Source organism: Marinobacter bryozoorum (genome assembly GCF_023156245.1).
GTDB classification, from domain to species: Bacteria; Pseudomonadota; Gammaproteobacteria; order Pseudomonadales; family Oleiphilaceae; genus Marinobacter; species Marinobacter bryozoorum.
In genome coordinates, this window is the sequence record NZ_JAKZAH010000006.1 from 1 (window position 1) to 57,671 (window position 57,671).

50 protein-coding genes (1 of these 50 running past the window's edge) are annotated in these 57,671 nt (G+C 56.6%); 8 read left to right on the top strand and 42 right to left on the bottom strand.

From position 1 onward, the window contains the following. Positions 1–85: 85 nt before the first annotated feature. Positions 86–694 (top strand): LysE family translocator, encoded by a 609-nt coding sequence (locus tag MLC59_RS05005; protein ID WP_248231485.1) that lies wholly within the window; start codon positions 86–88, stop codon positions 692–694. A gap of 157 nt (positions 695–851) precedes the next feature. On the opposite strand, the gene MLC59_RS05010 is transcribed toward MLC59_RS05005, so the two are convergent. The 4 genes from MLC59_RS05010 to MLC59_RS05025 all read right to left on the bottom strand — a co-directional run bounded on the left by MLC59_RS05010 (position 852) and on the right by MLC59_RS05025 (position 4,370). Next, entirely contained in the window at positions 852–1,442 is a 591-nt protein-coding gene (locus MLC59_RS05010; RefSeq protein ID WP_248231487.1) for a hypothetical protein, read from the bottom strand. Between the two features lie 30 nt (positions 1,443–1,472). Further along, complete coding sequence (locus MLC59_RS05015) at positions 1,473–2,627, bottom strand: MFS transporter (protein ID WP_178974611.1); 1,155 nt, start codon at positions 2,625–2,627, stop codon at positions 1,473–1,475. Positions 2,628–2,696: 69 nt separating this feature from the next. Beyond that, positions 2,697–3,101, bottom strand: coding sequence for a MerR family transcriptional regulator (locus MLC59_RS05020; RefSeq protein ID WP_218975797.1), 405 nt, complete (start codon positions 3,099–3,101; stop codon positions 2,697–2,699). A gap of 117 nt (positions 3,102–3,218) precedes the next feature. Continuing rightward, positions 3,219–4,370, bottom strand: a complete 1,152-nt coding sequence (locus tag MLC59_RS05025) for an MFS transporter (RefSeq protein ID WP_178974612.1) — start codon at positions 4,368–4,370, stop codon at positions 3,219–3,221. 144 nt (positions 4,371–4,514) lie between these two features. Between MLC59_RS05025 and MLC59_RS05030 the strand changes: the two genes are divergently transcribed. Beyond that, entirely contained in the window at positions 4,515–5,396 is an 882-nt protein-coding gene (locus MLC59_RS05030; RefSeq protein WP_248231489.1) for a LysR family transcriptional regulator, read from the top strand. Positions 5,397–5,426: 30 nt separating this feature from the next. On the opposite strand, the gene MLC59_RS05035 is transcribed toward MLC59_RS05030, so the two are convergent. The 23 genes from MLC59_RS05035 to MLC59_RS05145 all read right to left on the bottom strand — a co-directional run bounded on the left by MLC59_RS05035 (position 5,427) and on the right by MLC59_RS05145 (position 33,410). Next, positions 5,427–7,037: a Tn7-like element transposition protein TnsE gene (locus MLC59_RS05035; protein ID WP_248231502.1), complete on the bottom strand. Its 1,611-nt coding sequence runs from the start codon at positions 7,035–7,037 to the stop codon at positions 5,427–5,429. After that, complete coding sequence (locus MLC59_RS05040; protein ID WP_248231504.1) at positions 6,991–8,529, bottom strand: TnsD family Tn7-like transposition protein; 1,539 nt, start codon at positions 8,527–8,529, stop codon at positions 6,991–6,993. Before MLC59_RS05040 ends, MLC59_RS05035 begins: the two co-directional genes overlap by 47 nt. A 13-nt stretch (positions 8,530–8,542) precedes the next feature. Further along, positions 8,543–10,198 carry an AAA family ATPase gene (locus tag MLC59_RS05045; protein ID WP_248231507.1) on the bottom strand — a complete coding sequence of 552 codons (1,656 nt, stop codon included), beginning with the start codon at positions 10,196–10,198 and terminating at the stop codon, positions 8,543–8,545. Then, positions 10,195–12,267, bottom strand: coding sequence for a DDE-type integrase/transposase/recombinase (locus tag MLC59_RS05050; protein ID WP_248231517.1), 2,073 nt, complete (start codon positions 12,265–12,267; stop codon positions 10,195–10,197). Before MLC59_RS05050 ends, MLC59_RS05045 begins: the two co-directional genes overlap by 4 nt. Continuing rightward, positions 12,251–13,072, bottom strand: coding sequence for a TnsA endonuclease N-terminal domain-containing protein (locus MLC59_RS05055; protein WP_248231521.1), 822 nt, complete (start codon positions 13,070–13,072; stop codon positions 12,251–12,253). Before MLC59_RS05055 ends, MLC59_RS05050 begins: the two co-directional genes overlap by 17 nt. A 139-nt stretch (positions 13,073–13,211) precedes the next feature. Then, the gene (gene glmS / locus MLC59_RS05060) at positions 13,212–15,044 is read right to left on the bottom strand and encodes a glutamine--fructose-6-phosphate transaminase (isomerizing) (RefSeq protein ID WP_248231525.1); all 1,833 of its coding nucleotides are present in this window, start codon (positions 15,042–15,044) and stop codon (positions 13,212–13,214) included. Positions 15,045–15,069: 25 nt separating this feature from the next. Then, positions 15,070–16,440: a bifunctional UDP-N-acetylglucosamine diphosphorylase/glucosamine-1-phosphate N-acetyltransferase GlmU gene (gene glmU, locus MLC59_RS05065; RefSeq protein WP_248231527.1), complete on the bottom strand. Its 1,371-nt coding sequence runs from the start codon at positions 16,438–16,440 to the stop codon at positions 15,070–15,072. Between the two features lie 144 nt (positions 16,441–16,584). Further along, positions 16,585–17,007: a F0F1 ATP synthase subunit epsilon gene (locus MLC59_RS05070; RefSeq protein ID WP_248231529.1), complete on the bottom strand. Its 423-nt coding sequence runs from the start codon at positions 17,005–17,007 to the stop codon at positions 16,585–16,587. 40 nt (positions 17,008–17,047) lie between these two features. Continuing rightward, entirely contained in the window at positions 17,048–18,442 is a 1,395-nt protein-coding gene (atpD, locus tag MLC59_RS05075) for a F0F1 ATP synthase subunit beta (protein WP_248231530.1), read from the bottom strand. Between the two features lie 55 nt (positions 18,443–18,497). Next, entirely contained in the window at positions 18,498–19,358 is an 861-nt protein-coding gene (gene atpG, locus MLC59_RS05080; RefSeq protein ID WP_248231533.1) for a F0F1 ATP synthase subunit gamma, read from the bottom strand. A gap of 70 nt (positions 19,359–19,428) precedes the next feature. After that, entirely contained in the window at positions 19,429–20,973 is a 1,545-nt protein-coding gene (gene atpA, locus MLC59_RS05085) for a F0F1 ATP synthase subunit alpha (RefSeq protein ID WP_248231537.1), read from the bottom strand. 28 nt (positions 20,974–21,001) lie between these two features. Continuing rightward, positions 21,002–21,538: a F0F1 ATP synthase subunit delta gene (locus tag MLC59_RS05090; protein ID WP_248231540.1), complete on the bottom strand. Its 537-nt coding sequence runs from the start codon at positions 21,536–21,538 to the stop codon at positions 21,002–21,004. Positions 21,539–21,550: 12 nt separating this feature from the next. Further along, positions 21,551–22,021 (bottom strand): F0F1 ATP synthase subunit B, encoded by a 471-nt coding sequence (locus MLC59_RS05095; RefSeq protein WP_248231543.1) that lies wholly within the window; start codon positions 22,019–22,021, stop codon positions 21,551–21,553. 85 nt (positions 22,022–22,106) lie between these two features. Further along, positions 22,107–22,334 (bottom strand): F0F1 ATP synthase subunit C, encoded by a 228-nt coding sequence (gene atpE / locus MLC59_RS05100; protein ID WP_091850834.1) that lies wholly within the window; start codon positions 22,332–22,334, stop codon positions 22,107–22,109. 52 nt (positions 22,335–22,386) lie between these two features. Then, positions 22,387–23,241, bottom strand: coding sequence for a F0F1 ATP synthase subunit A (gene atpB / locus MLC59_RS05105; RefSeq protein ID WP_248231545.1), 855 nt, complete (start codon positions 23,239–23,241; stop codon positions 22,387–22,389). A gap of 16 nt (positions 23,242–23,257) precedes the next feature. Then, on the bottom strand, positions 23,258–23,620 hold the full coding sequence (locus MLC59_RS05110; protein WP_248231549.1) for an ATP synthase subunit I: 363 nt from the start codon (positions 23,618–23,620) through the stop codon (positions 23,258–23,260). A 257-nt stretch (positions 23,621–23,877) separates the two neighbouring features. Then, positions 23,878–24,753, bottom strand: coding sequence for a ParB/RepB/Spo0J family partition protein (locus tag MLC59_RS05115; protein ID WP_248231553.1), 876 nt, complete (start codon positions 24,751–24,753; stop codon positions 23,878–23,880). 56 nt (positions 24,754–24,809) lie between these two features. Continuing rightward, entirely contained in the window at positions 24,810–25,604 is a 795-nt protein-coding gene (locus MLC59_RS05120; RefSeq protein WP_248231555.1) for a ParA family protein, read from the bottom strand. A gap of 2 nt (positions 25,605–25,606) precedes the next feature. After that, a complete protein-coding gene (gene rsmG, locus MLC59_RS05125; RefSeq protein WP_248231564.1) occupies positions 25,607–26,269 on the bottom strand; it encodes a 16S rRNA (guanine(527)-N(7))-methyltransferase RsmG in 663 nt (220 codons plus the stop codon). Between the two features lie 12 nt (positions 26,270–26,281). Continuing rightward, entirely contained in the window at positions 26,282–28,168 is a 1,887-nt protein-coding gene (gene mnmG / locus MLC59_RS05130) for a tRNA uridine-5-carboxymethylaminomethyl(34) synthesis enzyme MnmG (RefSeq protein ID WP_248231566.1), read from the bottom strand. 488 nt (positions 28,169–28,656) lie between these two features. After that, positions 28,657–31,758, bottom strand: a complete 3,102-nt coding sequence (locus MLC59_RS05135) for an efflux RND transporter permease subunit (protein WP_248231568.1) — start codon at positions 31,756–31,758, stop codon at positions 28,657–28,659. A gap of 2 nt (positions 31,759–31,760) precedes the next feature. Beyond that, positions 31,761–32,852 carry an efflux RND transporter periplasmic adaptor subunit gene (locus MLC59_RS05140; RefSeq protein WP_248231569.1) on the bottom strand — a complete coding sequence of 364 codons (1,092 nt, stop codon included), beginning with the start codon at positions 32,850–32,852 and terminating at the stop codon, positions 31,761–31,763. A 27-nt stretch (positions 32,853–32,879) separates the two neighbouring features. Continuing rightward, the gene (locus MLC59_RS05145) at positions 32,880–33,410 is read right to left on the bottom strand and encodes a DUF3833 domain-containing protein (protein ID WP_248231570.1); all 531 of its coding nucleotides are present in this window, start codon (positions 33,408–33,410) and stop codon (positions 32,880–32,882) included. 260 nt (positions 33,411–33,670) lie between these two features. Here MLC59_RS05145 and thpD point away from each other — a divergent pair, with 260 nt between their 5' ends. Continuing rightward, positions 33,671–34,603: an ectoine hydroxylase gene (gene thpD, locus MLC59_RS05150; RefSeq protein WP_248231573.1), complete on the top strand. Its 933-nt coding sequence runs from the start codon at positions 33,671–33,673 to the stop codon at positions 34,601–34,603. Between the two features lie 76 nt (positions 34,604–34,679). Here thpD and MLC59_RS05155 read toward each other — a convergent pair whose 3' ends face one another. From MLC59_RS05155 to rpmH, 8 genes are all read right to left on the bottom strand, one after another. Beyond that, positions 34,680–35,735, bottom strand: a complete 1,056-nt coding sequence (locus tag MLC59_RS05155; RefSeq protein WP_248231574.1) for a cytochrome-c peroxidase — start codon at positions 35,733–35,735, stop codon at positions 34,680–34,682. Positions 35,736–35,902: 167 nt separating this feature from the next. Then, positions 35,903–36,592 carry a DUF2959 domain-containing protein gene (locus MLC59_RS05160; protein ID WP_427901701.1) on the bottom strand — a complete coding sequence of 230 codons (690 nt, stop codon included), beginning with the start codon at positions 36,590–36,592 and terminating at the stop codon, positions 35,903–35,905. A 135-nt stretch (positions 36,593–36,727) separates the two neighbouring features. Continuing rightward, positions 36,728–38,920, bottom strand: a complete 2,193-nt coding sequence (locus MLC59_RS05165) for a TonB-dependent receptor domain-containing protein (RefSeq protein ID WP_248231575.1) — start codon at positions 38,918–38,920, stop codon at positions 36,728–36,730. A 122-nt stretch (positions 38,921–39,042) separates the two neighbouring features. After that, entirely contained in the window at positions 39,043–40,410 is a 1,368-nt protein-coding gene (mnmE, locus tag MLC59_RS05170; protein WP_248231576.1) for a tRNA uridine-5-carboxymethylaminomethyl(34) synthesis GTPase MnmE, read from the bottom strand. 96 nt (positions 40,411–40,506) lie between these two features. Then, positions 40,507–42,210 carry a membrane protein insertase YidC gene (gene yidC, locus MLC59_RS05175; RefSeq protein WP_248231577.1) on the bottom strand — a complete coding sequence of 568 codons (1,704 nt, stop codon included), beginning with the start codon at positions 42,208–42,210 and terminating at the stop codon, positions 40,507–40,509. Between the two features lie 4 nt (positions 42,211–42,214). Further along, entirely contained in the window at positions 42,215–42,472 is a 258-nt protein-coding gene (yidD, locus tag MLC59_RS05180) for a membrane protein insertion efficiency factor YidD (RefSeq protein ID WP_248231578.1), read from the bottom strand. Between the two features lie 5 nt (positions 42,473–42,477). Then, entirely contained in the window at positions 42,478–42,861 is a 384-nt protein-coding gene (gene rnpA / locus MLC59_RS05185; protein WP_248231584.1) for a ribonuclease P protein component, read from the bottom strand. Between the two features lie 13 nt (positions 42,862–42,874). Beyond that, entirely contained in the window at positions 42,875–43,009 is a 135-nt protein-coding gene (gene rpmH, locus MLC59_RS05190; RefSeq protein WP_008172542.1) for a 50S ribosomal protein L34, read from the bottom strand. A 688-nt stretch (positions 43,010–43,697) separates the two neighbouring features. On the opposite strand from rpmH, the gene dnaA reads away from it, so the two are divergent. The 5 genes from dnaA (at position 43,698) to gyrB (ending at position 51,267) form a co-directional block, all read left to right on the top strand. After that, the gene (gene dnaA, locus MLC59_RS05195; RefSeq protein ID WP_248231585.1) at positions 43,698–45,173 is read left to right on the top strand and encodes a chromosomal replication initiator protein DnaA; all 1,476 of its coding nucleotides are present in this window, start codon (positions 43,698–43,700) and stop codon (positions 45,171–45,173) included. Positions 45,174–45,218: 45 nt separating this feature from the next. Then, entirely contained in the window at positions 45,219–46,322 is a 1,104-nt protein-coding gene (gene dnaN, locus MLC59_RS05200) for a DNA polymerase III subunit beta (protein ID WP_248231587.1), read from the top strand. Positions 46,323–46,415: 93 nt separating this feature from the next. Continuing rightward, positions 46,416–47,699: an ABC1 kinase family protein gene (locus MLC59_RS05205; RefSeq protein WP_248231588.1), complete on the top strand. Its 1,284-nt coding sequence runs from the start codon at positions 46,416–46,418 to the stop codon at positions 47,697–47,699. Beyond that, a complete protein-coding gene (gene recF / locus MLC59_RS05210) occupies positions 47,699–48,856 on the top strand; it encodes a DNA replication/repair protein RecF (protein WP_248231591.1) in 1,158 nt (385 codons plus the stop codon). The genes MLC59_RS05205 and recF overlap by 1 nt, the downstream gene beginning before the upstream one ends. Continuing rightward, a complete protein-coding gene (gyrB, locus tag MLC59_RS05215) occupies positions 48,853–51,267 on the top strand; it encodes a DNA topoisomerase (ATP-hydrolyzing) subunit B (RefSeq protein WP_248231592.1) in 2,415 nt (804 codons plus the stop codon). The genes recF and gyrB overlap by 4 nt, the downstream gene beginning before the upstream one ends. Positions 51,268–51,343: 76 nt before the next feature. Here gyrB and MLC59_RS05220 read toward each other — a convergent pair whose 3' ends face one another. The 7 genes from MLC59_RS05220 to MLC59_RS05250 all read right to left on the bottom strand — a co-directional run. Beyond that, positions 51,344–52,084: a TetR/AcrR family transcriptional regulator gene (locus tag MLC59_RS05220; protein ID WP_248231594.1), complete on the bottom strand. Its 741-nt coding sequence runs from the start codon at positions 52,082–52,084 to the stop codon at positions 51,344–51,346. A 118-nt stretch (positions 52,085–52,202) separates the two neighbouring features. Next, positions 52,203–52,907, bottom strand: a complete 705-nt coding sequence (locus MLC59_RS05225) for an ABC transporter ATP-binding protein (protein WP_248231596.1) — start codon at positions 52,905–52,907, stop codon at positions 52,203–52,205. Then, positions 52,904–53,677: an ABC transporter ATP-binding protein gene (locus MLC59_RS05230; RefSeq protein WP_248231599.1), complete on the bottom strand. Its 774-nt coding sequence runs from the start codon at positions 53,675–53,677 to the stop codon at positions 52,904–52,906. Before MLC59_RS05230 ends, MLC59_RS05225 begins: the two co-directional genes overlap by 4 nt. Continuing rightward, positions 53,670–54,617 (bottom strand): branched-chain amino acid ABC transporter permease, encoded by a 948-nt coding sequence (locus tag MLC59_RS05235; protein WP_248231600.1) that lies wholly within the window; start codon positions 54,615–54,617, stop codon positions 53,670–53,672. Before MLC59_RS05235 ends, MLC59_RS05230 begins: the two co-directional genes overlap by 8 nt. Beyond that, a complete protein-coding gene (locus MLC59_RS05240) occupies positions 54,614–55,483 on the bottom strand; it encodes a branched-chain amino acid ABC transporter permease (RefSeq protein ID WP_248231601.1) in 870 nt (289 codons plus the stop codon). The genes MLC59_RS05235 and MLC59_RS05240 overlap by 4 nt, the downstream gene beginning before the upstream one ends. A gap of 75 nt (positions 55,484–55,558) precedes the next feature. Further along, on the bottom strand, positions 55,559–56,788 hold the full coding sequence (locus tag MLC59_RS05245) for an ABC transporter substrate-binding protein (RefSeq protein ID WP_248231602.1): 1,230 nt from the start codon (positions 56,786–56,788) through the stop codon (positions 55,559–55,561). 131 nt (positions 56,789–56,919) lie between these two features. Further along, positions 56,920–57,671 carry the 3' end of a long-chain-fatty-acid--CoA ligase gene (locus MLC59_RS05250; RefSeq protein ID WP_248231605.1) on the bottom strand. The gene runs 862 nt beyond the window's last position, so the window shows 752 of its 1,614 coding nt (coding positions 863–1,614); its start codon lies off the right edge, out of view — the gene reads right to left on this strand; it ends in the stop codon at positions 56,920–56,922.

Below are 57,671 nucleotides of genomic sequence, written 5' to 3' on the forward strand. Positions count from 1 at the left end.
GAAATCGCCCTGGGAGTACCGGGCGGAACTGGCATCAAACGAATGAGGTGGTGTCCGGTTTAGCGGGGGCAACTACATTCACTGGGTGACATTTTTGTCGGCGGCAGTTCTTTTGAACCTTTCCCCCGGGCCAGAAAGTGCCTTCATTTTGGGGCAGACCCTGCGCAATGGACGTCGACAGGGTTTTGCGGCGATGTTTGGTACCTGGACAGGCGGTGGACTGCATGTCGTCATGGCTGCCGTTGGCCTCTCGGCAATTCTCGCAGCATCGGCTCTGGCCTTTTCAATTGTTAAATGGCTAGGTGCTGCTTATTTGATATGGCTTGGGGTCAAAATGTTGATTTCACGTGAAGACTCGCCTGCGTCAGATGAGGCGCCAAATAATAAAAACAGCTATCCGGTCTATTGGCAAGGCGTGTTAATTGCGGCACTTAACCCAAAGGTGGCGATCTTTTTTCTAGCGTTTTTGCCGCAGTTTGTTGTTGAGGGAGCAGGCTCTTCCGGTGCCCAGCTGTTTCTACATGGGTGTTTGATAATTCTCATTGCGGGTTTCATTGATCCTGTTTTGGTTATGGTTGGCGCGCGCCTGGGAGCACTTTTCAGGAAAAAAAGACAGGTTGGGCAGTGGGTGAATCGAGGTCTTGGCGGTTTGTTTATAACCTTAGGCGTCCGCCTCGCATCGAGCACTAAGTAGTATTTCCATCATTTTTCCTTAGATCACAACCAGATCAATTTCGTCCTACCCCCAGCTACCAGTATCCGACCGCATACTGGTAGCTGAGGGCAGCAAAAAGCAACAACACCTGAAGCCACCGAAACTGTGGCCATGTGAACGTTGCTTTTCAGACTTTTCAGTGCTCGCCCGGTGATGGATTCTGTTGTTTCTCCGCAAGCCAGCTGTCGTGCAGCCACTTCTCAGTTCGTCTATGCCCAGGCATGGTTACCCAGAAAATATCCCGTTCAAACACCATCACCTCTTTATTCGGGCCGACAATCACCCAGAACCAGAGTTGATCCGGCTTCGTCGAACGCATCTTTACTTTCATGCCAGTCAGCGTCAGTGTTTGCTCACTCTCTCGGTTGTTAACGGTGATCGTCTCATCATGGGGCGCGATCCAGTGAATGTCGTGCTTATTCAAAAGATCCGGAGCATGGCGTTCGAGAAAGCGCATGGCAACATCACGGGCGACGTCTTCCGATGGTAGAGTGGCTGGTTGTGCCATTTCACGAGTCATTCGCGTGAAACCCAGAAGTGTCCCATCTTCACCCTCTACGATGGAAATATGCTCGCCCCCAAGGCCACTGTGAACGCCGTCACTTCGCTCAGCCCGGGAGTGGATAACCGGGCGGCCATCCATTTCGACCCGCGACTTGCTCACCGGGGTAAAGTCTTCCGGGAGCAACGACAGCAAAAGTGGTGAAGCTTGCTTTGTTATATTCATGATCGTTCCTTTTATGGGTTAGTGAATGGTTCAGGTGATCCCGACCGAGCGTCGCGTGACACGACTTAGGGCCAGGGTGAGCCCGGCAGCCCCGATCACAAGTAACAGAGCGGGGACACCGTAAACCAATACGGGACCGGATGAAGCAAGCACGGTGGCGACTGGCGAAGCTATGCTTGCACCTACGAATAATGTGAAGGTGTAGAGCGAAAGCGTCAGACCCCGATTGGCGTCAGACGCGGCGCTGGACAGGGTAATAATGAGCCCCGGCACCGCGAGGCCTACACCGCCGGAAACCAGTACTGCCCCTAGCAGGGTCAGAGCGCTACCGAACCCTGATAATGCAAGCCCGGCGGCGCACAACAACAGTCCGGCTCGTGCCGTCGCAGGCGCCCCAATGCGGTGGGAAATGGGTGCCGCCAAAAGGCAAAGCGCGAGCGGCGGCAAACCCACAAGGCGAACAACCTGCGGATCAAAACCACCACCGATGCCCATCGCAGTCCCAGCCTGGAAGATCACAAACCCGAATAACACGGTTAGCGCCGCGCCCCAACCGGCGACAATCAATGGATTGCCGAAAAGACCGTCGCTTTGCCCTTTTCCCGAATTGGCCTGCGCCGCTATAGGCGCCCCGCTGGAATGTGCTGGAAGCGTGAGGAACAAGCCCACAGCCAAAATCAGGTAAAATGGTGACACGCCAAGCATGAAGACCGTTGGCGTCATCGACAGACCGACGGCAACGAACTGTGCCAGCGGCGCCGCTGCCAGAAACGCAAAGCTAATGAGGGAAACCCCCAGTGCACGCCGACGCTGTGGCAAGACTTCGCTCACAAGAGACAGCGCAACCGGAGGGAAGCTTGATGCGACAAACCCCTGGGCCGCACGACCCGCTAAAAACATGGCCAAGTTGTCGGCAAAGCCGAGCAAACCCGTAACGACAGTCATCGCCAAGAGCCCGCCGACTAGGATCTGCAGTCGCCCCAGTCGATCTGACAACGGCCCCCAGATCAGAAAACCAATGGCGTAGGCAAAGCCGAACGCAGAGGCGGCCCATGCAGCCGTCGCAAATTCGGCGGAAAATACCGCAGCGATTTCTTCAGTAAGCGGGATTGTTAAATAGAGTTGTCCGACCACGAGTATGGCACTGGACATAAGCAGAAATGTGAGAAGGATATGTCGTAGCATCTTTATATCTCTTTCTTACGTTAGCTGTAGGTTTGTGGCAAAACTACCCGTTCAGGTTTGCGTCGGGCGTCAGCCCGACTTGTTCGGCGTTGCCTCGTCGTAAAGCCGCTCCATGTGGCGGATGTTACGAATGAGGTCACTTCGGAAGGTTGATAACTCGTCGATCTGTTCATCAACTTTCTGCAATTGGTTGTTCAGAATGTCGAGAACTTTTTTCTTGCCCTGGAGGTGGGTATCCGCATCCATAAAATACAGCTCAATCACCTCTTGTATCTCTTCAAGCGAGAGGCCGAGACGCTTTAGTGCGGTTATCTTTTCCAGCCGCTCGTAGGCTTCTTCTTCGTACAGTCGGTGAGATGCCCCTTCTCGCGCAACCGGGCTGATCAGCCCGAGGCGCTCGTAGTAATGGATGGTTCGGTGACTGGTTTTCGCCCTGCGCGCCAGTTCTCCGATTTTCATATTGCCAATGCTCATCAGGACTCCCTGTAAACCTTACGTTAGGTGTAGATTATGGTGAAGAATAAACGAGAGTCAAGAGGTAGAAACAAATGCCCGGTCATTCGCCCCATTAGCACCCGTACCTCTATGCTTTCAGGAGCCTGTCTTCCATGGCAACCGGGTGGGCCTATATCGTACAAAAAGAACAAGACAAAAGATGAATGCCTGAGTCATCGCGATACATATAATCACTCCACCCCAACCCCATATCGCAAATACGTAAGCGGCGAGGCTTGCGCCAATAGCGCCGCCCAGATAGTAAAAAGAGAGGTATATTCCGGTTGCGACCCCGGCGGGTACGAGGCGCGAGTTGTTTAACAGTTGAGTCGTCACTGTCTGGAGCATGTAGGTTCCCGAGGCGAACAGCGCAACGCCAATAATGATAGATATGCCGGTTTCGCCGATAATCCAAAGCGAAACCCATATCAACAAAATTAGTGAAGCGGTGATTACCGCTTCAGTCGCGTAGCGTCGGAAAAAACGCGCACCAAGGACGAAAAACAGGGCTGGTAGGCATGCGAGATAGAGCGTTCCAATCCGCTCGGAATCCCAAAAATAAGGCTCTTGAGACAGCCAGAGACCAAGTACCGTGAAGACCGCACTTTGTGTGAAGAGCAACGCAAATCCCGCAAGATATGCAACGAGCAGCGTGCTGTCGGAAAACGCACGTTTCGCATATGCCATTGGGGATTGATGCCGCTCCAGGCCGCCCGCTGATTCAGCACCGGACACATTCAGCAAAAGGTGAATAGCTATTGCAGACAGTGCCATGAGGCATGCGGAGCTTAGAAACCCCAGCTCCCAGCCGATTGCATCAACGGACCAGCCAGGATACAACCGGCTGAAGGTGCTGCCCACAATCGTTCCGGTCACGTACAGTGGCACGAAACGCCCTGGTTGAGTAGAGACCAGGTTCATGGTTGACGTCAAAAGAAATGGAATGACAACGCCCTGAGCAAACCGAACAACGAAAAGCAAATATTGATTCGTAGTCCATGCGATCGAGGCATTAAATGCCGCTAAAGCCAGGAAACCAAATACCAGAACAGTTGAAGCATTGGAGTGTCTTGTCGCTGCGCCAGTTATCGGTGCAGTGATCATCATTCCCAGAAGCGATGCCATATTTAACCAACCAGCTTCCGTAACGGTTGTTCCGAACCGGTCTGCCAACTGCGGAAACAATGCCTGCAGTTGGTACAGGTTAAAAAATGAGCCGATCGAACCTATCATCAAGACGGTACGCATTGCTTACTCCGTCGTGCCTGGAACGGAACAAGCTACTCACAAGCAGAGCACAATTGAATGTCGGATTTAGTATCGCAGTGATACATGACCTGACAGAGTACCCGGTCAGGAATCAACGTATTCTCACCTCAAAAGAGGGATGAAATGGTCGAGCTAAAACAGATCAAGCACTTTGTTGCAGTTGCAGAGGAGCTTAACTTCCGGAAAGCTGCCGAACGATTGCATATTACCCAGCCGCCGCTGAGCCAAAGCATCAAAAAGCTGGAAGACACACTGGATGTTACACTTTTTGAGCGAAGCACCCGGGGCGTGCACCTCACGAAGGCAGGCGAAGCCTTTCTTGGGGAAAGCCTGAAAATACTCAATGCAGCCCACCGAAGCGTCAATGTTGCGCGGCAAGCTGCACACGGCGAGGTAGGCACATTGCGGGTCGGTTATTCGGCAAGCGCCATCTTCTCCAAAACACTCACTTCAGCCTTGGCTGATTTACTCGCAAATCGCCCGATGCTCAATCTGGAGTTACACGAAGGGAACGCCCTCTTTCATATCGCATCGCTGAAAGCTGGCAAACTAGATGCTGCGGTTCTCCGCGCAGATCTGGATGAAGACGCCCTGTCAGGCTTATCAGTTTCCAGGTTAGGAAATGAGCCGCTGTTTGTGGTTCTGAACCCGGGCCATAGGCTACAGGAAAAATCATCAATCAGTTTCAGGGAGCTCGCTGGAGAGCGACTTTTGCTTCAACCGGCTACCCAAAGAACGTTCCTGAGGCGACAAGTGGAATCATTGGCCGACAAAACAGGAGTTGCTCTCAGTCGTATTTTGGAGGTGCCAGATATCGGAAGCACACTGTGCTTTGTTGGAGCGGGCATTGGGATCACGATCCTTCCAGCCAGTGTCGCGTCTGTGGCCCAGGGGCTGATAGCTATACCGCTTACCGACGAGGGCTTCTCCCAGCCTCTTATACTGGCATGCAAGGCGGACAACCCGCTCAGTGGTCAGCTTAGAAATTTTGTCGACTCGCATTAGCCCAAAGGATTTCACGATAACTAATTACCCTCACGCCATCTTTGCTAGTACCCTGTCTGCCCAACGTTGCAATGAGCCAGGTTCTAAAAGTCCTTTGTTGCCCGAAGGCGTTCTGGGATGTGAAATGCGTTCGTGATGACGAGAAAACACCAAATTGAGGTGCGGGGATGGCCAATTCAATGATTTTTCTAGTAAACGTTGCTCTATGGTAGCTATCTCAGCCTGCCAATCGAAACGCTGAGAAGGTTGCTTTAAAAGCAACGTCGACAGCCGGTTTTTATTATCCGATGTATCAACCTCCAAAAGAGCATAGCTCTGGCCATGTTTAGTCAAAAGGTGAAATGCTATGCACCGCGGATTACCATCCTCCAGCAAGTGTTTCGAGTAGCCTGCAAGTGCTGGCAACTTTCTGATACTCCCAAACTCGTGCCGACACTCCTTTGTTTTCAACAGTTCAACCATGGCGGAAAATGCCTCAAATTTACGAGCGTACAAATGCAAATCATCACTTTGATCGTCAATGGCGTCAAACCCGGCAGCCGGTAACTGACCCCGGATTGTCGGCTCGTCTGTACTGACGTCTGTTTGGTCGTCACCTGTCTCGCTCTCTGTTTCCTCACTTTTTTCCGCACCAGAACGACGACGGCCATTATAGGCTTTGCGAGTCGTCATAACCGGCTGGGAGAATGAAAGTTTGACCGGTGGAACATCAAGAATGTATTCCTCCGAATCCAGCGAAGGCAGCTCATCGTCATCAATCAGTGGCTCAGTTACAGGCGCTGAGGCTCCCTGAGCAGCCGCGCCCTTACTTGCCTGCTGTTCTGCAAACCTGGGATCAAAAAACTCAACCGTTGTAGAACTCTGAACGGTCAAGTTCTCAACACTGTCGATCTCATAAACAAAGAATGTCCGCGATTCCTTTTGAAACTGCCCCCGCATCGTGAGCTCCACGTTTGCCAATGCCGGAGGATCAAATCGAAACTTCCAACGTCTATGGCCATTTGACTCTTCACCCTCTTTTAATTGGTTTTGGGCGATGCTGCTGAAGGAATTTCGAGTTTCTTCATCCAGCAGGATCCAGGCCAACACTCTGCGCTGTTCGTGATCCCCTCGCGCTTTCAACGGGAGTGTGCTGGTAGGCAGGATATGAATTTCTGTTGTGTCTGGCTCATCGCCCGACTGGATATCGAATTCTTCGCTCAATCCATTGGGAAGCATCGCGAGTCGGGTCATGTAGGCGCTGTGAAAAAAGAGCACACGGGCCAGCTCTATTTGGGGCAAGAAAAACTCGATACCTTCGGATTCAAAACTGAAACACCACTGATCCTGATCTTCCTGCTCACTGACGTTCTTGATCGGACATTCACTTATTCTGCGATGCGACCACGTAGTTGCATCGTCTACATGTGCCGTTGCTGGATACCCGGCTGGCTTGAAATGCTCCGTCGCATTCAAAACCCGTCGCCTGGCCAGCACCGTCAGCTGCGAAATAGCGAAATTCTTTTTGTGCTGGCCTGGGTCCAGACTGATATTGATACGCCAGTCTGAGCCACCCACACGTCGATACATTAAACCGATTTCTTTAATCCGACTGTTATCCCTGATTCTCTTGATACGCAGTGGAGCTTTTTTCGAGGCCATTTAGATAGTCCCGTGCTTCATTGGTAAGTCGTTCTTCACTGAGTCCGGCGCAACGCAACAATCGCCAACGTGGCGGGTGGTCAAAATTCTGCTGGGTTTCGTACCACGCGTTCTGCAACCGACGCACCTGATATTGAGCAACGCTCTCAGAATAACGCAACAGAAGCCGCCTGGTTCGCGGTAACAGGTGGAGTCTCTTTTCCAGGGTAGAGCTCTTCCCCAACCGTTGCAGGAGGTAGGTTCGGGACTGCCGGGGCCCAGACGTACCTGCTCGTATAAACCGGAGTACTTCTCGCAATTTTACCAAGTAATGCTGATCCCGCTGTTCCCAGTCGACTCGCGGCTTTCTGCTTACTGTTCTTGCTCGTCGTTGGTCACGATTTACCTGTTTCAGCCAAAGTAGTTCGGATCGGTACAGCCTTGCATAGAGCGCCGGCTTGGCAGCCCTCGCTGCTTTCGGTGGCCACTCCTCCAGTGCTTTCAACCACTCCTGCTGATCTTCTGTTAAATCAGGTGTGGCTTCAACATTTGCTCTTGCAGGTATCGCCACCGCTGATTGCACAGGTAAATTCCTAACACAGTCAATAACATCACCAATACGCCAGTACTCCGGCAACAGCGCTTCGTGAACAATGATGTGCTGGAGGTAACTAAAAGATTTCCTGTGTTTTCGGAATATGGCCTGCAGCCACAAATTGCCTGCTTGACCTTCTATTCCCAATCCATACCGTCTAAAAAATTTTGACGACCATTTAACTGACACGGCCTCAAGGATAGCGCTATGGTCAATTTGGGAATGCCCGCGGATAAAGCCATACTGTCGAGCCAGGCAACGGTAATGAGCTGTCCACTGCTCAAAGCTCGGAGAAATAGTCGGCCTTTGCAACAGTAGCTGTCGGATTTGATCCAGAATCCTCACTGATTCGTCACAAACTGGCTTTTGGGGAAACAACGGGCATGCGTCAGGCGACGCTGCATGGTAACGGTGGCGATCTTTCAGAGGTCTGATAAAAGCAGTATTCAGCAACGCTCCATGCCTTTCACAGCACTCCACCCCGGCCACTTGCCAATCACGTTGCCAGAAATATTCGCCAACAGAGTGTTTTTGCTCTTTGAGACACCCTGGGCAGTACCGAATGTGGCCCGGCGCCTTCACAATTGAAGCTGCCACGCCCATCGCGAGGTGGACTGCACCCTGAGATTCGCCAGATATCCATTTCAGACAACGTTTGCGGCGCTCTTCGGGGATGAACGGGGCATACAAGGGGAACAGGGTGTGCCGGTACGCTATGGTTTCCAGGTCATAGCCCTGTGGCAACCAGCGCACAACCTTTTCCAGCTGATTGGGTAGATCCAAAGTTGCTATAACTTTGCGGTTGCCATAGATTTCGTCCAACAACTGCTTGGGGCTAAGAATCCCATGCCGAATACCTGCCCTGGCTAATGTGCTATATAGCAATTCTTCGGGGTAGGGATTCGGAAAATTCAGCATACGGACTTATCGCCTACTCGCCAGAAGTTAGCCACCGATCAGTCTTAAACACCAAGCCGGATTGCTGAACAGCCTCCAACATCTGCTCCTCGTTGGCGGCCTGAGAGTGCATAAACCGAAGATCATCTGAGTCGAGTGTATGCCAGTCTTTTGCCTTGATCGATTTGGGCTTCCGTTGCTTTTTCGCCTGTGACGACTGCTCTGAAAACTGATACCAGCTCAGGATGAGGGGCATCAGATCTTTTATTTGTAATTCAGGGTGTTGCTCAAACGCTCTCTCAATCAGGGGTTCCAATAAATCCGACTCGTAGCCCATATCAACCAGCATATTGTGCAGCCTGATTGCCTGGTCGTTGCCACCGTAACGAACTGATTTTCGAATATGGCCTTTGCTCGATTCCAATAGATTACTGAGCTCCAGGATCTTCTTATCAATATCAGGAATCGTGAGATCAGAATAGCGGGCAATTTTGCTGGGGTCGCCGGATCGCAACGCTTCCATCATTGGATGAATTGGTTTTAGCTCGTCTTGATAGACCGCTTTCAGAATGTTGGCCGTAATCCGTTCCGTACCCGTCACCACCGCACGTATTTGTGAAAGCACAAACAACTTGATCACAACGTCCATGATGCCTTGAGAAAGATCAAACCACAGATCTCTTATTTCGTCGTCGATCTCCTCACTGGCCTTAGTCAGCCACTGGTATTTCCAGAGCTTGCTCGTGAACGCGCCCCATTCGGTACGCAGTATATTTCCGCCAACTGCTGGCTTTCCCAGTGGCTCCCATAATATAGAGCCAAACCCGGCGCCACGACGTGCAGAGCGCAGGTCCATTTCAAATATTGGTCTGGCTTTTGGTGTGCCGACCATTACAACCGGGATAGAGATTTCATTCACCAAGGTCACGAAAAAATTTAACATTTTTTCAGCACCACCTGATGCCCGAATACTCAAATGTTGAATCTCATCAATCACCAACAGCCCGATAGCGTGGGTATTTGCCAAATGCGACATCACGGCAATCAGTGTTTCTACACCATGACGCTTTTCAGCGTAGCGCTTGACGTAGTTTGTGGCTAAAACGGAATCAATTTCCCGGAAAAAATTGTGGCACAGGCTCTTGAGGGAGCCATCGTGCGGGCAGTCAATTTTCAAAAATACGATTTGTGTGAAGTTATGCTCTGGGTGGTGTATCAACTGCGGGTAGGTTGCTAAAATTCGATTAAGTGAACTGGTCTTTCCAGAACCAGAACACCCGATAAACGCCAGGCTTTTCGCTGTCGATTCAACATGGTCAAACCGGAATGCTGACAAATTTCCCTGCATGATGCGCTCGTACCCATTCTGGATGTGGGTCGAGAGATCTCCGGTGGCCAGGTTTCTTCCAACATAACCCTGACGCAGCATGATCGAGATCTTGGATTCCAGTTCTACGTGTCGCGCTAACGGCTGAAAGAAGCCATCCAGAAGATGAGAGATAATATGTATTCTGGTCTCGCCATCGAGATAGATGTCAGCCGGTCGGAGTTCTATGCTTCCGCCAAGCCCGTCTCTAAGCTGCTTGCGCTCAAGGATAGGTGGCAACGCCTCGATGAACGGGTTTCCCTGGTAGCTCGGAACGCCCGTTTCCTGGTAAACAGCACTCACCATGCCTGAGGGTAGGGTCATTCGTCGTCTCCAAACAGCTCGTCGATAAAGTCAGGGAAAGCGCCGTCATCCGGCTTACCCTGTAGGTAGGTTACCTCAGACTTTGGTTTGGTCTTGTCAGGCTGCCGTGCTTTCGTTTGTTCGATCCTCTGAGCATCCCGCTCCTGCTTTCGACTGTCGCGTATACCCCTGACTGTCTCTGCTTTGGATTGTTTAAAGACCGTAGGACGTGAACGTTCAGCGTCCTTGATTGTTTGGCTGATCAGATTTTCAAGGTTTCGCTTGCTTGTAGTTTCAGCAACCTTTGCGGTGCTGGCAGCTTGCCGCTGCTGTTCCTGACTGGCCCACAGTTCCCACATCGACTTATCTCGATACTGGCGCGAACGATCTGTCAGAGAGCACACCCAGTATTCCGAGCTGCCGTCTTCGGGGAAAAGATAGATATTGTCAGCGACTGCTGGATCATAGGCGGCATATAAGTTGGTTACCCTGCGTTCTCCGTTGCGATGCAGCCAACCGGATGCCAATAACTCCTTGGATGTGTAGTAAGCACCAAAACAGCTCACACCCAAATCGGACAAATAGGCCTTTTGCCTCGGCAGCAAAGCAATTCGTAGAGCTTCTTCAGAAGCAGTCCTCAATCGCCCAGTCCGATTTTGTATTCCCCAATTCCAAATGTTGAGGGGTGTTAATGCCATATCATTGGGCATATCCGCATCACGATCATACTTCGGCAGCACTGCGTACTGATTCCGGTGCAGAATGGAGGCCAACATGATCCGGGTAAAGTCATCCAGGGTCAGCGTTGCATCCAAACGATAGTCTTTACCGCCACGTTTTCGGACTCTGGTACCGGTAACTACACCCGGTGCAAACGGTTTAAATTCGGCTTGCAACGTGCGGAAATAACGTTCGACTATCCCTTTTGCATCACCACGGTATGGCGGCGTATTTTCGATCCGGACGCCGAAAGCCTTTTCCAGTGACTCTATTTGATGGCCAAGCAACTCCCCACGATCTGCCAGGATTGCATCGGGTATCCCGACGGTGGGCCACTGGTCAGCAATAATCTCCAGTCCGTATCGACCACACAGCGGGGTCTTGTCAGACATGGAGGTCGTCAGCGCACTCATCGCCGTCACATAGGATGGGTTTTCCAGCCCCACATAAAAACCAGCCACCATACGGCTGAATACATCGACCACCACGTATAACGTCGGGCGGCCAATCACACTTTGGCGGTCTGCGGATAGCAGGTAAATATCGGCAATCGTCGCGTCGATCTCATACCGAGACCCTGGTCCAAGAACACCCGCTGTGGCGGTACCTGTCAGAGGGCGAATGTCTTTCTGGTAGGAAATTCTGTTGGCTCGCAAGCGAATCCGATCCGCTTTTTTGTACTCGCGTTCGTAGAAGTACCGAAGTTGAACAACCGTTGGATAATCTTCTTGACGCACTTCGGGATTTGCCGTCTCGAACATATCTGTAAATCGTCTGTGGACGTAGGGCATCGTGTGCCCCTTATCGTTAACGTAGTGTCGATCAATCACGATTCGGAACATCCGCTCAATGGCCGAATCAACGGTTGTTCCGGTCCCCGGGGAGGTTTTTCGAGGGCGACCCAGTTTCTTGCTGGAATTTTTCTTCTGGCCTTTAGCGCCGGACTTGCTGTAATCAGGGAGCAGAGCGTTAGGTATCGATCCTCGCTGCCAGTACTGTCTCAGATGCCTATAAAGCGTTTTTCTCGGCGTGCTGGTTTGCTCACTTCGGGTTTGAACCAACGGACCTCTGCCATTGCGATAATAGATGTCCTCGTTGACAAGCAATGGCGCAATCAGTTGGTATCTGTTGTCGCGTATTTTCTGCGCTTTTGTCCCTTGCTGAACTACAATAGACGCGAGATACGAAAAAGGATCTTCTACCCGCTTGAGAGATTCATCAAACGCCCACTGTTCAATGTTGGCTAACGTAACCATTTCTGGAAAGGCTTTGGCTGAATCGATGTTGATCCAAGTGAAAAAGCTGCCAGAGATTGTCAGCACCCGGTATCGTTCTTCACCTACCTGAGCCACATCATTGATTCGCAGCATGACTTGCCCTCAATAATGCTATGTCTTCAACAACCTGAAGATCTGCAGCCACCAATTGACTCCAGGGAATTGAAATATCGAACGTCAGTGCCCTTAAAGCCATCAAGGCTCGCAGTCGCGAAAGAGTAGCGCCCGGCTCCAGAGAATAGGACTGATCAACTAACATCGCTATTTCTGGGAGTTTGGTATTGGGATGAGCACCTAGGAAGTTCAGATATACAGGGAGACCATTGAAGAGTGAATCCAGACTGTCAATTTGTACTCTGGCGGCATAGAGCGTTTCCAGGTTCTTCACCACGGTTCCCGGGATCTGCTTTTCCGTTACCAGGCACCAAGAGATGCCTTTCTGCTGCCAGTACCGGCGCTCAAGCTCCAGCTTCTCGATGGTTCTTGAATCTTTTAGATCGGATGAGCTTTTAACCTGAATGGCCATTCGCCGTGCCCCGGAGGAGGCCGAGAAATCAACAACGAAATCGGTGGACATGACTTGTGTATATCCACCGATTTCCGGGTGCCGTATGTTGGCTTCTTCAGCTAGGCGGAGTGTGTCTTCTACGTGGAGGGGAAATTGCTCCCGGATGTCACTGACCGTTGAGTTCCATTCAAGCAACAAGAAAGTCGCCAGCTCCAGGTCAGAGAGAAAGTGATGGGTACGTTGAGTCAGATGGCCCATTACTCGATGTGAACGGCCTTGGGAGGGTAAATCTCTGACAGTGAGCCAGGGGCGGTAGTCCTTACCACTTCCCTTGCCTCGCCCTTCTTTGATCCACTTCTTGGCACGGTTGTCGAGCTTATAGTCGGTCATTCCCTAGATTCCTGAGAAGAATGACCCGACTTTGCCACAACGCTCGGTAGTTACCAACTTTATTACGAAGTTACCGACTTTATTATTAAGTTACCAACTATATTATGATCCCACATCCTACGAAATTTATACCACTGACTTATTCCACCGTCACACTTTTCGCCAGGTTCCTGGGCTGGTCTACATCCGTGCCCTTCAGCACAGCCACGTGGTAGGACAGCAGCTGCAGCGGGACGGTGAAGACAATGGGTGCCGTGATCGGGTGAACTGACGGGATCTGCATGACGTGGATGCCGTCCTCGGACTTCACGTCCGCATCGCGATCAGCGAAGACGAACAGCTCGCCGCCCCGGGCGCGGACTTCTTCCAGATTGGATTTGAGCTTTTCCACCAGGTCATTGTTGGGGGCAACGGTGACCACGGGCATTTCGCTGTCCACCAGCGCCAGGGGGCCGTGCTTGAGCTCACCGGCCGGGTAGGCCTCGGCGTGGATGTAGGAAATTTCTTTCAGTTTCAGGGCGCCTTCCAGGGCCACCGGAAACTGGGAGCCACGGCCCAGGAACAGGCTGTGATTCTTGTCCACGAAGCCTTCGCTCAACTCGGCAATGGCCTCGTCCAGCGCGAGCACATCGGCGACCTGGCCAGGTACCAGTTTCAGGGCCTGGACGATCTCGGTTTCCTTTTCTTCAAGCAGGCCGTTGTGACGGGCCAGGGCCAGGGTGAAGATCAGCAGTGCAGTGAGCTGGGTGGTAAAGGCCTTGGTAGAGGCCACGCCGATTTCAGGGCCGGCCTGAGTCATGATCACCAGGTCGGATTCCCGCACCAGCGAACTGCCCGGTACGTTGCAGATCGCCAGCGCAGCACGGAACCCCGCCTTCTTGGCCTGGCGCAGGGCCGCCAGGGTATCGGCGGTTTCGCCAGACTGGGAGATGCAGAGGAACAGGGTGTCCTGCTGGATCACGTGCTTGCGGTAGCGAAACTCGGAAGCCACTTCCACCGAGCAGGGAACACCCGCCAGTTCCTCGATCCAGTAACGGGCCACCATGCCGGCGTGGTAGCTGGTACCGCAGGCGATAATCTGGACGTGACGGACATTTTCCAGCAGTTTCCCGGCGTCGGTGCCCAGGGCCTGCTCAAGCACGTGGCTGTCGGTGAGACGGCCTTCCATGGTGGCCTTGATGACCGCCGGCTGCTCGTGGATTTCCTTGAGCATGTAGTGGCGGTATTCACCCTTGTCCGCTGCGTCAGCGCCATGTTCGAAACGGGTTATTTCCCTGTCGACGACCTGCCCTTCCCGGTCAAGGATATCGACACGGTCCCGGCGTACATTGGCGATGTCCCCCTCTTCAAGGAACATGAAACGGTCAGTCACCGGCAGCAGTGCCAACTGATCGGAGGCGATGAAGTTCTCGCCGATGCCCACGCCGACTACGAGAGGGCTGCCTTCGCGGCAGACCACCAGGTGGTCCGGCTCATCCGCGTGCAGGACGGCCAGCGCATAGGCACCGCGGAGCGGGCCGATCGCCGCGCGAACGGCTTCGAACAGGTCCTGGTCCTGACGGTAGTGCTTTTCGACCAGATGGGCGACCACCTCGGTGTCCGTCTGGGAGGTAAACTCGTAGCCTTCCGCCCGCAGCTCGTCCCGCAGCTCCTGGTAGTTCTCGATAATGCCGTTATGGACAATGGCCAGGCGCTCGCCGGACATGTGGGGGTGGGCATTGGTCCGGGACGGCTCGCCATGGGTTGCCCAGCGGGTGTGGGCAATACCGATAGAGCCCGGTGACGGCTGGGCGGCGATGGATTCAGCCAGTGCTGCCACCTTGCCGAGCTCGCGGGCCCGGTGAATGTTGCCTTCCCCGTTCAGGGTCGCCAGGCCGGCGGAGTCGTAGCCCCGGTATTCCAGGCGACGCAATCCTTCCAGCAGAATTCCTTCAACGTCCCGTTGCGAGACTGCTCCGACAATGCCACACATAAGATGCTTCCGTTGTTAATCCAGCTCAGGCTTTCTTTTCAGGCCGCTTCCAGCCCTTGATGTTTCTCTGGCGGCCACGGGCCACGGCCAGGTCTTTTTCAGCGACATCCGTGGTAATGGTTGAGCCGGCACCGATCACCGCCTCTGCCGCTACCGAGACGGGGGCAACCAGGGCGGTATTGGAGCCAACAAACACATTGTCGCCAAGGACCGTCTGGAACTTGTTTACCCCATCATAGTTGCAGGTGATGGTACCCGCACCCACGTTCACATTACGGCCCAGGGTGGCATCACCCACGTAGCTCAGGTGGTTGATCTTGCTGCCCTCGCCCACGTCGGCCTTCTTGGTTTCCACAAAGTTGCCCACCTTGGCGGCACGGGCAAGGCGGGTGCCGGGGCGCAACCGGGCAAAGGGTCCGACCTGGCACTGCTCAGCCACTTCAGCGCCCTCGATGACCGAGTTGGCGTGTACGGTGACATTATCGGCAAGGCGGGCATCCCGGATGACGCAGTTCGGACCGATGGACACGTTGTTACCGAGAACGACGTCGCCTTCGAAGACCACGTTCACATCGATCAGCACGTCCTGGCCTACCGTCAGATCACCCCGTACATCGATGCGGGCCGGATCCGCCAGGGTCGCCCCTTCCGTCATCAGGCGCTCCGCCTCGCAACGCTGATACCAGCGCTCCAGGACGGACAACTGGAGACGATTGTTGACGCCCTGCACTTCTTCCTCATGGGAAGGCTGGGCCACTTCGATGGCCATACCCTCGCCAGCTGCCATGGCGATGATATCCGTCAGGTAATACTCGCCCTGGGCATTGCTGTTGGACAGTTGCGGTAACCAGCGCTTCAGGTGGTCGGAGGAAACCGCCAGGATGCCGGTATTCACCTCACAGATTGCCTTCTGGGAATCCGTGGCATCTTTCTGCTCCACAATGGCGGTCACCTTGCCCTGATCATTACGGAGGATGCGGCCATAACCGTCCGGGTTCGCCAGGTCGACTGTGAGCAGGCCGAGGCTGTTCTCATCAACCCGGGACACCAGCGCTACCAGGGTTTCCGGGTTGATCAGGGGCACATCGCCGTAGAGTACCAGCACGACGGCTCCGTCCGGCACTGCCGGCAAGGCCTGGGCCACGGCATGACCGGTACCGAGCTGTTGCTCCTGGAGCGCCCAGCTTACGTCTGCTGCCGGGGTTACCGCTTTTACCCTGTCGGCACCATGGCCAATCACCCCGTGGATTCCCTCCGCTCCCAGGGTGCGGGCGGTATCCATCACATGGTGCAACATGGGTTTTCCGGCCACCTGGTGGAGCACCTTGGGCAGGCTGGATTTCATGCGGGAGCCCTGGCCAGCGGCCAGGATGATCACGTGCAGGGGGGCTGTCATGGCCGGTTCCTGAATCCTGTATGTTCGGGTGTTGCCTTAACGAAAAAAGCCGCATCCACGGTGACAGTCACTGGCCGGGTCGTTCGACCCGGCGAGGCTGCCACGGTAGTGCGGCTGGGGTGAGCCCACTCCATGGGAGCGGTATCAGCGTACTTTCTTGCGCAGCTTTTCCAGGGTACGGAGCTGTGCCACCGCCTCTGCCAGTTCGGCAGCAGCGCGCGAGTACTCGAACTCACCAGTCTTGTTCGCCAGTGCCTTCTCGGCCTCTCGCTGGGCTTCCAGCGCTGCGGCTTCATCCACGTCCTTGGCACGGACCGCGGTGTCAGCCAGCAGGGTGACAATGGAGGGCTGAACCTCCAGGTAGCCACCTGAGACGTAGACGATCTCTTCCTCGCCACCCTGCTTGAAAAACCGGACAGGTCCGGGTTTCAGTGCAGTCAGCAGCGGAGCGTGACCAGGCTGGATACCCAGTTCACCCTCAGACCCGTTGGCGATCAGCATCTCCACCAGGCCGGAGTAGATCTTTTCTTCGGCACTTACGACGTCACAATGTACAGTCATAGCCATCTCGGTTGCCTCTCAGGTCGGTCAGCGAAGGGTGGGTGACTTACTTGTCACCCTTGGACTTCAGTTCCTTCGCTTTCTCGACCGCTTCTTCAATGGTACCGCACATATAGAACGCCTGCTCGGGCAGGTCGTCGTAGTCACCATTGAGAATGCCCTTGAAGCTGCTGATGGTTTCCTTCAGGGAAACGTACTTGCCGGGAGAACCGGTAAATACCTCAGCAACGTGGAACGGCTGGGACAGGAAACGCTCGATCTTACGGGCACGGGCAACGGTCAGCTTGTCGTCTTCTGACAGTTCGTCCATACCCAGGATGGCGATGATGTCCTTCAGTTCCTTGTAGCGCTGCAGGTTGGTCTGCACGCCACGGGCCACTTCGTAGTGTTCTTCACCGATCACCAACGGATCCAGCTGGCGGGAGGTGGAGTCCAGCGGATCAATCGCCGGGTAGATACCCTTGGAGGCGATGTCACGGCTCAGTACCACGGTTGCGTCCAGGTGGGAGAACGTGGTGGCGGGAGACGGGTCAGTCAGGTCGTCCGCCGGTACGTATACCGCCTGGATGGAGGTGATGGAGCCGGTCTTGGTGGAGGTGATCCGCTCCTGCAGCTCACCCATCTCCTGGGCCAGGGTCGGCTGGTAACCTACCGCGGAAGGCATACGGCCCAGCAGTGCGGATACCTCGGTACCGGCCAGGGTGTAACGGTAGATGTTGTCTACGAACAACAGTACGTCACGACCTTCGTCACGGAATTTCTCGGCCATGGTCAGGCCGGTCAGCGCTACACGCAGACGGTTTCCGGGGGGCTCGTTCATCTGGCCGTAAACCATCGCTACCTTATCAAGGACGTTGGAGTCCTTCATTTCGTAGTAGAAGTCGTTACCTTCCCGGGTCCGCTCACCAACACCCGCGAATACGGAGAGACCGGAGTGCTCTTTCGCGATGTTGTTGATCAGTTCCATCATGTTTACGGTCTTGCCCACGCCGGCGCCGCCGAACAGGCCAACCTTACCACCCTTGGCGAACGGGCAGATCAGGTCGATAACCTTGATGCCGGTTTCCAGCAGGTCAGCGGACGCTGCCTGGTCGGCATAGCCCGGTGCCTTGCGATGGATGCCCCAGCGCTCTTCTTCGCCGATGTCGCCCTGTTCGTCAATGGGACGACCCAGAACATCCATGATACGGCCCAGTGTGGCGGTACCAACCGGCACGGAAATCGGCTTGCCGGTGTTTTCTGCTTTCAGGCCACGCTTGAGGCCTTCGGTGCTGCCCATGGCGATGGTACGAACAATGCCGTCACCCAGCTGCTGCTGGACTTCCAGAGTTGTTTCGCCACCTTCAAGCAGCAGTGCGTCATACACGTTGGGTACGGAGTCACGCGGAAATTCCACGTCGATAACCGCGCCAATGATCTGAACGATGTGTCCGCTACTCATGCTCGGTTCCTCGTTATCTCAATAGTCACTAAAGCCAGTTGGATCGTGAGCCGGGTCAGACCGAAGCCGCGCCGCTCACAATCTCCGAAATTTCCTGGGTGATGGCTGCCTGACGGGCCTTGTTATAGGCCAGCTGGAGCTCATCGATAATGCTGCCGGCGTTGTCGGTTGCGCTCTTCATGGCAATCATCCGGGCAGCCTGTTCGCAGGCCAGATTTTCCACCACGCCCTGGTAAACCTGGGATTCGATGTAACGTGGCAGAAGGCCATCCAGGATAGGAGCCGCGGCGGGCTCATAGAGATAATCCCACTGGCTTCTGATCTCTTCGTCTTCACTCGGCGGCAGGGGCAGCAGCTGCTCCACCTTTGGCTGCTGGGTCATGGTGTTCACAAACTCGTTGTGCACCACGTACAGCCGGTCGATACGACCTTCCTCGAACGCGTCCAGCATTACCTTGACGTTACCGATAAGCTGTTCAGCGCTGGGGCTGTCGCCCAGGTGGGTCAGTGCCGCGACAACGTTGCCGCCATAGTTGCGGAAAAACGAGGCGCCTTTCTGACCGATTGCACAGATGTCGGACTCGACACCTTTGTTTTTCCAGTCACGCATTTCACGGACCAGCAGCCGGAACAGGTTGCTGTTCAGGCCACCACACAGTCCCCGGTCAGAGGAAATCACGATGAAACCGACCCGGTTAACCTCACGATCCATCAGGAAGCTGTGACGGTACTCCGGGTTGGCCAGCGCGATATGCCCAATAACCTGACGCATCTTTTCCGCATACGGGCGGGTCGCCTGCATACGTTCCTGAGCCTTGCGCATCTTGCTCGCCGCCACCATTTCCATGGCGGAGGTGATCTTCTGCGTGCTCTTGATGCTTCCGATCTGGTTACGTATTTCTTTTCCGACGGCCATAAGTCACTGCCTTTTCAAGTTAGACACTCATGTGAACCACTTGGCCCGCAACAAGGCGGGCCAGGGGGATTTACCAGCTTTGAGTGGTCTTGAATTTCTCCATAGCAGCTTTCAGGCCGGCGATAATATCGTCGTTGTAGTTCCCTTCAGCGCCGATCTTGTCGAGCAGTTCTTTCTGTTCGGCGCGCATCCAGTCCAGGAGCTGCGCTTCGAACTTGACCACTTTCTCGACATCGACGTCGTCCAGGAAGCCTTCGTTAGCTGCGAACAGTACGGTGCCCATTTCCGCAACGGTCATCGGGCTGTACTGGTTCTGCTTCATCAGCTCGGTAACGCGCTGACCGTGCTCCAGCTGCTTACGGGTTGCTTCGTCAAGGTCGGAAGCGAACTGGGCGAATGCCGCCAGTTCCCGGTACTGGGCCAGGGCCAGGCGGATGTTACCGCCGAGCTTCTTCATGATCTTGGTCTGAGCGGAACCACCAACCCGGGATACGGAGATACCGGCGTTCATTGCCGGACGGATACCGGAGTTGAACAGGTTGGTTTCCAGGAAGATCTGACCGTCGGTGATGGAGATCACGTTGGTCGGAACGAACGCGGAAACGTCACCAGCCTGGGTCTCGATGATCGGCAGGGCGGTCAAGGAACCGGTCTGGCCTTTCACTTCACCGTTGGTCAGTTGCTCAACGTAGTCGGCGTTAACCCGGGAAGCACGCTCCAGCAGACGGGAGTGCAGGTAGAATACGTCACCCGGGAAGGCTTCACGGCCCGGCGGACGACGCAGCAGCAGTGAAATCTGGCGATAGGCCACGGCCTGCTTGGACAGGTCATCGTAGATGATCAGGGCGTCTTCGCCACGGTCCCGGAAGTACTCACCCATGGAGGTACCGGAGTACGGCGCCAGGAACTGCATGGATGCCGGATCAGCAGCACCGGCGGCGACCACGATGGTGTGGTCCATGGCACCGTGCTCTTCCAGCTTGCGTACCACGGCAGCGATGGAAGACTGCTTCTGGCCAACGGCCACGTAGATACACTTGATGCCGGTGTTCTTCTGGTTGATGATCGCGTCGATGGCGACGGCGGTCTTACCAATCTGACGGTCACCGATGATCAGCTCCCGCTGACCGCGACCGATCGGCACCATGGTGTCGATGGCCTTGAGACCAGTCTGAACCGGCTCATCAACGGACTGACGGGCGATAACGCCAGGTGCTACCTTCTCGACCGGGGAGGTCAGGGACGTGCCCAGATCACCCTTGCCGTCGATCGGGTTGCCCAGACCGTCGACCACACGACCCATCAGCTCCGGACCAACCGGAACTTCCAGGATGCGACCGGTACAACGAACTTTCTGGCCTTCGGCCAGGTCTTCGTAGTCACCCAGCACAACCGCACCAACGGAATCACGCTCCAGGTTCAGAGCCATGCCGTAGGTGCCGTTGGCAAATTCGATCATCTCGCCGTACATAACGTCGGCAAGACCGTGGATCAGCACGATACCGTCAGAAACTGACAGGATGGTGCCTTCGTTCTTGGCTTCGGAAGAGATATCGAGCTTTTCGATCCTCTTCTTGATGATGTCACTGATCTCGGATGGATTCAGTTGCTGCATGCCTTTGTCCTCAAACCTTGTGCTGAAATCAGGCGCCCAGTGTGTCGGCGAGTTTTTCCAGCTTCCCACGTACAGAGGCGTCGATCACCATGTCGCCGGTGCGCACGATAACGCCGCCGATCAGGGTCTGGTCTGCCTGGGTGGAAAGCGTGACCTGTCGTTCGAGTTTCTTTGACAGGGCCTCGGCCAGTTTCTGTTGCTGTTCTTCCGTCAGCTCGAAGGCTGCGGTGACATCAATCTCGACAGTGCGTTCCAGGTCCGCACGGAACTTGCGGAACAATTCGGAAATTTGCGGAAGCAGCGCGAGACGGCCTCTTTCAGCGAGAATGGCGAAGAAGTTGCGGACCGGTTCAGAAACCTCGGTGCCGGCAAATTCCAGAATGATGTCTGCCTTGGTTGACCGGTCGACACCCGGATGCGCGAGAAGCTCTTTCACGTCGCTGTTGGCGGCCACCTGTCCGGCCAGTGTCAGCACTTCGGACCAGTGAGCCAGGCTTCCCTGGCTCTCGGCGGTCTCGAAGGCTGCCCGGGCGTAGGGGCGTGCCAGCGTTGTCAGTTCTGCCATGATGAACCTCGTTTAAAGTTCGGCAGCGAGCTTGTCCAGCATCTCGCTGTGTGCGTTGGCATCGACAGATTTTTCCAGGATCTTCTCGGCACCGGCGACCGCCAGGGCAGCCACTTCGGCACGCAGGGCATCACGCGCCTTGACGCGCTCCTGCTCGATTTCGGCGTGGGCCTGATCGATGAGTTTCTGACCCTCGGCACGAGCCTCGCCCTTGGAGTCTTCGACAATCTGGCTTGCCCGCTTGTTGGCCTGTTCGATCAGGGCAGCGGCTTCTTCCTTCGCGGTGCGCAGTTCCTGAGCGGCTTTTTCCTGGGCCAGCTCAAGGTCCAGCGAAGCGCGGTCTGCAGCAGACAGACCATCGGCTATTTTTTTCTGGCGTGCGTTCATGGCCTCGGTAATCGGAGGCCAGACGTACTTGACGCAGAACCAGACGAAAATAGCGAAGGCAATCGATTGCCCTATCAACGTAAGGTTTATATTCACGGCAATATACCTCTAGCTATTCGTTGCGTCCTGGTGTCCGTAAAACCGGGCGCCGCTCTCTGGCGCCCGTCCTTGACGGCCGAAATTAACCAGCAACAACGAAGATCAGGTACATCGCGATACCAACGCCGATCATGGGTACCGCGTCCAGCAGACCGGCCATGATGAAGGTCTTGGTTTGCAGCTGGTTAGCCATTTCCGGCTGACGTGCAGTGGACTCGAGCAGTTTGCCGCCCAGCAGACCAAAGCCGATGCCAGCGCCCAGGGCACCCAGACCGATAATCAGTGCAGCTGCGATAAATACCATTTCCATTGAAGGCTCCTCAGTTTTCTCAGATGGTTAAGGTTTATTGATTGAAAATGTATCAGTGGTCTTCGTGTGCTGCGCTGAGGTAGACCACAGCCAGCGTTGTAAAGATAAAGGCCTGCAGGGTAACCACCAGGATATGGAAGATCGCCCAGGGCACGTTCAGCGTCCACTGGATCCACAGTGGTAACAGAGCGATAAGGATGAACACAACCTCACCGGCGTACATGTTGCCAAACAGCCGCAATGCAAGGCTGACGGGCTTGATGATCAGCGCCAGCAGTTCCAGCACCAGGTTGAAGGGCACCAGCGCCCAGTGGTTGAACGGCGTGAATGACAGCTCTTTCAGGAAGCCACCCGGTCCCTTGACCTTGAAGCTGTAGAACAGGATCAACAGGAATACACCGATGGAAATACCGAAGGTTCCATTGGGGTCGGTCGTCGGAACAATCTTGAAGTATTCAAGTCCCATGGCATGGGCGATGGTGGGAATGTAGTCAACCGGGATCAGCTTGAGGGTATTCATCAGCAGGATCCACACGAACATGGTCAGCGCCAGCGGTGCAATCAGCGGGTTCTTGCCATGGAAAACGTCACGGACAATGCCCTGCACAAACTCGACAGTCATTTCCACCAGGTTCTGCAGACCACCGGGCTGGCCGGACGTGGCCTTCCTTGCGGCGAAACCGAACAGACCGAGGAACAGCACGCCCATGGCGATGGACCAGCCCATGGTATCCACATGCACGGCCATGAAGCCCATATCGGCGGCTTCCTGGGCGGTACGGGCCATGGTCCAGGTGGTCTCCTCGACCACAGAGCCGTCCGCACGCTCATAGCCTTCGGGCAACTTGCCATAGGTCAGGTTGGTGAGGTGGTGTTTTATGTAATCTACTGGGGTATCAGCTGCCATACTGCTTCTCGTCCAGTCATCGCTGTGGTCTTGGCCGCATGAACCAGCGCAGGGCTGCGCCCATCACAACCATCACAGCAAAAGTGAATAACAGAGCCGGCACATGGATCGGCTCCATCAAGTTGAAAACGGCCGCAAAAAACACTGCGGTGAGGGCGATCTTGACCGACTCCGCCCTGAACAGGTTGCCTACCATCCGGGACATGTTACGTGCCCCTTCAACCTTGTATACCTGGTAGGCAAACCAGGTGTTCGGCACCAGAAAAATAAGACCGCCAACCAGGGCGGAATAACCGGCCAAACGACCTTGAGTAGCCCACAACAGGGCCATTACAACGATGGCTGTACTCTCAATGACCAGCCAGCGGAGCAGCGGCACCCGGTTAAGACGATGTCCGGACCTTGCCATGACTAAAAACCTGCCGCTATTCCAAGCGCGAGAATTATATGTGTTAACCCAAAGCTGTTCAACTCAACAAGCGCGAAAATATGGCGGTTTTTTGGCCACTTCAGGCAGCTTTATGACGCGAATTGCACAAGTTGTGCCTGACTCCCCATCCCATCACGAGATGTGGTATTCAATATGAAATCCTGTTTCAAAAAGAGAAATTCAGGGAAGGCAGGTTAAAATCGCCATTAACGGATATGGCCCAGGATTCCGTCCAGCTCGTCCAGTGAACTGTATTCGATAACCAGTTTACCCTTGCCACGCTGACCATGGTCGATGGATACCCGGGCGCCAAGACGTTCAGCCAGGTCGTCCTGCAGGGCCCGGATATTCGGATCAACCGCACCCTTGCGATTTTTCCTGGTACCCGGGGTTTCAGTTTGTATCCGACGCACCAGCGCTTCGGTCTGACGAACGGACAGGGACTTTGCAACGACCTGTCGGGCAACCTGAAGCTGCTGCTCCGGCGGCAGGGACAACATGGCCCGGCCATGGCCCATTTCCAGGTCGCCATGCTCAAGCATGATCCGGACGTCTTCTGACAATCCGATCAGACGCAGCAGGTTGGTAATGGTGGTGCGGGACTTGCCGACAGCCTCGGCGACCTGAGCCTGGGTCAATCCGAATTCGTCCTGCAGGCGCTGTAAGGCAAAGGCTTCCTCGATGGGGTTGAGGTTTTCCCGCTGGATGTTCTCGATCAGCGCCATCGCAATGGCAGCCTCGTCCGGCACTTCACGGACGATGGCGGGCAAACGGTCCAGCTCGGCGATCTGGGCAGCGCGCCAGCGGCGTTCACCAGCAATCAGCTCGTATCGACCTTCGTCGATGGGCCGCACGACGACGGGTTGCATCACACCCTGCTGCCGGATGGAATTCGCCAGTTCCTGGAGTGCAGCAGGGTCCATGTCACGACGGGGCTGGTAACGGCCCCGCTGGATCAGGTCGATGGGAATTTCCCGCAGCTCGCCATCCTGGCTGCGAGGCTCTTCTTCCAGGCTTACCCGGGAGTTCGCCAGCAGGGCACCGAGACCCCGTTCACCCAATCCTCGTTTCTTTGCCGCCATGGTCGTTGTCATTTATCCACAATGAAGAATTCGTCGGTCGTTCAAGCTGCCCTATGTTACACCGCAACGCTGCCGGTCGTCTTGCGGCTGCCATGGCGCCGGACCATCTCACCGGCCAAGGCCAGGTAAGCCACCGCACCCTTGGAAGCGCGGTCATACTTGAGCGCGGGCAGTCCGTAGCTCGGCGCCTCTGCCAGCCGCACATTGCGGGGTATCACGGCCTTGTAGACCTTGTCGCCAAAGTATTCCGACAGCTGACCGGACACGTCGAGGGTCAGGCTGTTGCGGGGATCGTACATGGTGCGCAGGATGCCCTCGATCTGCAGGTCCGGGTTCACTGTCTCCTGGATCTGCTCAATGGTGTTCATCAGGGCCGCCAGGCCTTCCAGTGCATAGTACTCGCACTGCATGGGAATCAGCACGGTATCGGCAGCCGACAAGGCATTCACGGTCAACAGGTTGAGGGAAGGCGGGCAATCGATGAGGATATAGTCGTAGTTCTCGCGAATGGTATTGAGGCACAGCCGGAGGCGGTGTTCGCGGCCGATCTCGTTCATCAGCTCCACTTCCGCGGCAGTCAGGTCGCCATTGGCCGGCAGCAGGTCGAAGCCGCCGTTTTCCACCGACACGATCACCTCGCTGGCACCGGCCCGCTTCGTCAGAACGTCATAGCCGGACAGCTGCACACCGTTCTTGTCCACACCACTGCCCATGGTGGCGTTCCCCTGGGGGTCCATATCCACCAGCAGGACACGCCGCCTGGTGGCTGCCAGGGATGCCGCCAGATTGACGCAGGTAGTGGTCTTGCCGACCCCTCCTTTCTGGTTGGTCACGGCGATGACGCGAGCCATGGCTAGCCTCCTGTTGTGGAATCCTTTGGTGCAGAAGTCCGGCTGACTACCAGCAAATGCCGCTCCCCATCGCAGCCCGGGTAGTCCAGTGGATGGTGTTCGGCCAGCTGCCAGCCTGCCGGCAGGGAAGACACTTCATCATCCGGGAACTGACCTTTCATGGCAAGGAACTGGCCATCATCCGCCAGCAGGTCTACGCACCAGGTCACCAGGTTGGGCAGCGCAGTAAACGCCCGGCAGGTGATCTGCCGGAAGGGCTGCGATGGCTGGCAGTCCTCGGCCCGGCCATGGATCACTTCCACATTATCCAGCCGAAGCTCCAGCTTGCACTGGGTGAGGAAGCGGGTTTTCTTGCTGTTACTGTCCAGCAGGGTGAACTGACGCCCGGGGCAGGCAATCGCCAGGGGAATCCCCGGCAGGCCACCACCGGCACCCACGTCCAATACCCGGTCCGCGCTGACGAAGGGCACCAGGGTCAGGCTGTCGAGCAGTTGCCGGGGCACCATCTGGCGGGGCTCCCGCACCGCAGTGAGGTTATAGGCCCGGTTCCACTTGTTCAGCAGTGCCAGAAAGGCCAGCAGTTGTTGCTGCTGGCCTGTGGACAAGCCCAGTTCCATGGCGGCCAGTCCATCGGACAACTGCCGCTGCCATAATGCGTCGCTCATGCCGGCCCTCCGTCAGGCCGACTGCTTGCGGAGCAGGTCCCGCTTTTTCAGGTGCACCAGTAACTGGGAGACCGCGGCCGGGGTTACACCCTGGATGCGGGAGGCCTGGGCGATGGTTTCCGGACGCACATCCTTGAGTTTCTGGCGGATCTCATTGGACAGGCCGCCCACCGCATCAAAGTCGAAGTCATCCGGCAGCCGGGTTTCCTCATTGCGACGCAGACGCTCGATTTCGTCCTCCTGGCGGGAGATATAACCCTCGTACTTGATCTCGATTTCCACCTGCTGCTCAACGTCGTCGGCGCCGGCACGCTGGCCGCCAATCTCAGCAATCTCGCTATAACTGATCTCCGGCCGACGCAGCAGCTCCGCCAGGGTGTTATCCCGGTTCATTGGCTGCTTTAGATGACCATCGGCAATGGAGGACTGGGGCGTATTGGGGTGAATACGGGTGGTCTCCAGGCGCTGGCGTTCTGTGGCAATGGCTTCACGCTTGTCGTTGAAGCGGCGCCAGCGAGCCTCATCCACCAGGCCCAGGTGATGGCCAGCTTCGGTCAGACGCAGGTCGGCGTTGTCTTCACGCAGGATCAGGCGGTATTCCGCGCGGCTGGTGAACATACGATAAGGCTCGGAGGTGCCCATGGTGATCAGGTCATCCACCAGCACGCCGATATAGGCTTCGTCCCGCCGCGGGTACCAGGGTTCCTTGTCCTGGGCCTGTAGGGAAGCATTCAAACCCGCGAGCAGGCCCTGGGCACCGGCTTCTTCATAGCCGGTGGTGCCGTTGATCTGGCCGGCAAAGAACAGCCCACCGATAAACTTGGTCTCCAGGGTATGACGCAGGTCCTGGGGATTCAGGTAATCGTACTCGATGGCATAGCCCGGCCGGGTGATATGGGCGTTCTCGAAGCCCGGAATCGAGCGCACAGCGGCAATCTGGATATCAAACGGCAGGCTGGTGGAAATCCCATTGGGGTAGAGCTCGTGGGTGTTCAGCCCTTCCGGCTCCACGAAGATCTGGTGGGAGTCCTTGTCTGCAAACCGGTTCACCTTGTCCTCGATCGACGGGCAGTAACGCGGACCCACGCCTTCAATCTCGCCGGCAAACATGGGCGAGCGGTCAAAGCCGCTGCGAATGATGTCATGGGTTTCGGCAGTGGTGCGGGTGACGTAGCAGCACACCTGGCGGGGATGCTGGTCACGAGAACCCATAAAGGACATGACCGGCGTCGGGTTGTCGCCCCACTGTTCATCCATAGCGGAGAAATCCACGGACCGGGCATCGATGCGCGGCGGCGTGCCGGTTTTCAGACGGCCGACATTGAAGGGCAGTTCCCGTAATCGTTTCGCCAGGGCGTTGGCCGGCGCATCCCCGGCGCGGCCTCCGGCGTGGTTCTGCATGCCGATGTGGATAACACCGCCCAGGAAGGTACCGGTGGTCAGCACCACGGTCTTCGCGTTGAAGCGGATACCGGTGTTGGTGACCACGCCGGTGACCCGGTCGTTTTCCACCACCAGGTCATCGGCGGCCTGCTGGAACAGCATCAGGTTGGGCTGGTTTTCCAGGATTTCACGGATCGCCGCCTTGTACAGCACCCGGTCCGCCTGGGCACGGGTAGCCCGCACCGCCGGGCCCTTGCGGCTGTTAAGCACGCGGAACTGGATGCCGGCGTGGTCCGTCGCCTTTGCCATGGCGCCGCCGAGGGCATCGATTTCCTTCACCAGGTGACTCTTGCCGATGCCTCCAATGGCCGGGTTGCAGGACATCTGCCCCAGGGTCTCGATGTTGTGGGTCAGCAGCAGTGTCTGCGAGCCCATACGAGCCGCGGCCAGGGCGGCCTCGGTACCGGCATGGCCACCGCCAATGACAATGACGTCGAAACGGGTCGGAAAATCCACGGAATCACCTCAGAAATCGGGGGATAAAACAGGGCGGCGAGTATACCGCCTTGAGTAAGAATTTGCAGTCGAAATGGGCAAATTTTAACCAGTAACGAAAGGGCGACCAACAACAGGCCGCCACTTTCATCAAATCCGGAGATTTATCAGCCTGTTTCCGGGGTAAGCAAAAACCGAAACCTCATGCTATTCAGGCGATTGAGCACGTCTGTTCAGAAAAGTTTTCAAGAAAGTTATCCACACTTTTTAGGGCTTTTCCAGTCCAGAAAAAAAGATATATCTAACTGATTAAAAAAGAGTTTTATTAATGTTTCCAAAGGTTATCCGTGGTTTTTCCAATAAATTATCCACAGGGTTGGCGAGCCAACGGTGTACGGTGAGTACCTGCTTACCTGGCAACTTCCCGAACACCTCAGAACCCGGTCGGCCTGGCCCAGTGCCCCGTCTGCTTACCAGGCAGACGGGGCACTGGATACTGGTGATACGCGTTATGCTCCTGACTCTGCTTCCAGCCGGTCCAGCTCCTGCTCCACAGCATTAGCCGACTTGGCAAAGCGTGCCAGCAGGTCATACAGCACCGGGATCAGGAACAGGGTCAGGGTGGTGGCGAACACCAGGCCACCGAGGATCACCATACCAATAGCCGCGCGGCTCTCGGCACCGGCGCCGGTGGCAATCACCAGGGGGACTGCACCGAAAACGGTGGATATGGTGGTCATCAGAACCGGTCGGAAGCGCAGGATCGAGCCTTCCAGGATGGCATCCCGTACGTTGTAGCCCTCATCCCGCAACTGGTTGGCAAACTCCACCATCAGTATCCCGTTCTTGGCCATCAGGCCCAGCAGCATCACGATGCCGATCTGGCTGTAGATGTTCAGGCTGATACCGGACCAGAACAGGGCCATCAACGCGCCGGTGACCGCCAGGGGTACCGTAAGCATGATGATCAGGGGGTGGATCCAGCTTTCAAACTGGGCGGCCAGCACAAGGAAGACGATGACGAAGGCCAACCCAAAGGTCAGGTAGATGGCATTGGAGGATTCCTGGAACTCCTGGCTCAGGCCCTTATAGCTGATCCGTGCCTCCGGCGGCAGGTTATCGGCTGCCAGGTTGTTCAGGTAAGTCAGGGCACTGCCCAGGTCATAGCCATCCGCCAGCGAGGCGCTGATGACGACCGCCGGCAACCGGTCAATACGGCGCAGATCGGGGTTGGCACCGATTTCCTCCAGGCTCACCAGGGCCGCAAGGGGAATCAGGTCGCCGCCCTCCCTGGGCCGCATGAAGATCTGGCTCAGATCAGTCGGCGTGGCCCGGTTAGCGTCACTAGCCTGGACGATGACGTCATACTCCTGTCCCCGGTCCAGGTAGGTGGTAACCTGGCGGGAGGCCAGCATGGTCTGCAGGGTCAGGCCCACATCCTCCACGGTGATATCCAGGTCCGCGGCCCGTTCCCGGTCAATGGTGACCCGCAGCTCCGGACGGGTCAGCTCGAAGTCGGTATCCACGCTCAGAAGCCGGGGGTTCTCCTTCGCCCGGCTGACGATTTCCTCGCTCCATTGCTGGACCGCATCGTAGTCCGGACCAGCCACCACGAACTCTACCGGCTGGTTGAAACCACGCTGGCCAAGGCCCGGCGGATTGACCGCAATCACCCGCACCCCGGAAATATCGGACAGCTTGTCACGGATCTCACTGGTGATCTGCTGTTGCTTCACATCACGCTGGTCCCATTGCTGCAGCCCCATGATCATGAAGGCGTTGTCCTCCTCATCCCGGAAACCAACAATGGACAGCAGCCGGTTGGCAATACCTTCGTCCAGGTAGGGCAGAAGCCTCTCTTCCGCCTGGCGCACATAGTGGTCGGTATACTCGACCGTCGACCCACGGGGTGCATCTGTCGGCATGATGATGACACCCCGGTCCTCAATGGGCGCCAGTTCCTGGGGCAGTTTCGGGAAGACCACAAAGGCCACCACCAGGCCAACAAGGCCCAGACCGATAATCAGCCCGGGCTGACGCAGGGAGAAACGGAGCATGCGGGCATAGCCACTGGTCAGACCGTTGAGTACCTTCTCGCTGGCCGCCCACAGCCGGTGGCCTTCGGCAGACTCCGGACTGTGCCGCAGCCACTTGGAGCACAGCATGGGAGCCAGGGTCAGCGCAACGAAGCTGGAGAACACCACCGCAGCGGCCAGGGTAAAGCCAAACTCGGCAAACAGTCGCCCGATATTGCCGCCCATAAAGGAAATGGGGATGAACACCGCTACCAGGGTCAGCGTGGTTGCGATGATGGCAAAGGCCACTTGTTTGGCGCCACGGAAAGAGGCCAGCAGGGGTGGTTCACCGTTATCGATACGACGCTGGATGTTTTCCAGCATGACGATGGCATCATCCACCACCAGGCCTATGGCCAGGATGATCGCCAGCAGTGTCAGCACGTTGATGGAGAAGCCCAGGAAACCCAGCCCGATAAAGGCACCGATTACGGCCACCGGAATGGTCACCGCCGGAATGAGGGTCGCTCGCCAGGAGCGCAGGAACAGGAAAATCACCAGGATAACCAGGGAGACCGCTATCGTCAGGGTGATGATCACCTCCTTGATGGAGGCACGGATGAAGATGGATTCGTCGTAGCTTTCGGTAATGGTGACTTCCGGGGGCAGGGTTTCCCGGATATGAACAAGTTCTTCCCGCACCGCATCGGACACAGCCACGGTGTTGGCCTTGGACTGGCGGATAACCCCCATGCCGATGGCGGTTTCACCATTCGCCCGCAATCGGCTGACGTCAGACTCCACGCCCATCTGCACATTCGCCACTTCACCCAGCCGGATCAGGTCGTTACCATCCCGACGAACCACCAGGTTGCGGAACTGCTCCACATCGCCAAGCCGCCCTTCGGCGCGCACCGTAAAGTTCCGGGTGGAAGAATCCACGGATCCTGCCGGTAACTCCACGTTATTGGCCCGCAAGGCCTGCCCCACCTCTGCCACCGTAATATTCCGGGCGGCAAGCCGGTCCCGGTCGAGCCATACCCGGATGGCATAGCGACGCTCACCCCCAATCCTTACATCCGCCACGCCATCAAGCACCGACAACCGGTCGACCAATACCCGATCGGCGAAGTCACTGAGTTCGGCGCTGTCCCAGACCTGGCTACGCAGGGTTACCCACATCATGGGACGCGCATCGGAATCGGCCTTCCGCACCACCGGAGCGTCCGCCTCGTCGGGCAACTGGTCGGCGATCCGGGACACAGCATCACGTACATCGTTGGCGGCGATATCCACGTCCCGGGAGATAGTGAATTCGATACTGGTGCGGGACTCGCCCTGTTCGGTAGAGGATTCGATGGAGCGGATGCCCTCTATCCCGCTGATAGCGCCTTCCACGATCTGGGTAATCTGGGTATCCACCACTTCCGCAGCCGCGCCGGTGTAATCGGTGGATATGGACACAATCGGGGGATCGATGTCGGGGTATTCTCGCACCGGCAGATCCAGCAGGGCAGCAACCCCGAACACCACGATCAGCAGGCTGAGTACCGTGGCAAAGACCGGGCGCTTGATGGAGATATCGGACAGCACCATGGTCAGGACTCCATGGCCTGGAAGCGATTGTCCGGTATCGCGTTATCCTCTTCCTTGATATCCACCTGGTCACCGCTGCTCAGGCGGTCCTGGCCGGTAATAATTACCCGGTCGCTCTCACTGATACCACTGACAACTTCCACCAGACCCGGCATCCGGGTGCCGAGGGTCACCCGGATGCGACGGGCTACGCCGTCTTCAGCGAGAAACACGTATTTGTCATCACCGCGGATCAGCACCGCCTGCTCGGGAATCACCAGTGCCTCCCGCTCCCGCAGAGTGAGGCTGGCAGACATGAACTGGCCGGGACGCAGCCGACCTTCCGGGTTATCGATCAGCGCCCGGACCGGCAGGGAACGACTCAGCTCACTGATGCGGGTGCCCAGCTCTACGAGTTCACCCTGGAAGAGTTCCTCCGGCCACGCCGGGGAGTTACCGCGGACCACCTGGCCCAGGGACACCTGACCCAGGAAGCGCTCAGGTACCGAGAAGGTGAGCTCCATCTGATCTGTCGCATCCAGGCTAGTGATGGCGGTACCGGGGGTCACATAGGCGCCCACGCTCAGGTCCGATAACCCCAGCACGCCGCTGAACGGCGCGACTATCCGGTGGTTCTCCAGGCGGACACGGGCGGCCTCCCGCTCGGCGAGGGCGACATCCACGGCGGTACGCAGCTCGTCCACCTGGGACTGGGAAATACTGTTGTTGGAACGCAGTCGGCTGGCACGCTCGAGCTGACGACGGGCGTCGGCCAGTTGAGATTCGATAACGCGAAGATCGGCGGTGGCCTGGCGATCGTCCAGCTGCAACAGCAGCTCACCCTTATCCACCCGCTGGCCGGCAGCCAGGTTGTGCTTCACCACCCGGCCGCTGACTTCCGTCGTCAATTCCACCGCTTCCTGGGCCTGCAGGCTGCCCACGGCGCTGACCTGATCCCGGACCGTATCCCTTTCGGGAAACACCACGTTTACGGCACTGGCCGAGGCTTCGCTACCCTGGTCCGCCTCCTGCCCGGAATCCATAGAGCGCCAGACAAGGGCGCCCCCTACTGCGATTACCACCAGCAAGGCGGCGGTCAGCCACTGTTTCCACATAGGAACGACTACCTGTCTGCGTCAGTTTCAGTTGTTGTCAGAATAACCGGTACGACGAATGACCAGGACCACCTCTCCTACCGGAATGCCCCACTTGGTCATCGCCGTTTCATTGATCAGCGTGTCCGGTGTTACCAGGTACATCCAGTCATCCATACGCACATCAATAGTACCGTCCCCGTAGGGCACCCGCAGGACATACTTCATGTTGATGGCATTACCGCGCCAGGTCATGAATCCTGGCTCCACCACATCACCGGCCTCAGCCCGGTAACCACCGTCCTCCGGGATCAGTGTCCAGACCCGGGTATCAACCTCACCATCATCGAACCGGAACACTTCATCCAGGGTACCAATGCCATCCTCGCTCCAGCTCGCTTCAATATCAGCATCAAAGGTGCGGATCACCTCGCCCGAGAAATCCTTCACCACCCCCCGGGCCACCAGTGAGCCCTGAAAAAACTGATCCGGTACCAGTGTCGGAGCACGGTCCCGGTAGTCGTCTATGGATGGCCCGGCGCAGCCGGTAAGTAACAGTATCGTTAAAAATACCCACATCCGATGACCGAAACTACCACGAGCTGTCGCTGAAAAAGGGGTTTGCATAACCTTTACACTCCAGTTGAACGATATACCGGAGATACGACCGGCACGGGATGGCGGTTCTGTCGCTAATAGCAGGCCTTGAAAATCCCGGCTACTGGCCATAGGTTTCTAAAGCCATTCCGGAATCACTATAACTTTCTATTTTTAAAGGATTTTAATCGTATTCACTGCGTGAGTTGAGTAATCGAGTCCTACTGGAAGGAGGTTCGAATATGGATACTCGTTCTCAAGATCTATACCCCAGTCGTCTTGAACGCCCAACCCCGTCTTTTGACCGCCTGGACCCGGTGGTGCACAGCACTGGCGCTGACCGGACCAGCGGCCCCCTGACTGAAACTGACCTGGCCCGGTACGAGCGGGACGGCTTTCTCGCCTTCCCGAACTTCCTCGACCAGGAAACCGTCGCCCGGTTCCGCCAGGACCTAAGGGATTATGAAAACGATCCGGACATTCTCCGTGCGGAAGGCACCATCACCGAGCCCGGCAAGCAGGAAATCCGGTCGGTTTTTGGTGTGCACGAGTTATCGGAGCGCTTTGATCGGCTAACCCGGGACCCCGGAATCCTGGACATGGTGCACCAGTTGCTGGGCAGTGAGGCGTACATTCACCAGTCCCGGATCAACTTCAAGCCAGGTTTCCACGGCAAGGGCTTTGACTGGCACTCGGATTTCGAAACCTGGCACACCGAGGACGGCATGCCCCGTATGCGTGCGGTCAGCTTCTCCATTGCCCTGACCGACAACACGCCCTTCAATGGTCCCCTGATGCTGATCCCCGGCTCCCACAAGAAATTCGTCCCCTGCGTGGGTCGCACCCCGGAGGATAACTACCAGCACTCCCTGAAAAAACAGGAACTGGGTGTGCCTAACGACAGGGACCTGGCGCAGATGGCGGATGCCGGTGGCATCAAGGCGCCCACTGGCCCTGCCGGCTCACTGATCATTTTCGAGTGCAATACACTGCACGCTTCCAACGCCAATATGTCACCCTGGCCGCGAAGCAACCTGTTCTTCGTATTCAACAGTGTGGAAAACCAGCTGGCAGAACCCTTCTGCGGCAACAAGCCGCGCCCGGACTTCCTGGGCAACCGCACCAATACCCGGGCCCTGAAACCGGTAAGCGACGATCTGCGTCGCACTGGTTAACGCTGGTGGAATACCGGTTCGGCCAAAGCAAAAGGGGAAGCCCGCAGGCTTCCCCTTCGCATTTGCGTCCCTGACCTCAGTCGAGCGCAGACATGGGCGCCGGACGAGGCGTTTCGTCAGTGCTGGGTGGCAACTCCGGGTAACGAACTTCCGGAATATCCCCTGTCAGGGTCTTCAGGAACGCGACGATGGACTGGACTTCATCGTCCTTCAGCTCGGTTCCCAACTGGGCCGTCCCCATAACCGCCACTGCCTCTTCCAGGCTCCAGACGGCGCCGGAATGAAAATAGGGGGCTGTCAGCTCAATATTCCGCAGGGGCGCAGCGCGGAAGACGTACTCGTCAGAAGCTGTTTCGGTAACTGCAAAACGACCCTTGTCACCCTCCGGCAGGATCTCTGCACCCGGTCGAGTGACCAGGCCGAACGGATAATAGCCTTCACCACCAAAGTTGACCCCTCCGTGACAGGCGGCACACCCCTTGTCCATGAAGAGGGCCAGTCCCTCCTGCTCCTCGGCATTGAGCGCATTGTCATTTCCGCGAAGGAACTGGTCGAAGGACGCGTCCGGTGTAATCAGTGTAGCTTCGAAGGCCTCGATAGCCGTGGCCATATTATCGAAGGTCACCGGGCTTTCTTCCCCCGGAAAGGCGTCTTCGAATCGTTCCACATACTCCGGCATCGAGGAAAGCGTGGACACGACCCGCTCGGGTGTGCTGCTCATTTCCACGCCTGCCTGTACCGGTCCCTTGGCCTGTTCGGCCAGGTCGGCGGCGCGGCCATCCCAGAACTGGGCACTGTTGAAGACCGCATTGAACACAGTCGGTGAATTACGCGGTCCTTTCTGCCAGCCGTGACCAATGGAGGTGGGCAGGTAGTCATGGCCACCCATACCCACGTTGTGGCAGGTGTTGCAGCTGATCAGGTGGCTGGACGACAGGCGAGGCTCAAAGAACAACATCTGGCCCAGTTCCACCTTGGCGGCGGTCAGCTCATTTCCATCGATAACGGGTGGATATTTGGGAACGGCACTGAACATACCGGATGCCCGGTCCCGCAGTTCACTGTTGGCAAAGGCCAGCTGAGACCCGGCCATGAGGCCCGCGGTCAGCATGATGGCGGTGGATACTTTCATGGCTGCTCTCCCTGTTTTTTGGAGCATTACTGAGGTTTCATTAACATAGTAGCAACGCCCCTTGTTCTCCAGAACGCCATTCAACAACTAGCGACACCAAAATTGATTTAGCACAAAAAAGGGATCCTCCGACCCCTTTCCTGATAGATCTCAATTAGCTGACCCTGTTACTGATCACCAAAACGCCGGATAAACGCATTCGACTCAGCAATAGCGTCTTCCATCTCACGGATCAGCAAATCCACGTCCTGGCGGATTCGGCCAAGCTCACTCTCCAGGGCAGCAATGGACTGCGCGTTCAGGTTGTGCTTGAGGAACAGCATCTGGTCCTCGAAAGCCTGCAGAACCGGTTCCATGCGGTCTTCGGCATCATGCATGCGGGTAATCAGCTGATCGTAGTGGCGCCGGGTTTCCACAAGTTTCTGTTCACTGGAACGACGCAGGGACTGGCTTTCATAGCGGCTTAGCTCATCCTCCCACTCATCAAACAGGGCAGCCGCGACATCTTCCACGGAATCAATCCGGTCCCGTACATCCTGGGCGGCTGCTTCACTGTCTTCATAGGCATCCCGGACCTCTTCGTACTTTTCCTTCAAGGGTGTATCCGGGGTTTCCACCACGCTCTGAAAACGCTCAAGGGATGAGCGGAAGGTTTCCTGGGCTCCATCCTGTGAATCCCGCGCGTCCTCTACCCGGTCGACCAGGATATCCCGCTTCTCGAAGCCGAGCTTTTCCATCGTGTTGTAGTAAACCGTGCTGCAGCCGGTCAGGGTCAGCAAGGCTGCCAGAACAAGGCCTGACCATACGGAGGAAGAACGAGCCTGGGGTAAGAGGAAGCACAAAGATGGTCGGTACATTGGCAGGACTCCGGAGTCTGGAAGGTTCCGCTATGCTAGCGCGCCAGGGCCGGAAAAGGAAAACCCGGCATCCCGGGATAATCTCCCTGTAATGCCGGGTATTTCATAGAAGGTTTACAGGAGCGGTGGTTACACTCAGAAGTCGACCGTCGCGGACAACCACAAACGACGACCTTCCTCTACACGGCCCCCACTGGCCATTCCCCGGTACTGATAGATATAGTCCGATGCCCACTCGTTGCGGGTAACGCCATCGCTATCTACGTAACTGTAGGCACTTCCGGACAGGAAGTCCTTGTCGAAGACGTTATAGATGGTTGCGGTCAGTGTCACCGCTTCGGTGGCACGATAGCTTCCCCCCAGATGGAACAGGGCATAGCTGTCCAGGTCGCCAACCGCCTTATCAATGGCCAGTTCTTCTGTGTTGTAGTTCTCACGCTTTTTCAGGAAGCGGGTGCGGTTGTCCATATATTCGCCGGACACCCAAAGATCAAGCGTTGGTGTCGCCGACCAGTTGAGACGGGCATTGACCATGTGTTCCGGTGTGTTGGTCAGCGGTGCGCCTTCGTTTTCACCACTCTTCTGCTCACTGTCGGTAAAGGTGTAGTTGGCCCGCACCGACCAGTCCGGGGCAAATCGCCAACTGGAACCGAGTTCGATACCACGGGTTTCGGCCTTGCCGATATTGGCAAGCTGGCTGTAGGTGCCATCCGGGATCTGGCTGTCACCTGAGATAACGACGTCATTGCCATCGTCAATCTTGTCGTCAAACCGGTTGTAGAACAATGTGGCATTTGCCTTGAAGCCACTGAGATTATCGTAATAGGCACCGACTTCGTAGTTGGTACTTTTCTCCGGCTCAAGGCCTGGCGTACCAATGGTAATTTCCTCTCCCTGACCGGTCACTCCATTAATCCCGTCATGGAGATCATTGATGTCCGGTGTTCTGTACCCCTGACTTACACCACCTTTCAGGGTCCAGCTCGGAGTGGTGTTCCACACCAGGTAGGCACGGGGGGTAAAGTGACCCGAGAAGGCATCGTGGTCTTCATAACGACCACCCAGGGTGAGCGCGAGGTCGTCCCGAAGGTACCACTCATCTTCCGCAAAGAGGGCCCAGGAATCCTGCTCGAAGGTGGTCCCGGCAAGGCCATCCTTCAATCGGCTGTCACGGTACTGGCCACCCACTGTCACGATATGATCATTGGTAACCGGCGCGACCAGCCTGGTATCGAAAACCGTATCCCTGGATTCCAGCTCCCGGTCTTCACCGGCAACCAGGTCCTGGTAAGGCGCGTCATAGGCCTCGCCCAGTTCCCCGGGCAGGGTTCGGCCCTCGGTCTCGGTGATGTTATGTGTCAGGTCGTTGGTCCAGGTGCCAATGCCCAGCTGGCTGGAATGACCAAGGACAAACTGGTCACGATTGAAGCGCAGCTCGTCCTGGTAGCCGTTCGCCACGCCGGGATCCGGAGCGCAACTGCGGTTGCGTCCATCCAGGGTACCTAACTGGCATTCATCATTGTTATAAACCTGGCGACCCTGCTCAACATCCAGGTAAACCTCGTGGCCATCCACTGGTACCAGGGTCAGGCGGGCGCCAAGGTTGCTGTTACGACCCTCTACCGGTGCCACACCCCGCTTTGGGGCTTCCTCACCATTATCAAAGGTGAGGTCAGAAGCACTGCGATCAAGCAGGCTACCGCGTACCGCGAGTCCCAGCCGGTCTTCAACCAGCGGCCCGCTGGTGTAGAAGCTGACCTTGCCATTGTCACCATAGTTCCGATCTTCCTGGAAGGTGTGTTCCAGGGTTACCGATCCTGCCCATTGGTCGGAGACCTTTTTGGTGATGATATTGACTACGCCGCCAATGGCATCGGAGCCGTAAAGTGTCGACATGGGACCACGGATCACCTCGATTCGTTCAATGGCAGACATGGGGGGGATAAAACTCGTGGAAGTGTCCCCGAATCCATTCGGGGTAACATCACCCGGCGGGTTCTGGCGCCTGCCATCAATCAGGATCAGTGTGTATTCGCTGGGCAGTCCGCGAATACTGATATTGAGGCCGCCGGTTTTACCCGTATTCTGTCGAATATCAACACCTTCCACGTTATCCAGCGCCTGGGCAATGTTTGAGTACTGCGCCCGTCTCAGCTCTTCCTCTCCGATGACACTGATGCTTGCTGGCGCGTCGGTGACTTTCTGCTCAACGCCTGATGCCGTTACCACCAGTTCATTCATCTCCACAGGTTGTGCGATGGTCTGCAAACTGGTGCCTGTGGTCACTAGCGCGATAGCGCTGGCGAGGAGGGAAGGTCGGGTGAACATTGGCAGCTCCTGTAGATCAAGAATTTGAATGAATTATCAGGAGCTAATGATAATGATTATTACTAACTGATGGAAGGTCTATTTACGCACAATACGTTTCCTGTCATGGAACCGGGACTGACCTACTTGCCGATGCAGAAACTGCTGAAAATCTTGCCCAGTAAGTCATCCGGGGTCATAACACCGGTGATTTCTCCCAAGGCGTCCTGGGTGGCACGGAGGTCTTCTGCCAGCAATTCGCCAGCGCCATACCCGTGCAACTGGTCCTTGCCCTGTCTCAGCGAAGCCAGCGCCCGTTGCAATGCATCCAGGTGTCGACGACGGGCAAGGAATCCGCCTTCTGTGGTGGTGGCAAATCCTATGCACTGCTTGAGGTGCTCCCGTAATAGCTCAAGGCCTTCTGCAGACTTGGCAGCAATCCGGATAACCGGAGCTGCGTGGTGGGGTTCTGCGGAAATTCCTACTGTCTCGCCGGACAGATCCACCTTGTTCCGTATTACGGTGACCGGGGCTTTTTCCGGCAACTGATCGATAAAATCCGGCCAGATGGCGTGGGGTTCCGTTTCCGAAGTGGTGGTTGCATCCACCATGAGCAGGATACGATCAGCCTGTCGGATTTCGTCCCAGGCCCTGGCGATACCAATCTGCTCCACTTCATCCGGGCTGTCCCGCAGGCCGGCAGTGTCGATGATATGCAGCGGCATACCATCAATGTGGATATGTTCCCTCAGTACGTCACGGGTGGTGCCTTCAATCGCTGTGACAATGGCCGCTTCCCGGCCGGCAAGGGCATTGAGCAGACTGGATTTACCCGCATTGGGGCGACCCGCAATGACCACTTTCATACCGTCGCGGAGCAGGCTGCCCTGATGGGCCTCGGCAAGGATCTGCTCCAGATCGGCAAGGATTTGCTCCAGGTCTGACGCCACCTTGCCGTCCGCCAGGAAATCGATCTCTTCCTCGGGGAAGTCGATTGCAGCTTCCACGTAGATTCGAAGTTGGGTTACTGAATCCACCAGGGTGTTAATTCGCCGGGAAAACACCCCCTGTAACGATTGCACAGCTGACCTGGCCGCCTGCTCCGAACTGCTTTCAATCAAGTCCGCGATGGCTTCAGCCTGGGTCAGGTCCAGTTTGTCGTTGAGAAAGGCACGTTCAGAAAATTCCCCGGGGCGGGCCAGGCGCGCGCCAAGTTGGCAGACTTGCCGCAGCAAGAGATCGAGGATAACGGTACCACCATGCCCCTGAAGTTCCAGTACGTCCTCACCGGTAAAGGAGTTTGGACCCGGAAAGAAGAGTCCGATGCCTTCGTCTATGAGCTGGTCACGATCATCCAGGAAGGGCCCGTAATGGGCGTACCTGGGCCTGGGTTGGAAGCCAAGCATAGCGACTGCAATGGACTGTGCCGCGGGGCCGGAGACACGCACAATACCTACGCCAGCCTGACCAGGCGCTGTGGCAATAGCAGCAATGGTGTCAGTGACTTGCATGGTTTCCTCCACCGCCTTCACAAGGGATTCATCAGGCACAAACAGAACGGGGCTCCCTGAGGAGCCCCGCACTATGGATGGCGAATACCCGGACCATCAGGTCTTTCGGGTTGCCATCTCCGCCTCGATCTTGCGGGTAATGTACCACTGCTGGGCAATGGACAGAATGTTGTTGGTGAGCCAGTACAGTACCAGGCCAGCCGGGAACCACAGGAAGAACACGGTGAAGATGATCGGCATCAGCTTCATGATCTTGGCCTGCATGGGGTCCGGAGGTGTCGGGTTCAGGTGCATCTGCAACATCATGCTGGCACCCATCAGGATCGGCAGGATGAAGTAGGGATCCATCTGGGACAGATCCTGGATCCACAGCATGAAGGGCGCATGGCGAAGCTGCACACTTTCAAACAATACCCAGTACAGGGCAATGAACACTGGCATCTGAACCAGGATAGGCAGACAGCCCCCCAGAGGATTGATCTTTTCCTTCTTGTACAGGGCCATCATTTCCTGGGACATACGCTGGCGGTCGTCGCCATAGAGCTCGCGCAGACGTGTCAGCTGGGGTGCTACTGCCCGCATGCGGGCCATGGACCTGTAGCTGGTTGCAGACAGTTTGAAGAACACGGCCTTGACGACCACCGTCAGCAGAATGATAGACACACCCCAGTTACCGACCAGGCTGTGAATCCAGTCCATAAAAATGAACAGTGGCAGGGAAATAAAGAACAGGAAGCCGAAGTCCACGGTGCGGTCAAGGTTTGGTGCAACGCCTTCCAGGCGATCAATGATCTTCGGCCCCACATAGATACGGGCACCAGCCTGCCCGGTTTCGCCGGGTTCAACCACGGTGGCCGGACTGACAAACCCCATGACGTTCAGGTTATCACGGCGGGTGGTCTGGAACTGATGGGTCTGATCCCGCGGTGGGATCCAGGCCGAAATAAAGTAGTGCTGCAGGAATGCCAACCAGCCATTGGTTACCGGCTGGTTGATACGATCGTCTTCCAGGTCGGAAAAATCGAACTTTTCGTAGGGGTCGTCCGGTGTGCTGATAACCAGGCCTAGGAAGGCCCGGATACCCATACTGTTCTGGGCAGTCGGGTCGGGGGCTTCATCACGCACGATCTTGCCGGTGAAATTACCTTGCCAGGCTTGCTCGGAACGGTTGTCGATGAGGTATTCCACATCGATTTCATAGCTGTCCCGGGCGAGGGTATAGCGCTTGATGACGCCAATACCTTCATCGGTCTGGTAACCCAGATCAACCTGCAGTGAATCCTGGCCGTCCTCGAGGGTTATTTCACGGCTGTCCACCTCATAGACAGGGGGCTCGCCATTACGACGGCTGTCGAACCCGTTCTCACCGATCATCCCGCTTTCGAGGAAATAGGTACGGTTGTTCGAGGTCTGCAGTACGCGAAGGGGTTCCTTGCTATCGAGGGTGCGGTCGTAGTCGAGAAGGGACGCTTCAACCAGATTGCCACCGACACGGTCAATCTTCAGTTCCAGCACATCGGTTCTGACAGTCACCAGGCGGTCACTGGTGGAAAGCTCAGACGCGCTGATGGATGTTGAGCCGCCCGGAGCAGAAAATTCATCCGGACTGTCATCGTCGGTTGAGCCAGTGCTGTCAGGAAGGGACATTTCATCGTCGCTGGCGGACTCGCTCAGGTCAGCGGTCTGCTCCTGGACAGCGACCGGCTCGGCAGGCTGGTTGTAATCCTCGTTCCAGGCAAGAACCATCAGGTAGCTGACAATGGCTAGACCGGCAAATAATACGATGCGCTGAATGTCCATAAACTTAGTCTGCAGTTGGGTTGGCTTTTATTGAGGTTGTGGACCGGTCTGTGCCGGGTACCGGATCATATCCGTGGGTGCCCCAGGGATGGCAACGGGATACCCGCCGAACTGCCAGTAGCGCACCTTTCAATGAACCATGGGTTTCTATGGCTTCGAGTGCATAGACAGAGCAGGTGGGGATATGACGGCAGTGGCTGGCCATCATCGGACTGATGGCGTAACGATAGACTTGGATGGGGATGACCAGGAAAGATCGCATAGTGCCTATCCTGACCGGTTGCTACCGGTATCGTTACCAGGTGACTTCCTGGCCAGCTTGCGCCAGAGGTCGTTCAGGGCACGGTGCAGCGCCTGGTTGTCCTGGCTTGCCAGGTTCTGGCGACCAAGCACAACGATATCCAGTGATCCCAGATCCGTCCGGTGGCGAAAGGTTTCTCGAACCACTCGCTTTACCCGGTTGCGCTGAACGGCGTGCCTGAGATTCCGCTTGGAAAAAATCAGGCCTAGCCTGGGTCGTCCCAGTTGATTGGGAGACGCCAGGATCAGGAAGTTCCGGTGGGGTACCCGTATCTGTACGTCGTCGAATACGCCTGAATAATCTGCAGGTCGAAGCAAACGGGACGTCTTGGGAAACGAGTAATTCCCCACACTGAAATCCGGATCAGGCTGACAGACGTGCGCGGCCTTTTGCGCGACGACGTGAGATGACCTTGCGGCCATTGGCAGTGGCCATGCGGGCACGGAAGCCGTGAACACGCTTGCGCTTCAGGACGCTCGGTTGAAACGTTCTTTTCATGATTACGCTCTCATAGATCGAGTGGTGGATCTGCAGCAACTGGCTGCAAAATGAACAGTCAAAACAGGAGCGGCATTCTAAGCAAATCGATGGGGGATTTCAATGCTTTCCGGAGGCGGCGGATAGGGACATACCCGCAGCGTGATGCCGGGGTGCAGGAATTTCCAGAACTGCCCGCTGTAATAACTTTAATAAGTCTTTCTGATTCTTTTAAATCTTTTCTGTAATTACTGTTATTAGGCACATGGTTTTCTGGGGATATCCCGAAAAAGCTTCCTGAAAACAGTAAATTGTCCCTTGTGTAAGGCTGTAGGCCAATCGACTTGAGCCCTGTGGACAGAGCTCGTATGAATTGGGGAGAAAACCGGTTCTGGTGAAAACAGGGCTTTATCCCGAATTGGTCCAGCGCTGGTGAACAGGGTTGCGGACAGGCAGTGAACAGGTTGCTGTGGATAAGTTTTTGTGATTGATTTTCTGTACACAACGGTGTGTGTAAGGTTGTAAAAAATTGATAAAAAAAGAGAAAAGTTTCCACAGGGTGTTCATGGGTTCAAGTTTCGGGCTTTTCCTGCGGTCATCCGGGGGGTAGAATTTCCGGTCCCGTGATTCGTCAGCGCGCTTATCAGTACTCTCAGTCAGTACGCTGCCGAATCCATTTCTGGTTTATCAGCATCGGAGGCAGGCGGTCGTGCCGCAGAGAATCTGGCATCAGTGTCTTGAAGTACTCCGGGATGAGTTTCCGGCACAGCAGTTCAATACCTGGTTACGTCCTCTTCAGCCCCAGCTGGATGACGGCAGCCTTGTACTGTTCGCTCCCAACCGGTTTGTTATGGACTGGGTGAACCAGAAGTACCTGCGTCGTATAGAAGAAGTGATCAAGGACCTGGAGGGTGGTCAGGCACCGCGGGTTAATATGAAGGTGGGGTCGGCCTCGAAAACGGAAACCGCAGGCTCCGGTCGCGGGCAAAGTGGCCGTACCGCCAGTGCCACAGCTGCAGGGCACCAGTCACAGGTCCGGCGATCGGTCGAGGTACCAGAGGAGAACAGCGGCCCGGTCACTGAGGAGGAAAGGGGGGTTGCAGCAACCGTCCCTTCAGCGGGGCCAAAACGCTCCGCGGTGCAGGTCGAAGGTGATATCAAACATCAGTCCTTCCTTAATGAGGGCTTTACCTTTGATACCTTTGTTGAAGGCAAGTCGAACCAGCTCGCCCGTGCAGCCTCCATGCAGGTGGCCGAGAACCCTGGCGGAGCCTATAACCCGCTGTTTTTATATGGTGGTGTCGGCCTGGGTAAAACCCACTTGATGCATGCAATCGGCAATGAGATCGTCCGGCGTAATCCCGGTGCGAAAGTGGCCTACCTGCGGTCTGAAAGATTTGTTGCTGATATGGTCAAGGCGCTGCAACTGAACGCCATTAATGAGTTCAAGCGTTACTATCGCTCGGTGGACGCCCTGCTGATTGATGATATCCAGTTCTTTGCGCGCAAGGAACGCTCCCAGGAAGAGTTTTTCCACACGTTTAATGCCTTGTTGGAAGGTGGCCAGCAGGTTATCGTTACCTGTGACCGGTTCCCCAAGGAAATCACAGACATGGAAGAGCGGCTCAAGTCGCGCTTTGGCTGGGGGCTGACGGTAATGGTGGAGCCTCCGGAACTGGAAACCCGGGTTGCCATTCTGATGAAAAAGGCAGAACAGGCCAAGGTTCGGCTGAGCAGTGAAGCGGCCTTCTTTATCGCCCAGAAAATTCGCTCCAACGTACGCGAACTGGAAGGTGCATTGCGGCTGGTGATTGCCAATGCGCACTTTACCGGTTCGGAGATTACGCCCCCTTTTATCCGGGAAAGCCTGAAGGATCTGCTTGCGCTGCATGAAAAGCAGGTCAGCATTGATAACATCCAGCGCACGGTGGCGGAATACTACAAGATCAAGGTGGCGGACCTTTTGTCGAAGCGTCGCACGCGCACCGTGACCAGGCCGCGACAGATGGCCATGGCGCTGTCGAAGGAACTCACCAATCACAGCCTGCCCGAGATAGGGGATGCCTTCGGTGGGCGCGACCATACGACGGTTCTGCACGCTTGCAAGAAAATCGTCGAACTGCAGGAAAGTGACCCGGGTATCCGGGAGGACTACCAGAATTTCATGCGTCTGCTGACCAGCTGACGTTGAGCGTTTGATCGGAATACAGCCACAGGAACCTCGAGTGACATGAAACTGACCATCAGCCGAGAAGCCCTGCTCACACCACTCCAGTCCATTGCCGGTGTGGTGGAGCGCAAGCAGACCATGCCAGTACTTTCCAACGTTCTGCTGGTAGCCGAGGATAATCACCTGACCCTCACTGGCACCAATATGGAAGTCGAGTTGGTGGCCAGGATAACACCAGTCCATGTCGACCAGCCCGGAGCCATTACCGTTCCGGCCCGTAAATTATCGGATATTTGCCGTGCCCTCGGGGATGAGGCACCCATCGAACTCGCCCTTGAGGGTGACCGGATGCATCTGCGCTGTGGTGCCAGTCACTTTACCCTTTCGACCCTGCCAGCCCAGCATTTCCCGAATGTGGAAGACGAAGAAGCCAGTGTGCGTCTGGACGTTCCCCAGAAAGAGCTTGGACGTATGTTGGAGGCGACAGCGTTCGCCATGGCCCAGCAGGATGTTCGCTATTACCTCAACGGCCTTTTACTGGAAGTCTCTCCGGAGTTCCTTCGCACGGTCGCTACCGATGGGCACCGCCTGGCAATGGCCCATTTCGACATGGCTACCGGAGTGGAGGAAGATCGCCAGGTCATCGTGCCTCGCAAGGGCGTCCTTGAGCTGGCGCGGTTGCTGGATGACGTCGAAACACCTGCCACCCTGGTGATCGGAGATAATCACCTTCGGGTAACAGTAGGAAGCTATACATTCACATCCAAGCTCATTGAGGGCAAGTTCCCGGACTATAATCGTGTCATTCCCCGTGGCGGGGACAAGATCGTGCTGGCTGACCGGGCTACTCTCAAGAATACCCTGCAACGGGCGGGTATCCTGTCTCACGAGAATATCCGGGGTGTTCGCCTGCATCTTTCGCCAGGCAAGCTGGAAGTGTTTGCCAACAATCCGGACCAGGAACAGGCGGAGGATGCGCTCTCTGTCGAGTACCAGGGGGAAGCCCTCCAGATCGGCTTTAATGTGGGCTATCTGGTAGACGTTATGAACGCACTGGATGATGATCAGGTGCGGCTCACACTGTCGAACCCGAACAGCAGTGCGTTGGTCGAATCAGACAATGACCGTCGTAGTCTCTACGTCGTCATGCCGATGCGGCTATAGCGGCAGCCTGGCTGGCCCGTGGGGGCTGTCGACCGGAGACCAGTCCGATGGCGCCCCGGTTGTTGGTCGAACTACATATACGGAGTGAAGCTGATGGCCAGGTTGACGGTTACACAGGGTGTCAAGGGCGCGCTGCGCATTGGTCAGACCATGGCAGTGCTGGGCCGGACGGGGCTGGGGTGGCTGAGAGGTCACCGGCCCCCTGCTCCATGCCTGTTGAGGGAGACCTTTGAATCCCTGGGAGCTACCTACATCAAGTTGGGGCAATTTATCGCCAGTTCCCCCACCTTTTTTCCGAAGGAATACGTGGATGAATTTCAGGGCTGTCTTGACCGGACCCCCAGTATTCCCTTCAGTGATGTACGAACCATTCTGAGGGAGGAACTCGGGCGTCCACTGGAAGAGGTTTATCGGGAAATTGAGCCGGTCGCGCTGGCCTCTGCTTCGATTGCCCAGGTCCACGCCGCTACCCTGGTGACTGGAGAGGAAGTGGTTATCAAGGTACAGAAACCGGGCGTCGAAACGGTGCTGCTCACGGATCTGAATTTTCTGTACGTTTCTTCCCGTGTTGTCGAAATCCTAGCGCCTCGTCTGTCGTGGACCTCGTTGTCAGGTATCGTTGAAGAAATCCAGCAGACCATGCTGGAAGAGTGCGATTTCATACAGGAAGCCAGAAACCTCGACAGCTTCCGCCATTTCTTACACACCACCCATAATGAAGACGTGGTCGTGCCGAAGGTTTACCACCAATGCAGCACCCGTCGGGTACTGACCATGGAGCGTTTCCACGGCGTCCCGCTGACCGATCTGGAAACCATCCGCCGGGTCACCAGTGATCCGGAGCGTACCCTGATTACAGCCATGAATACCTGGTTTGCGAGCCTGACTCAGTGTGAGTTTTTCCATGCAGATGTTCATGCCGGCAACCTGATGGTGCTGGATGATGGGCGTATCGGGTTTATTGATTTCGGAATTGTCGGTCGTATCCGCCCCCAGACGTGGCAGGCGGTGTCCGACTTTATTGCGTCCGTTATGGCCGGTAATTTTGATGGCATGGCCGATGCGATGGTTCGTATTGGGATTACCCGGGAGTCGGTCGACGTCAGTGCCTTGTCCGGGGATCTCAGGCAGCTATATCGTAATATGGACCGGATGGTGCCGGACGAGTCTGCTGCCGGCTGGCATGCAAACGAAGCTGATGATGAGGTCAATAATATCCTGATGGAGGTGGTTCGGATCGGTGAAGACCATGGCCTGCATTTCCCACGTGAGTTTGCCCTGCTGCTGAAACAGTTTCTTTATTTCGATCGTTATGTGCATATCCTGGCACCGGAGATGGACGTCTTTATGGATGATCGACTGACCATGTTGCACTGATGGCCCTGCTGTCCCTCCAGACTGAACATTTCCGCAACCTTGCCCCTGGCAGCCTGTCTTTTTCCCCCTGGGTTAACTTGATCTATGGAGCGAACGGTAGCGGCAAGACCTCGCTGCTCGAAGCCATCGGCTATCTTGGTCTGGGTCGGTCTTTCCGGCAGAACCGCCACCAGGTGGTTTGTACGGAAGGGCATCAGGGATTTGTTGTGTTTGGTGAGGTTCTGCCGGACACACCGGATGCCAGGAACCTGTCTGGCGGAACCCGTGCTCCCCGCTGCCGGCTCGGATTTTCCCGCGATATACAGGAAAGGGAAACCCGGTTAAGGGTCGATGGCGAGAACGTCTATAGTCTTTCGGTGCTTGCCTCACTATTTCCCGTTTCCGTGATCGACCCGGGCGTTTTCGATGTCGTGGCGGGTGGGCCCGGAAAACGTCGTCAGTTTCTGGATTGGCTCGTGTTCCACGTGGAACCTTTTTTTGGGGGTGTGTGGCAACAATGCCAGCGGACGATATCCCAGCGGAATCAAATCCTCAGAAGTGGTAGAATAGACGACCAACAATTGCAGGTCTGGGACCGGCAGTTTATAGAGGTCGCTGAAAAGGTTGATGAGCATCGGCGGGCTGTATTTGCAGAGTTTGAAGCAGTCTTCCGCTCGGTGCTTTCAGATGTCCATAGTGAATGGGCGACAGCACTTAAGGTCGATTACTTTCCCGGTTGGGACAGGAAAAAGGGTCTCGCGAACACACTCAGGGAACACCGGGAGCAGGAGCGCAAGGTCGGGCACACGTTGTACGGCCCGAATCGCGCTGATCTCAGACTTCGCTACCATGGTCGTTCTGTGGCAGAGCTTTTCTCCCGGGGGCAACAGAAGACCCTGGTTATTCTGATGAAGCTTGCTCAAGGGAAAGTTCTTGCCTCCCACGGTAAGCAAGTGACCTTTCTGCTTGACGACATTAATGCGGAACTTGACCTGGACAATCGCCGATTGCTGGCCGAAAGGCTTAACCGTCTGGGTAGCCAGATCTTTATGACAGCGATCGAGAGACCGGATCCGTCCCTGTTATGGGAGATCCCGCCGCCGGAGTACAAAGTGTTCCACGTGGAACATGGGCGGCTAACGGAAGAACAAACCAGCGCTTCAGGAGCGTCCGAATGAGTGAACAGAGCTACAATTCCTCCAGTATCAAGGTTCTCAAAGGCCTGGATGCCGTGCGTAAACGCCCTGGTATGTACATCGGCGACACGGACGATGGTACCGGCCTCCACCATATGGTGTTTGAACTGGTGGACAACTCCATCGACGAAGCGCTGGCAGGGCACTGCTCTGAGATCGGCGTGGTGATCCACGCTGATGAATCGGTCACCGTACGGGACAACGGTCGCGGGATTCCCGTGGATCTTCATGAAGAAGAGGGTGTGTCCGCCGCGGAAGTGATCATGACCGTGCTCCACGCTGGTGGTAAGTTCGACGACAACTCCTATAAGGTCTCCGGTGGCCTGCACGGTGTCGGTGTATCGGTCGTTAATGCCTTGTCATCGACGCTGAAGCTGACCATCCGTCGTGACCACCAGGTCCATGAGCAAACCTATACCCACGGGGTGCCTAACGGGCCCCTATCCGTAGTGGGTGATACGGATCGAAGCGGCACGGAAGTGCACTTTATTCCCTCTCCTGACACTTTCACCAGCATTGAATTCCATTACGACATCCTGGCAAAACGCCTCCGGGAGCTCGCGTTCCTGAACTCGGGTGTCCGTATCCGACTGCAGGACGAGCGCAGCGGGAAAGAAGATGTTTTCGAATATGAAGGCGGCCTCCGCGCGTTTGTAGAGCACCTTAACCAGAACAAGACGCCGTTGAACCGGGTATTTCATTTCGACCAGGAACGGGAAGACGGCATCGCGGTGGAAGTGGCGATGCAATGGAATGACTCCTTCCAGGAAAATATCTATTCTTTCACCAACAACATTCCCCAGCGTGATGGTGGTACCCACCTTGCCGGGTTCCGCGCCGCTTTGACGCGCTCGCTGAACAACTATATTGAGCATGAGGGACTGGGCAAGAAAGCCAAGGTCACCACCTCCGGCGACGATGCCCGGGAAGGTCTTACTGCCATTGTCAGCGTGAAGGTGCCGGACCCGAAGTTCTCCTCTCAGACAAAAGACAAGCTGGTTTCTTCGGAGGTGAAGACAGCGGTAGAGCAGGAGTTATATCAGAGCTTCTCCGATTATCTCCAGGAGCAGCCCAATGAAGCCAAGGCCATCGTCAACAAGATGATCGAGGCGGCAAGGGCGCGGGAAGCTGCCCGTAAAGCCCGGGACATGACTCGTCGTAAGGGTGCACTGGACATTGCCGGCCTGCCCGGAAAACTGGCTGACTGTCAGGAAAAAGACCCGGCACTTTCCGAACTGTTCATTGTGGAGGGTGATTCAGCCGGTGGCTCCGCCAAGCAGGGGCGCGAGCGACGTACCCAGGCTATCCTGCCGCTCAAGGGTAAGATTCTGAACGTGGAGAAAGCCCGGTTTGACAAGATGCTTTCCTCCGCAGAAGTCGGCACCCTGATCACTGCCCTGGGCTGTGGTATCGGTCGGGAAGAGTTTAACCCCGACAAACTCCGTTACCACTCCATCATTATTATGACGGATGCGGACGTGGATGGCTCTCACATCCGAACGCTGCTGCTGACCTTCCTGTTCCGCCAGATGCGCGAAATTATTGAACGGGGCCATGTGTTTATCGCTATGCCGCCCCTGTACAAGGTCAAGCGCGGGAAGCAAGAGCAATATCTTAAAGACGAAAAGGCCAAGGAAGCTTACCTGACCCAGACTGCCCTGGAGAACGCCCAGCTGTTCGTGAACGCCGAGGCGCCGGCGATCAAGGATTCCGCCCTTAAAACCATGGTGAAGGATTACCAGGCGGTGATGGCCATGATAGATCGCCTGGCCCGTGCCTATCCGGAGATGGTGCTGCGGCAGATGATCTACAACAGCACCCTGACACCTGAAGACCTGGCGTCCGAGGAAGCGGTAACGCGGTGGGTTGGACGCCTGGGTGAAGGCCTGGACCTGGATACCCGTACCGGCACCAAGTACACCTTCTCCGTGGAGCGGGACAGCGAGCGCAACCTGTTCCTGCCGAAGGTCACCATCTATGTTCACGGCATTCCTTACACCCATGTGTTCAGCCACGACTTCTTCGAGTCGTCCTCCTACCGGGCCATCGCCCGCCTGGGTGAGACCCTGGACGGGTTGATCGAAGACGGTGCCTATGTACAGCGGGGTGAGCGCAAGCAGATGGTTCTGAGTTTCGAGGGCGCCCTGGAATGGCTCATGAAGGAAGCCCAGCGTGGACTCAATATCCAGCGTTACAAGGGGCTGGGCGAGATGAACCCGGAACAGCTCTGGGAGACCACCATGGACCCCGAAACCCGCCGGATGATGAAGGTGACCATCGAGGACGCCATCGCAGCGGACCAGATCTTCACTACCCTGATGGGCGACGATGTGGAACCGCGCAGGGACTTCATCCAGACAAATGCACTGGCGGTCACCAATCTCGATGTGTAGATAGACGCGTCACAAAAAAGCCCCGGCAGGTAGGACCTTGCCGGGGCTTTTTTATGTAGGAATCTCGCGGGACTGTTCAGGTCGCTGAACTGGTTGCCCGCCGGGATGAGGCCAGCTGGCTGGACGAACTGGTTGGTAGCAGATACGACTGCAACAGCTCGCGGATCTGGTTGGCATAGTCCTCCACGGACACACCCTGTTCACGGTACTTGCGACGCTTGAGGTACCAGTCCTGCATCATCGCCTTGATCAGCGAGGACAACAGCCGGGCATTGATTTCCCGGAACACGCCCTGCTCTATGCCTTCAGAAATGATGTTGCAGAAGATGGTCTCGATTTCCCTTTCCGTCGCTATGGCGTTCTGCTTTTCAACCGGCGGCAGGCTCTTCGCTTCCATATAGGAAAAGTAGAACCACGGACGGATCAGTTCGCTCAGGAACACATGGGCGCGGATGGCCTGGGAAAGTTTTTCCACCGGATCGGGAATGTCGGCAATGTACTGGAGCACGGTCCGCCGGGTCAGCTTGAAGCCGTGGCTCTGGATCAGGTGTATCAGGTCGTCCTTGTTGCGAATGTACGCGTAGAGGCCCCCCATGCTCAGACCAGAGTCGGAGCACAGGTCGCGGAGTGTCATCGCGTGGAAACCCTTGGAATTGGCCAGGCGCAGGGTCGAATCGATTATGCGGGCCAGGTTCCTTGTGGCGGTGGTCTCCTTCTTGATACGGATCTTGTCCGTATTCTCCTGGTACAGCTCCCTGCAAATCTCTTCTTTGGAGAGACTCAGTTCTGCCTTGAAAGTGTCGAAATCCTGAATCATGGTGTGCTCGCCTGCTTGCGAAGTGCGCAGTATACGATAGGCACCCGGTCCCTGCCGAGTCGACCTTCGCAGAATGTGTAGTGCGTCCCTGACCCTACGGTGCCAGGGACGGCCGGTTTCAGGCTACCGAGAGGTAACGCTCCTGGGTTTCCGTGTCGTTCCTTAATTCGTCACTGGACGCCTCGTGCACCACCTTGCCCCGTTCCAGGATGAACGCGCGCTGGGCGTGCTTGAGGGCGAAGTGGACACTCTGGTCGGTGAACACGATGGTGGTGCTCTTGCTCAGATCGTCAATCAGTCGACCGATCTGCTGAACAATCACCGGCGCCAGCCCTTCGTTGGGCTCGTCGAGCAGCAACACCCGTGGCTGGATCATCAGCGACCGTGCCACCGTCAGCATCTGTTGCTGGCCCCCGGACAGTGTATCGCCGTCCTGGTTAACCAGCTCGGCCAGCATCGGATACTCATCCAGAACCCGCTCAACGGTCCACGCAGGCGTTTCCCCGGAGCGACGGTATTCGGCCACTTCCAGGTTCTCGCGAACCGTAAGGCCCGGGAAGATGCGGCGGTCCTCCGGTACGTAGCCGATACCCAGCCGGGCAATCCTGTGAGCCGGCTTGCCGGAAATGGTCTGGCCATCAAACACGATGGTGCCCCGGCGAGGCGGTGTCAGTCCGATAATGCTCTTGAGGGTTGTACTCTTGCCCGCGCCGTTGCGACCCAGCAGGCACACGGTCTCGCCCTCGTTCACGGAAAAGCTCAACCCCTGCAACGCCAGGCTTTCGCCGTAATAGGTATGGATGTCGTTCACTTCGAGGATCATGCGCTGGCCTCCTCTTCCTCTTCTTCACCCAGGTAGGCGCGTCGTACCTCCGGATGGGCTTTCACCTCATCCGGGGTGCCCACGAACAGGTTCTCGCCCCGGTGCATGACCAGGATGCGGTCTGCCAGGCCGAAGACCACGTCCATGTCATGCTCGGTAATCAGGAAGGTGTAGTCCCCGGTATCGGCGAGCTGACGGATAAGCGATGTGGTCCGCTTGGTCTCGTCCGGCGTCATACCGGCGGTGGGCTCATCCAGCAGCACCAGGTGCGGGCGGGTGGCCAGTACCACGGCAATCTCCAGCAGACGTTTGTCACCATAGCTGATCACCTCGGCCCGGCGGTCTGCCAGTTCAAGGATCTGCAGCTTGCCCAGCAGCTCCCTTGCCTCGTCCTGGACGGCCCGGTTACGACTGGCGAAGTTGAACAGCTTGCGGCTGTGGCCATGGAACGCCGTCACCGCGACCTCTACGTTCTCCTGCACCGTCATTTCGGGAAAGATGTTGTTGATCTGGAACGAACGGGAAACGCCCATCCTGCTGATCTTGTGGGGCGGCAGACCGGTGATGTCCTGGCCTTCCAGCTCGATCTTGCCCTCGGTCGGGTTCATGCGGCCCGAGACCATGTTGTAGAAGGTGGTTTTACCAGCGCCATTGGGGCCGATAATAGCGATAGTCTCACGGGGCTGCACTTCCAGATTGATGCCGGAAACCGCGGTATTGCCCCCGAAGCGCTTGGTCAGGTTGCTGATTTTCAGAATCGGGTCAGTCATTTTTATTCATCCACCAGTCCAGGAAGGTTCCGAGAACGCCCTTGCGGAAGAACATCACCATCAGCGCCAGCACGATGCCCAGGAACAGCATCCAGGACTCGGTGAAGCTGGTGATCCAGGTTTCCAGCAGTACGAACATGGCGGCGCCCACAAAGGGACCCAGGAAATAGCCGGTACCGCCCAGGATGGACATGAGCACCGGCTCTGCGGACATGGACCAGTGCATCAGCTCCGGACTCGCAACCCGCAGGAACGGTGCAATCAGTGCACCGGCCAGACCGGCGAAGATGCCGCCGATGGTGAACGAGGCCAGGCGATAGGTACGGATGTTCAGGCCACAGAAGGAAACCCGCTCCGGGTTTTGCCGGATGGCCTTGAGGATCATGCCAAAGGAGCTGCGGCTGATAATGTACAGGATGACCGCTGCGATACCGACCACAACCAATGTGACGTGGTAATAGACCGTCGGGTTACCGATGGTCAAATCGAGCCCGAGTCCGAACTCCTTGATGCGGAAGCCGGCTATACCGTCACTACCGTTGGTGACATCCCGCCAGGAGTGGGCGATGGTAAACACCATCATGCCAAAGGCCAGGGTCAGCATGGCGAAGTACACCTCGCTGAGCCGCACACAAAGAAAGCCGATAACCAGGGCCAGGAGTCCCGACAGGGCCATGGCAGCAAACAGGGTGTAGACGAACGGCCAGTCCTGGTGCAGTAACAGCATGGCGGTGGTGTAGGCCCCCATGCCGAAGTAGGCGGCGTGGCCGAAACTCAGCATCCCCGTATAACCGAAGATGAGGTTGAAGCTCACCGCAAACAGACCGAGGATCAGGATCTCGGTAAAGATAAAGATATAGAAGAACGGAGCGTACCAGGGCAGCGCGATCAGCAGCGCTATGGCCACCAGCATTACCCCGATCAGTATGTTCTGCTTCATGCGTTGGCTCCTTTACCCATCAGACCGGTGGGTTTGAACAGCAGCACCAGGGCCATGCCCAGGAACGGCAGCAGCAGGTTGAATTCGGGGAAATAGCGGCCACCAAAGCCATAGATGGCGCCGAGGATCAGTGCCCCAAGCAAGGCACCGGGGAAGCTGCCCAGACCACCAATAACGACCACGATGAAAGACTCGATGATGATCTTGTCACCCATACCGGGGTCAATGGTGCGCATGGGCGCGGCAATTACACCGCCGACACCGGCCAGCCAGGCGCCGAAGGCGAAGACCCCGGTAACCACCATTCGGGTATTGATGCACAGGGCTTCGGCCATGTCCCGGTCAAGGGCCGCAGCGCGCATGATCTTGCCGACACGGGTGCGGTTAAACAGGTACCAGAGGCCGGCCAGGATCACCAGGCCCGAGAAGATCACGAACAGGCTGTAGACCGGATAGGAACCACCCAGAAGCCTCACGGTGCCCTGCAACGCGTCGGGTGGATAGACGGCCTGGATATTGGAACCAAAGATACTGCGGATGCTTTCCGCAATGATGAGCAATATGGCAAAGGTCAGCAGAAGGCTGTCGGCTACGTCCCTGTGGTAAATAAATCTCAGCATTAGCCGGTCAATAACGACGGCAATCGCCGCTACACCCAGTGGCGCAATAATCAGTGCCACCCAGAATGAGAGTCCCGCCAGGGACATCAGGGTGTAAGCCAGGTAGGCACCGAGCATATACAGGGCGCCGTGGGCGAAATTGATGATGTTCAGTACACCAAAGACGATATTCAGACCTACTGCAATGACAAACAGCAGGAGGCCCATCTCAAGGCTGTTGAGTAACGCGGGACCCAGGCCAGACATAGACACCTCGTCAGGAGAAATGGAAGACTGGAGGGCCGGGCAAGCCGGCCCTCCTCCGGTTGCGTGATGCTGTATTTACAGGGAGCAGCCGGTCTCTTCAGGTGTCCGCGAGATCTCTTCGCCGTCAAAGACCTGGATATCGGTCAGCGTCCGGATACCGTGTTCCGGATGCATCGGGCCGGTTTTACCCCAAGTGGGAGAAACCATGGCCTGGTTGTCGGCCTTGCGGAAGGTCACCGTGCCGTTGGTGGCTTCCATGGTCATACCGGACAACGCCTTGGCAACCGCCGGGCCGTCTGTGGTACCAGCAGCTTCCATGGCCTGCTTATAGGCATAGATCGCGGAGTAGGCACCCTGGGCGTTATAGCTCGGAGCATGGTCATAGCGATCCATGTAGGCTTTCACGAAGTTCTGGTTGAGCTCATTGTCATAGGCGTCGTACCAGTAGCGGGTGGACAGCCAGACGCCTTCGGGCATGCGGTCACCCAGGGCATCCAGCACCTCGGTGGCGGCGCCGACCGTGAACATCAGCTCATAGCCCTGATCGAAGAAGCCGAGGTTGGTGGCCTGGCGTACGAAGTTGACCAGGTCGCCGCCCCAAACCGAGATGATCACACCGTCCGGATCCGCATCCATGACGCCGTTGATGAACGGAGTGAAGTCCTCGGCACCGAACCGCGGGAAGGCAGTATCTTCCATCAGCTCCACATCCGGGTTCAGCTCTTTAAGGTAGTTACCGAAGTATTCCCAGGTCTGGTGACCGAACGCATAGTCCGGGCCGATAGTTGTCCAGCGCTTGGCGTCGGTTTTTGCGGCAATGCGCGCAGCGGCCTTCTGGTTCTGGGGCACGTTGACACTGATGCGGTAGGTAAACTCGTTACAGAGGTTGCCGGTGACGTCCGGCGTCGCTGCGTGCGTAATGATGAACGGTTTCTGCAACTCAGGAACTGTGGGCACCATACCCTGGGCTACGCCGGAGCTGTCCAGGCCCAGCATCGCGTCCACGTTATCCTGGTAGGCCAGTTTTCGGGCTGCCTGGATAGCGGTGGCGGCCTTACCCTGGCTGTCCTCAAAGGTGACTTCCACCTGACGGCCCAGGATGCCTCCGCCCTGGTTGATCTCGTCCACTGCCAGGTTAATACCTTCCTGGGCAAACTCACCGTAGGTGGCAGCACTACCGGAGAGGATATAGATGCCACCGAAGTGGATCGGATGATCGTCAGCCATGACACCCCCTGCCCCGATACTGAGGGTGGCGGCAGTCATGGCGGATACCATGAGGTTCTTTGGATTGAATGTCTTCATTGGGGATTGCTCCTCGTTGTTGTCTTTGTTGTCACTGGAAGCGACTTTCCGGATACCTTCCCTTGAATATTCAGGGTCTCCCTGCAATCGGTTTTCGTTTTTGTGGATGAATGTGGGGCACTGGCCCCGCCTCAGTCTCCCAGCTGCTCACGCAGCAGGTTCTTGCGAATCTTGCCGGTAGCCGTCTTGGGGAGCTCGCCGATTACCACCCGTTTGGGTACCTTGAAACGGGCAAGCTTCTCGCGACAGTGGGCAATCAGCGCGTCCTCGGTCAGGCTGCCATCATCGTTGACCGGCGATACGAAGGCGCAGGGGACTTCGCCCCATTTCTCATCCGCCATGGCCACCACGGCGGCTTCGGACACCTCCGGGTGCAGATAGAGCGCTTCTTCCACTTCCAGGCTGGAAATGTTCTCACCGCCGGAAATAATGATGTCCTTGGCCCGGTCACGGATTTCGATGTAGTTGTCCGGGTGCACCACCGCCAGGTCGCCGGAGTTGAACCAGCCCCGGTGGAAGGCTTTTTCAGTGGCATCCGGGTTCTTCAGGTAGCCCTTCATCACGGTGTTGCCGCGGATACAGATTTCACCCAGGGTCGCGCCGTCGTGGGGCACCGGCTCGCCAGTGGCCCGGTCCAGCACGGTGATTTCATCCACAGAGAGTGTTTGCACACCCTGACGGGACATCTTCACCGCCTTCTGTTCCAGGGGCAGGTCTGCCCACTCCGGCTGGGGCACGCAAAGGCTGGCAGGGCCGTAGGATTCCGTCAGCCCATAGAGATGGGTGATCACGAAACCGATTTCCTCAGCCTTGCGGATCACGGCGCTGGGAGGAGCGGCGCCGCCGAGGGCGAACTGGGCCGGGGATGACAGCCGCTTGCCCT

Excerpts from the sequence above, each read along its gene's own strand:
- MLC59_RS05020 (WP_218975797.1), bottom strand. The coding sequence starts at position 3,101 with ATGAGCATTGGCAATATGAAAATCGGAGAACTGGCGCGCAGGGCGAAA.
- MLC59_RS05025 (WP_178974612.1), bottom strand. The coding sequence starts at position 4,370 with ATGCGTACCGTCTTGATGATAGGTTCGATCGGCTCATTTTTTAACCTG.
- gyrB (WP_248231592.1), top strand. The coding sequence starts at position 48,853 with ATGAGTGAACAGAGCTACAATTCCTCCAGTATCAAGGTTCTCAAAGGC.
- atpA (WP_248231537.1), bottom strand. The coding sequence starts at position 20,973 with ATGCAGCAACTGAATCCATCCGAGATCAGTGACATCATCAAGAAGAGG.
- mnmE (WP_248231576.1), bottom strand. The coding sequence starts at position 40,410 with ATGCAAGTCACTGACACCATTGCTGCTATTGCCACAGCGCCTGGTCAG.
- recF (WP_248231591.1), top strand. The coding sequence starts at position 47,699 with ATGGCCCTGCTGTCCCTCCAGACTGAACATTTCCGCAACCTTGCCCCT.
- MLC59_RS05245 (WP_248231602.1), bottom strand. The coding sequence starts at position 56,788 with ATGAAGACATTCAATCCAAAGAACCTCATGGTATCCGCCATGACTGCC.
- MLC59_RS05050 (WP_248231517.1), bottom strand. The coding sequence starts at position 12,267 with ATGCTGCGAATCAATGATGTGGCTCAGGTAGGTGAAGAACGATACCGG.
- MLC59_RS05035 (WP_248231502.1), bottom strand. The coding sequence starts at position 7,037 with ATGGCCTCGAAAAAAGCTCCACTGCGTATCAAGAGAATCAGGGATAAC.
- MLC59_RS05140 (WP_248231569.1), bottom strand. The coding sequence starts at position 32,852 with ATGTGGAAACAGTGGCTGACCGCCGCCTTGCTGGTGGTAATCGCAGTA.
- MLC59_RS05165 (WP_248231575.1), bottom strand. The coding sequence starts at position 38,920 with ATGTTCACCCGACCTTCCCTCCTCGCCAGCGCTATCGCGCTAGTGACC.
- MLC59_RS05230 (WP_248231599.1), bottom strand. The coding sequence starts at position 53,677 with ATGACTGACCCGATTCTGAAAATCAGCAACCTGACCAAGCGCTTCGGG.
- atpG (WP_248231533.1), bottom strand. The coding sequence starts at position 19,358 with ATGGCCGTCGGAAAAGAAATACGTAACCAGATCGGAAGCATCAAGAGC.
- thpD (WP_248231573.1), top strand. The coding sequence starts at position 33,671 with ATGGATACTCGTTCTCAAGATCTATACCCCAGTCGTCTTGAACGCCCA.
- MLC59_RS05235 (WP_248231600.1), bottom strand. The coding sequence starts at position 54,617 with ATGAAGCAGAACATACTGATCGGGGTAATGCTGGTGGCCATAGCGCTG.
- MLC59_RS05030 (WP_248231489.1), top strand. The coding sequence starts at position 4,515 with ATGGTCGAGCTAAAACAGATCAAGCACTTTGTTGCAGTTGCAGAGGAG.
- MLC59_RS05225 (WP_248231596.1), bottom strand. The coding sequence starts at position 52,907 with ATGATCCTCGAAGTGAACGACATCCATACCTATTACGGCGAAAGCCTG.
- atpD (WP_248231530.1), bottom strand. The coding sequence starts at position 18,442 with ATGAGTAGCGGACACATCGTTCAGATCATTGGCGCGGTTATCGACGTG.
- MLC59_RS05045 (WP_248231507.1), bottom strand. The coding sequence starts at position 10,198 with ATGACCCTACCCTCAGGCATGGTGAGTGCTGTTTACCAGGAAACGGGC.
- yidD (WP_248231578.1), bottom strand. The coding sequence starts at position 42,472 with ATGCGATCTTTCCTGGTCATCCCCATCCAAGTCTATCGTTACGCCATC.
- MLC59_RS05220 (WP_248231594.1), bottom strand. The coding sequence starts at position 52,084 with ATGATTCAGGATTTCGACACTTTCAAGGCAGAACTGAGTCTCTCCAAA.
- atpE (WP_091850834.1), bottom strand. The coding sequence starts at position 22,334 with ATGGAAATGGTATTTATCGCAGCTGCACTGATTATCGGTCTGGGTGCC.
- MLC59_RS05160 (WP_427901701.1), bottom strand. The coding sequence starts at position 36,592 with ATGTACCGACCATCTTTGTGCTTCCTCTTACCCCAGGCTCGTTCTTCC.
- yidC (WP_248231577.1), bottom strand. The coding sequence starts at position 42,210 with ATGGACATTCAGCGCATCGTATTATTTGCCGGTCTAGCCATTGTCAGC.
- glmU (WP_248231527.1), bottom strand. The coding sequence starts at position 16,440 with ATGACAGCCCCCCTGCACGTGATCATCCTGGCCGCTGGCCAGGGCTCC.
- atpB (WP_248231545.1), bottom strand. The coding sequence starts at position 23,241 with ATGGCAGCTGATACCCCAGTAGATTACATAAAACACCACCTCACCAAC.
- glmS (WP_248231525.1), bottom strand. The coding sequence starts at position 15,044 with ATGTGTGGCATTGTCGGAGCAGTCTCGCAACGGGACGTTGAAGGAATT.
- MLC59_RS05145 (WP_248231570.1), bottom strand. The coding sequence starts at position 33,410 with ATGTGGGTATTTTTAACGATACTGTTACTTACCGGCTGCGCCGGGCCA.
- MLC59_RS05090 (WP_248231540.1), bottom strand. The coding sequence starts at position 21,538 with ATGGCAGAACTGACAACGCTGGCACGCCCCTACGCCCGGGCAGCCTTC.
- MLC59_RS05155 (WP_248231574.1), bottom strand. The coding sequence starts at position 35,735 with ATGAAAGTATCCACCGCCATCATGCTGACCGCGGGCCTCATGGCCGGG.
- rpmH (WP_008172542.1), bottom strand. The coding sequence starts at position 43,009 with ATGAAAAGAACGTTTCAACCGAGCGTCCTGAAGCGCAAGCGTGTTCAC.
- MLC59_RS05115 (WP_248231553.1), bottom strand. The coding sequence starts at position 24,753 with ATGGCGGCAAAGAAACGAGGATTGGGTGAACGGGGTCTCGGTGCCCTG.
- rsmG (WP_248231564.1), bottom strand. The coding sequence starts at position 26,269 with ATGAGCGACGCATTATGGCAGCGGCAGTTGTCCGATGGACTGGCCGCC.
- MLC59_RS05205 (WP_248231588.1), top strand. The coding sequence starts at position 46,416 with ATGGCCAGGTTGACGGTTACACAGGGTGTCAAGGGCGCGCTGCGCATT.
- MLC59_RS05010 (WP_248231487.1), bottom strand. The coding sequence starts at position 1,442 with ATGAATATAACAAAGCAAGCTTCACCACTTTTGCTGTCGTTGCTCCCG.
- MLC59_RS05040 (WP_248231504.1), bottom strand. The coding sequence starts at position 8,529 with ATGCTGAATTTTCCGAATCCCTACCCCGAAGAATTGCTATATAGCACA.
- MLC59_RS05135 (WP_248231568.1), bottom strand. The coding sequence starts at position 31,758 with ATGGTGCTGTCCGATATCTCCATCAAGCGCCCGGTCTTTGCCACGGTA.
- MLC59_RS05015 (WP_178974611.1), bottom strand. The coding sequence starts at position 2,627 with ATGCTACGACATATCCTTCTCACATTTCTGCTTATGTCCAGTGCCATA.
- MLC59_RS05055 (WP_248231521.1), bottom strand. The coding sequence starts at position 13,072 with ATGACCGACTATAAGCTCGACAACCGTGCCAAGAAGTGGATCAAAGAA.
- MLC59_RS05070 (WP_248231529.1), bottom strand. The coding sequence starts at position 17,007 with ATGGCTATGACTGTACATTGTGACGTCGTAAGTGCCGAAGAAAAGATC.
- MLC59_RS05120 (WP_248231555.1), bottom strand. The coding sequence starts at position 25,604 with ATGGCTCGCGTCATCGCCGTGACCAACCAGAAAGGAGGGGTCGGCAAG.
- dnaN (WP_248231587.1), top strand. The coding sequence starts at position 45,219 with ATGAAACTGACCATCAGCCGAGAAGCCCTGCTCACACCACTCCAGTCC.
- MLC59_RS05240 (WP_248231601.1), bottom strand. The coding sequence starts at position 55,483 with ATGTCTGGCCTGGGTCCCGCGTTACTCAACAGCCTTGAGATGGGCCTC.